45 protein-coding genes and 1 tRNA gene (1 of these 46 running past the window's edge) are annotated in these 57671 nt (G+C 63.5%); 19 read left to right on the forward strand and 27 right to left on the reverse strand.

What is annotated here, in order from left to right; genetic code table 11:
* Positions 1 to 171 precede the first annotated feature (171 nt).
* The 5 genes from upp to MKD49_RS24725 all read right to left on the reverse strand — a co-directional run bounded on the left by upp (position 172) and on the right by MKD49_RS24725 (position 5288).
* Positions 172 to 819 (reverse strand): uracil phosphoribosyltransferase, encoded by a 648-nt coding sequence (gene upp, locus MKD49_RS24705; protein WP_006461705.1) that lies wholly within the window; start codon positions 817 to 819, stop codon positions 172 to 174.
* Between the two features lie 111 nt (positions 820 to 930).
* Entirely contained in the window at positions 931 to 2079 is a 1149-nt protein-coding gene (locus tag MKD49_RS24710; protein WP_252697610.1) for an FAD-dependent monooxygenase, read from the reverse strand.
* 107 nt (positions 2080 to 2186) lie between these two features.
* A complete protein-coding gene (gene pepP, locus MKD49_RS24715) occupies positions 2187 to 3533 on the reverse strand; it encodes a Xaa-Pro aminopeptidase (RefSeq protein ID WP_252697611.1) in 1347 nt (448 codons plus the stop codon).
* Positions 3530 to 4246 (reverse strand): N-acetylmuramate alpha-1-phosphate uridylyltransferase MurU, encoded by a 717-nt coding sequence (gene murU, locus MKD49_RS24720; RefSeq protein WP_252697612.1) that lies wholly within the window; start codon positions 4244 to 4246, stop codon positions 3530 to 3532. Before murU ends, pepP begins: the two co-directional genes overlap by 4 nt.
* Before the next feature lie 10 nt (positions 4247 to 4256).
* Positions 4257 to 5288, reverse strand: a complete 1032-nt coding sequence (locus MKD49_RS24725; protein ID WP_252697613.1) for an aminoglycoside phosphotransferase family protein — start codon at positions 5286 to 5288, stop codon at positions 4257 to 4259.
* Positions 5289 to 5385: 97 nt separating this feature from the next.
* Here MKD49_RS24725 and MKD49_RS24730 point away from each other — a divergent pair, with 97 nt between their 5' ends.
* The 9 genes from MKD49_RS24730 (at position 5386) to MKD49_RS24770 (ending at position 17841) form a co-directional block, all read left to right on the forward strand.
* Positions 5386 to 7668, forward strand: a complete 2283-nt coding sequence (locus tag MKD49_RS24730; protein WP_134135449.1) for an LPS-assembly protein LptD — start codon at positions 5386 to 5388, stop codon at positions 7666 to 7668.
* Positions 7669 to 7693: 25 nt separating this feature from the next.
* On the forward strand, positions 7694 to 9193 hold the full coding sequence (locus MKD49_RS24735) for a peptidylprolyl isomerase (RefSeq protein WP_121037705.1): 1500 nt from the start codon (positions 7694 to 7696) through the stop codon (positions 9191 to 9193).
* Positions 9194 to 9316: 123 nt separating this feature from the next.
* Positions 9317 to 10339 (forward strand): 4-hydroxythreonine-4-phosphate dehydrogenase PdxA, encoded by a 1023-nt coding sequence (pdxA, locus tag MKD49_RS24740; protein WP_252697614.1) that lies wholly within the window; start codon positions 9317 to 9319, stop codon positions 10337 to 10339.
* Between the two features lie 26 nt (positions 10340 to 10365).
* Positions 10366 to 11148, forward strand: a complete 783-nt coding sequence (rsmA, locus tag MKD49_RS24745) for a 16S rRNA (adenine(1518)-N(6)/adenine(1519)-N(6))-dimethyltransferase RsmA (RefSeq protein WP_121037700.1) — start codon at positions 10366 to 10368, stop codon at positions 11146 to 11148.
* A 163-nt stretch (positions 11149 to 11311) separates the two neighbouring features.
* On the forward strand, positions 11312 to 11689 hold the full coding sequence (locus MKD49_RS24750; protein WP_034335597.1) for a hypothetical protein: 378 nt from the start codon (positions 11312 to 11314) through the stop codon (positions 11687 to 11689).
* 264 nt (positions 11690 to 11953) lie between these two features.
* Positions 11954 to 13549 carry an EAL domain-containing protein gene (locus tag MKD49_RS24755; protein WP_252697615.1) on the forward strand — a complete coding sequence of 532 codons (1596 nt, stop codon included), beginning with the start codon at positions 11954 to 11956 and terminating at the stop codon, positions 13547 to 13549.
* Between the two features lie 107 nt (positions 13550 to 13656).
* Complete coding sequence (gene gloA, locus MKD49_RS24760) at positions 13657 to 14061, forward strand: lactoylglutathione lyase (protein ID WP_034335603.1); 405 nt, start codon at positions 13657 to 13659, stop codon at positions 14059 to 14061.
* A 168-nt stretch (positions 14062 to 14229) separates the two neighbouring features.
* Positions 14230 to 15513, forward strand: coding sequence for a chloride channel protein (locus MKD49_RS24765; RefSeq protein WP_209533528.1), 1284 nt, complete (start codon positions 14230 to 14232; stop codon positions 15511 to 15513).
* 204 nt (positions 15514 to 15717) lie between these two features.
* Positions 15718 to 17841: a TonB-dependent receptor gene (locus MKD49_RS24770; RefSeq protein ID WP_252697616.1), complete on the forward strand. Its 2124-nt coding sequence runs from the start codon at positions 15718 to 15720 to the stop codon at positions 17839 to 17841.
* Between the two features lie 29 nt (positions 17842 to 17870).
* On the opposite strand, the gene MKD49_RS24775 is transcribed toward MKD49_RS24770, so the two are convergent.
* The 12 genes from MKD49_RS24775 to MKD49_RS24830 all read right to left on the reverse strand — a co-directional run bounded on the left by MKD49_RS24775 (position 17871) and on the right by MKD49_RS24830 (position 32388).
* Complete coding sequence (locus MKD49_RS24775; protein WP_252697617.1) at positions 17871 to 18854, reverse strand: M48 family metallopeptidase; 984 nt, start codon at positions 18852 to 18854, stop codon at positions 17871 to 17873.
* Positions 18855 to 18906: 52 nt separating this feature from the next.
* Positions 18907 to 19692 carry a 1-acyl-sn-glycerol-3-phosphate acyltransferase gene (locus tag MKD49_RS24780; RefSeq protein ID WP_175342662.1) on the reverse strand — a complete coding sequence of 262 codons (786 nt, stop codon included), beginning with the start codon at positions 19690 to 19692 and terminating at the stop codon, positions 18907 to 18909.
* Positions 19693 to 19747: 55 nt separating this feature from the next.
* Positions 19748 to 20305 carry a D-glycero-beta-D-manno-heptose 1,7-bisphosphate 7-phosphatase gene (gmhB, locus tag MKD49_RS24785; RefSeq protein ID WP_017451462.1) on the reverse strand — a complete coding sequence of 186 codons (558 nt, stop codon included), beginning with the start codon at positions 20303 to 20305 and terminating at the stop codon, positions 19748 to 19750.
* A gap of 91 nt (positions 20306 to 20396) precedes the next feature.
* Entirely contained in the window at positions 20397 to 22517 is a 2121-nt protein-coding gene (gene glyS, locus MKD49_RS24790; RefSeq protein ID WP_252697618.1) for a glycine--tRNA ligase subunit beta, read from the reverse strand.
* A gap of 74 nt (positions 22518 to 22591) precedes the next feature.
* Complete coding sequence (gene glyQ, locus MKD49_RS24795; protein WP_039790129.1) at positions 22592 to 23509, reverse strand: glycine--tRNA ligase subunit alpha; 918 nt, start codon at positions 23507 to 23509, stop codon at positions 22592 to 22594.
* Between the two features lie 120 nt (positions 23510 to 23629).
* Positions 23630 to 25255, reverse strand: coding sequence for an apolipoprotein N-acyltransferase (gene lnt, locus MKD49_RS24800; protein ID WP_252697619.1), 1626 nt, complete (start codon positions 25253 to 25255; stop codon positions 23630 to 23632).
* Positions 25256 to 25283: 28 nt separating this feature from the next.
* Positions 25284 to 26162, reverse strand: coding sequence for an HlyC/CorC family transporter (locus tag MKD49_RS24805; protein ID WP_034332131.1), 879 nt, complete (start codon positions 26160 to 26162; stop codon positions 25284 to 25286).
* A gap of 210 nt (positions 26163 to 26372) precedes the next feature.
* Complete coding sequence (locus MKD49_RS24810) at positions 26373 to 28019, reverse strand: methyl-accepting chemotaxis protein (protein ID WP_252697620.1); 1647 nt, start codon at positions 28017 to 28019, stop codon at positions 26373 to 26375.
* Between the two features lie 317 nt (positions 28020 to 28336).
* Positions 28337 to 28792 (reverse strand): rRNA maturation RNase YbeY, encoded by a 456-nt coding sequence (gene ybeY, locus MKD49_RS24815; protein WP_008325707.1) that lies wholly within the window; start codon positions 28790 to 28792, stop codon positions 28337 to 28339.
* Positions 28779 to 29906: a PhoH family protein gene (locus MKD49_RS24820; protein WP_252697621.1), complete on the reverse strand. Its 1128-nt coding sequence runs from the start codon at positions 29904 to 29906 to the stop codon at positions 28779 to 28781. The genes ybeY and MKD49_RS24820 overlap by 14 nt, the downstream gene beginning before the upstream one ends.
* Positions 29907 to 29936: 30 nt before the next feature.
* Complete coding sequence (gene miaB, locus MKD49_RS24825; RefSeq protein ID WP_252697622.1) at positions 29937 to 31277, reverse strand: tRNA (N6-isopentenyl adenosine(37)-C2)-methylthiotransferase MiaB; 1341 nt, start codon at positions 31275 to 31277, stop codon at positions 29937 to 29939.
* 193 nt (positions 31278 to 31470) lie between these two features.
* On the reverse strand, positions 31471 to 32388 hold the full coding sequence (locus MKD49_RS24830) for a LysR substrate-binding domain-containing protein (RefSeq protein ID WP_252697623.1): 918 nt from the start codon (positions 32386 to 32388) through the stop codon (positions 31471 to 31473).
* Between the two features lie 130 nt (positions 32389 to 32518).
* On the opposite strand from MKD49_RS24830, the gene MKD49_RS24835 reads away from it, so the two are divergent.
* The 6 genes from MKD49_RS24835 to MKD49_RS24860 all read left to right on the forward strand — a co-directional run bounded on the left by MKD49_RS24835 (position 32519) and on the right by MKD49_RS24860 (position 39178).
* Complete coding sequence (locus MKD49_RS24835; protein ID WP_252697624.1) at positions 32519 to 33127, forward strand: cysteine hydrolase family protein; 609 nt, start codon at positions 32519 to 32521, stop codon at positions 33125 to 33127.
* Between the two features lie 423 nt (positions 33128 to 33550).
* Positions 33551 to 34180 (forward strand): nucleoside/nucleotide kinase family protein, encoded by a 630-nt coding sequence (locus MKD49_RS24840; RefSeq protein WP_121037665.1) that lies wholly within the window; start codon positions 33551 to 33553, stop codon positions 34178 to 34180.
* Positions 34181 to 34278: 98 nt separating this feature from the next.
* On the forward strand, positions 34279 to 35229 hold the full coding sequence (locus tag MKD49_RS24845; protein ID WP_209533518.1) for an ABC transporter substrate-binding protein: 951 nt from the start codon (positions 34279 to 34281) through the stop codon (positions 35227 to 35229).
* Positions 35230 to 35349: 120 nt separating this feature from the next.
* A complete protein-coding gene (locus tag MKD49_RS24850; protein WP_252697625.1) occupies positions 35350 to 36942 on the forward strand; it encodes a sugar ABC transporter ATP-binding protein in 1593 nt (530 codons plus the stop codon).
* A 2-nt stretch (positions 36943 to 36944) separates the two neighbouring features.
* Complete coding sequence (locus MKD49_RS24855; RefSeq protein ID WP_252697626.1) at positions 36945 to 37961, forward strand: ribose ABC transporter permease; 1017 nt, start codon at positions 36945 to 36947, stop codon at positions 37959 to 37961.
* Between the two features lie 26 nt (positions 37962 to 37987).
* Entirely contained in the window at positions 37988 to 39178 is a 1191-nt protein-coding gene (locus MKD49_RS24860; RefSeq protein WP_209568014.1) for an AGE family epimerase/isomerase, read from the forward strand.
* 9 nt (positions 39179 to 39187) lie between these two features.
* Here the strand turns inward: MKD49_RS24860 and MKD49_RS24865 are convergent, their stop codons facing one another.
* The 3 genes from MKD49_RS24865 to MKD49_RS24875 all read right to left on the reverse strand — a co-directional run bounded on the left by MKD49_RS24865 (position 39188) and on the right by MKD49_RS24875 (position 42930).
* Positions 39188 to 39973 carry a TIGR02285 family protein gene (locus tag MKD49_RS24865; RefSeq protein WP_252697627.1) on the reverse strand — a complete coding sequence of 262 codons (786 nt, stop codon included), beginning with the start codon at positions 39971 to 39973 and terminating at the stop codon, positions 39188 to 39190.
* 77 nt (positions 39974 to 40050) lie between these two features.
* Positions 40051 to 41475 (reverse strand): GGDEF domain-containing protein, encoded by a 1425-nt coding sequence (locus MKD49_RS24870; RefSeq protein WP_252697628.1) that lies wholly within the window; start codon positions 41473 to 41475, stop codon positions 40051 to 40053.
* A 624-nt stretch (positions 41476 to 42099) separates the two neighbouring features.
* Positions 42100 to 42930, reverse strand: a complete 831-nt coding sequence (locus MKD49_RS24875) for a MetQ/NlpA family ABC transporter substrate-binding protein (protein ID WP_252697629.1) — start codon at positions 42928 to 42930, stop codon at positions 42100 to 42102.
* A 463-nt stretch (positions 42931 to 43393) separates the two neighbouring features.
* Between MKD49_RS24875 and MKD49_RS24880 the strand changes: the two genes are divergently transcribed.
* Entirely contained in the window at positions 43394 to 44458 is a 1065-nt protein-coding gene (locus tag MKD49_RS24880; RefSeq protein WP_252697630.1) for an HNH endonuclease, read from the forward strand.
* Between the two features lie 146 nt (positions 44459 to 44604).
* Here MKD49_RS24880 and MKD49_RS24885 read toward each other — a convergent pair.
* The 5 genes from MKD49_RS24885 to MKD49_RS24905 form a co-directional block, all read right to left on the reverse strand.
* Positions 44605 to 44681 (reverse strand) — tRNA-Met (locus MKD49_RS24885).
* 93 nt (positions 44682 to 44774) lie between these two features.
* The gene (gene miaA, locus MKD49_RS24890; protein WP_252697631.1) at positions 44775 to 45731 is read right to left on the reverse strand and encodes a tRNA (adenosine(37)-N6)-dimethylallyltransferase MiaA; all 957 of its coding nucleotides are present in this window, start codon (positions 45729 to 45731) and stop codon (positions 44775 to 44777) included.
* A 10-nt stretch (positions 45732 to 45741) separates the two neighbouring features.
* Positions 45742 to 47694, reverse strand: coding sequence for a DNA mismatch repair endonuclease MutL (gene mutL / locus MKD49_RS24895; protein WP_209567993.1), 1953 nt, complete (start codon positions 47692 to 47694; stop codon positions 45742 to 45744).
* A 144-nt stretch (positions 47695 to 47838) separates the two neighbouring features.
* Positions 47839 to 49800 carry a Cache 3/Cache 2 fusion domain-containing protein gene (locus MKD49_RS24900; RefSeq protein WP_371925514.1) on the reverse strand — a complete coding sequence of 654 codons (1962 nt, stop codon included), beginning with the start codon at positions 49798 to 49800 and terminating at the stop codon, positions 47839 to 47841.
* A gap of 465 nt (positions 49801 to 50265) precedes the next feature.
* Positions 50266 to 53283, reverse strand: coding sequence for an EAL domain-containing protein (locus tag MKD49_RS24905; protein WP_252697632.1), 3018 nt, complete (start codon positions 53281 to 53283; stop codon positions 50266 to 50268).
* Between the two features lie 514 nt (positions 53284 to 53797).
* On the opposite strand from MKD49_RS24905, the gene MKD49_RS24910 reads away from it, so the two are divergent.
* A complete protein-coding gene (locus tag MKD49_RS24910) occupies positions 53798 to 54460 on the forward strand; it encodes a VTT domain-containing protein (RefSeq protein WP_039790106.1) in 663 nt (220 codons plus the stop codon).
* Positions 54461 to 54558: 98 nt separating this feature from the next.
* Here MKD49_RS24910 and MKD49_RS24915 read toward each other — a convergent pair whose 3' ends face one another.
* Together MKD49_RS24915 and tsaE are read right to left on the reverse strand one after the other, a co-directional pair.
* A complete protein-coding gene (locus tag MKD49_RS24915; RefSeq protein ID WP_121037614.1) occupies positions 54559 to 55920 on the reverse strand; it encodes an N-acetylmuramoyl-L-alanine amidase in 1362 nt (453 codons plus the stop codon).
* Positions 55884 to 56369 (reverse strand): tRNA (adenosine(37)-N6)-threonylcarbamoyltransferase complex ATPase subunit type 1 TsaE, encoded by a 486-nt coding sequence (gene tsaE, locus MKD49_RS24920; RefSeq protein ID WP_039790104.1) that lies wholly within the window; start codon positions 56367 to 56369, stop codon positions 55884 to 55886. The genes MKD49_RS24915 and tsaE overlap by 37 nt, the downstream gene beginning before the upstream one ends.
* 67 nt (positions 56370 to 56436) lie before the next feature.
* Between tsaE and queG the strand changes: the two genes are divergently transcribed.
* Both queG and MKD49_RS24930 read left to right on the forward strand, forming a co-directional pair.
* Positions 56437 to 57621, forward strand: coding sequence for a tRNA epoxyqueuosine(34) reductase QueG (gene queG / locus MKD49_RS24925; protein ID WP_252697633.1), 1185 nt, complete (start codon positions 56437 to 56439; stop codon positions 57619 to 57621).
* Positions 57622 to 57648: 27 nt separating this feature from the next.
* Positions 57649 to 57671: the start of a penicillin acylase family protein gene (locus MKD49_RS24930; RefSeq protein ID WP_252697634.1), read on the forward strand. It continues 2404 nt past the right edge of the window; the window shows 23 of its 2427 coding nt (coding positions 1–23); it begins with the start codon at positions 57649 to 57651; its stop codon lies off the right edge, out of view.

The following is a 57671-nucleotide window of genomic DNA, read 5'->3' on the forward strand; positions in this document are numbered from 1 at the left end:
ATGAACTGTTCTACATGGACAAGACCATGATGGTCTTTGGCGATGCCAAGAAGGTCATCGAAGATATGGTCAAGGCGGTGGACTGATCTTCCCCGGCCTCAATGGAAAAACGGGTTGCGCAGTGATGCGCAACCCGTTTTGTCTTGGATCCGTGAAGTCCGAAGGTGCTGCTTACTTGGTCCCGAAAATGCGGTCTCCCGCATCGCCCAGCCCAGGCACGATGTAGGCATCCTCATCCAGGTGGGAATCCAGGGAAGCGACGTAAAGCTTCACATCCGGATGCGCATCAGCGAACACCTGCACGCCTTCCGGTGCCGCGACCAGGGCCACGAAGACGATATGCGAAGCCGGCACGCCGCGCTTCTTCAGGGCATCCACGGCATAGACGGCCGAGTTGCCGGTGGCAACCATGGGGTCGCACAGGATCATGATGCGGTCCTGCAGGTCCGGCAGGCGCACCAGGTATTCCACCGGCAGGTGATTCTCGTCGCGATAGACGCCAATATGGCCCACGCGCGCCGAGGGGATCAGTTCCAGCAGGCCATCGCTCATGCCCACGCCCGCACGCAGCACCGGCACCACGGCCAGCTTCTTGCCGGCGATTACCGGCGCTTCATAGGTCACCAGCGGGGTTTCGATGGTCTCGGTGGTCAGCGGCAGGTCGCGCGTGATTTCGTAACCCATCAGCAGCGTGATCTCGCGCAGCAGGTCGCGGAAAGTGCGGGTGGAGGTGCGCTTGTCGCGCATGTGCGACAGCTTGTGCTGGATCAGCGGATGGTCGAGGATGAAGAGATTCTTGAAGCGCGGGTCTTGTTTCATGGCAAATGCGTATCTGCTGGGTGGAGCGGCGGGTGCCGCAAGTCAGCATTGTCGCATTTCCTGACCGCCTGCGCGACGCCGGGACGTCGCGCAACTGCAGCATTGTTCACCTCATCGGCGACCGAACATCATCTGTTCGGCCAGCAAGCCGCGTGCTGCCGGCAGCAGGTCGATCGCGCCCAGCGACAGGCCCAGCGCCGCCTGCAGGGGCGAACCCTGGGGCGAGCCGGCAAAGATGCGCGCCATCAGGTCGGTCAGGCGAATGGTCAGGCCGCGATCCTGCCCGCGCTGGCGCTCGAAGGCCTGCAAGGCTTCGGGAGAGACCTCGCGCGCCAGCACATCGGCCAGCACGCGGGCGTCGCGCAAGCCCAGGTTCAGGCCCTGGCCGGCGACCGGATGCAGGGTTTGTGCAGCGTTGCCGATGGCCACCACGCGCCGGCTCTGGCCGGGGCGGGCGTTCAAGCCCAGCGGGAAGGCGTGGCGTACGCTGATGCGGGTGAATCGGCCCACCCGCTCGCCGAAGGTGCGCTGCAGGGACGCGAGGAAGGCGGCATCGTCCAGTGCCAGCAATGCTTCGCCGGTGGCAGGACGTACGCACCACACCAGCGCATAGCCATCATCCTGCGGCAACAGGGCCAGCGGGCCTTCATCGGTGAAGCGTTCAAAGGCGCGATGGGCGATCACGCCATCGGCCTGTACGTGCGCGATGATGCCCAGTTGCTGGTAGTCGCGCTGCAGGCTTTTTTGCTGCTGTTCTCCGAAGACGCCACCCTCGGCCTGGATCACCAGTTGCGCTCGCAGTACGCGTCCATCCTTGAGGGTGACGGCGACGTGGTCTTCTTCTTCCGTGACCTCCTGTGCTTCGGCGGGGCGCATCTGGGTCAGTCCCAGCGGTGCGATGGCCGAGGCAAGGGCGCGGTTGACCTCGCCATAGCGCGCCACGTAGCCCAGCGCGGGCAAGTGGTAATCCTTGCGGTCCAGCAGGGTGCGGCCGAAGTGGCCACGGCGCGAGACGTGGATCTGTTCGATGGCGGTGGCACTGCGGCCGATGTCGTCCCAGGCAGCCAGTTCATCGAGGATCTGGCGGCTGCCGTAGGAAAGGGCAATGGTGCGCGGGTCAGCGGCGGCTTGTTCAGGAGACTTCATGTCCACCAGAGCGATGCGCGCGGCGGGCAACTGGCGGCGCGCCAAGAGGCCGGCCACGCTCTGGCCGACCGGGCCACCGCCGCAGATGATGAGGTCGAAATCGACGGATTCCATGATGCCGGGAAATGCCTTCTGCAGAAGATTCAGGAAGGCCTCATTGTAGCGGAGCCGCGCCGGCCGGGCTTGATCCGGCGCATGCGCGGCCCTGGGGAGACGGGCGCTTAAGCCTGGCGCATCAGCGCTTCAATGTCATCGACCTTGGTGGGCACGCCCGTGGTCAGCAATTCGCAGCCGGAGGGGGTGACGTGCGCATCATCCTCGATGCGGATGCCGATGTTCCAGAACTGCTCCGGCACGCCCTCGCCCGGACGCACGTAGATGCCCGGTTCGATGGTCAGCACCATGCCCGGCTGCAGCGTGCGCCAGGGCTTGCTGCCATCGGCGGTGGCGGGATCGCGATAGTCGCCCACATCATGCACATCCATGCCCAGCCAGTGGCCGGTGCGATGCATGTAGAACTGGCGATAGTCGCCTTTTTCGATCACGTCTTCCAGCGAGCCGACCTTGGATTTGTCCAGCAAGCCGGTATCGAGCATGCCCTGCGCCAACACGCGCACGGCGGCGTCATGGCCATCCATGAAACGTTTGCCGGGTGCGGTCTCGGCGATGGCGGCGGCTTGCGCGGCCAGCACGATCTCGTAGAGCGCCTTCTGCGGCCCGCTGAACTTGCCATTGGCCGGGAAGGTGCGGGTGATGTCGGCGGCGTAGCTGTCCAGTTCGCAGCCGGCGTCGATCAGGATCAGGTCGCCGTCCTTGATTTCGGCGTCGCCCGCGCGATAGTGCAGCACGCAGCTGTTGGCGCCGGTGGCGACGATGGATCCATAGGCCGGATACTGCGAACCGTTGCGGCGGAATTCGTGCAGCAGTTCGGCTTCCAGGTGATATTCGCGCAGGCCGGGACGGCAGATGCGCATGGCGCGGCAATGCGCCTCGGCGGAAATGATGCCGGCGCGCTTCATCACGTCGATCTCGTAGGCGTCCTTGAAGAGGCGCATGTCATCCAGCAGCACGCTCACATCGACCACCGCGCCGGGCGCGGACACGCCGCTGCGCGCCAGTGCGCGTACGCCCTGCAGCCAGCGCTGCAACTGGGCATCGCGCTGGTCGTCCTGGCCGAGCGCGTAGTAGACGGCGCGGGCGTCGGAGAGCAGGGCGGGCATGTTCTTGTCCAGCTCCTCGATCGGATGGGCTGCATCGAGCGCGAAGAGCTGCTGCGCGGCCTGCGGGCCGTGGCGGTAGCCGTCCCAGATTTCGCGTTCCAGGTTCTTGTCGCGGCAGAACAGGATGCTGCGGTTTTCCTTGCCGGCCACCAGTACGAGTACGGCTTCGGGCTCGGTGAAGCCGGTCAGGTAGTAGAAGTAGCTGTCGTGGCGATACGGATAATCGGCATCCCGATTGCGCATCACCTCGGGCGCGGTCGGGATGATGGCCACGCCGCCCCCGGCTTGTTGCAGGCTGGCCAGGAGGCGCGCGCGGCGGGCGGCGAAGGGGGTGGCGTCGAAGCTCATGGTCGGGTTCCTTGCGGTGGCAGGTTCAGTGCTTCCAGTTGATCGATGGTGCCGACGTTGTGCCAGTCGCCGCGATACACATCGCCGCCGATGCGGCCCTGGTCGGCGTACTGGCGCAGCAGCGGCCCCAGTTTGGCGTGGCTGCCGGGCGCGATGCCGTCGAACATTTCCGGGCGATACACGCCGATGTTGGCAAAGGTCAGCTTGGGCTGGCCCTCGTTGGCGATGGCGAAGTTGTTGAGCGCAAAGTCGCCCTCGGGATGGAAGGGCGGGTTCTTGACCAGGAACAGCCAGGCCAGGTCACGCTTGTCTTGCGGCAGCGGATTGCCCCACGGGTCCTCGTCTTCCAGCACGGTCAGCAGTTCGCTGTAGTCGAAGTGCGGGCACCAGATGTCGCCGGAGACCGCTATGAAGGGTTCTTCACCCAGCAGGTGGCGGGCCTGGGCGATACCGCCTGCCGTTTCCAGCGCGGTCGTTTCGGGTGAATAAAAGAGCTTTGCGCCATAACGGCTGCCGTCACCGAGGGTGTCTTCGATCATCTGGCCCAGGTGGGCGTGATTGATGACGATCTCGGTGATGCCGGCGCGTACCAGCGAAAGGATCTGCCAGACGATCAGCGGGCGGCCGCGTACTTTCAGGAGCGGCTTGGGGCAGGTATCGGTCAGCGGACGCATGCGCTCGCCGCGACCGGCTGCGAAGATCATGGCTTTCATGCAGGGCGCCTCAGAAGGTGTAGCCGAACTTGGGCGCGTGTTCCTGTTCGAGCTTCTCGATCAGGCGCACCAGCGGCGTGAAGGCCACGTAGCGGCGCGCGGTCTTGAGGGTGTATTCCATGACCAGCGGGATGTCCTTCAGGTAGCCATCCTTGCCGTCGCGATGCCACAGGCGCGCGAAGATGCCCAGCACCTTCAGGTGGCGCTGCAGGCCCATCCATTCGAAGTCGCGGTAGAAGGTATCGATGTCCGGCGTGACCGGCAGGCCGGCGCGGCGCGCCTTTTCCCAGTAGCGGATGGCCCAGTCCAGCACCATTTCCTCATCCCACTGGATGTAGGCATCGCGCAGCAGCGAGACCAGGTCGTAGGTGATGGGACCGTAGACCGCATCCTGGAAGTCCAGGATGCCCGGGTTGCCCTTGGGCAGCACCATCAGGTTGCGCGAGTGATAGTCGCGGTGCACGTAGACCTGGGGCTGGGCCAGGTTGTTGGCCAGGATGGCGTCGAAGGTCTTGTCCAGCACCGCGTTCTGCTCGTCGGTGAGGGTCACGCCCAGGTGCTTGCCGATATACCACTCGCGGAACAGTTCCAGCTCGCGCAGCAGCAGCGGGCGGTCGTATTCGGGCAGGGCCTCGGGCTTGCTTTGCGCTTGTAAAAGTACCAGGGCCTCGATCGCATCCATGTATAGTGCGTGCGCGCTGTCGGCCGAGAGCTGCGACAAGTAGGTCGTGGAACCCAGGTCCGAGAGCAGCAGGAAGCCGCGCTCGGTATCCTGCGCCAGTACCTTCGGCACGGTCACCCCGGTCTCGCCGAAGAGGCCGGCGACCTTCACGAAGGGACGGACGTCCTCCTGCGGCGGCGGGGCATCCATCACGATGGCACTGCCGCCGTCGCGTGTGTCCACCCGGAAATAACGGCGGAAGCTGGCGTCGGCCGAGGCCGGGCGCAGGGTGGAGGACAGCACCGGGGTATCGGCCAGGGTGGCCAGCCAGGCTTGCAATTCGGACAGGCGGAGATCGGGGGTGGAACCAGGTGAAGACATGAACTATCTGAGGAAATCGTTTGACGAGGTTGAGTTCCCATATAATAAGGGATTAAACCCAAAAAATCCGCCTGCACGGTATCTAGCCTCTCTTTTCATGATCCGGTTTTCCAAGTCTTTCACTGAACGTACTGTCAACTGGCGGCTGGCGCGTCTGTTCTCTTCGGCAATGGTAGTGGCTTCTGCCTCGGCCCTGCTGCCGCTGTCGGTGCACGCCCAGATGAGCATGCCCACCGCTGCGCCTGCCACGCCGCCCGCACAGGACCAGGACGCCCCGGTCAATGTCAGCGCCGAGCAGATGACCGGCCGTCCCGACCGCCAGGTCAACCTGGACCGCGACGTGGAGCTGGTCAAGGCAGCGACCACCATCAAGTCCGACAAGGCCGAATACCGCATCATCCAGGATGAAGTCGAGGCCACCGGCCACGTCTGGATGCAGCGCCTGCAGGACCAGTACACCGGCGACTACGCCGAGATGAACATGGGTACCGGCGCCGGCTACGTGACCAATCCGACTTACCTGATCGGCAAGAACGGCGGGCGCGGCAAGGCCGAGCGCATCGACTTCCTGGCGGACGACCAGGCCAAGGTGACGCAGGGGACCTACAGCACCTGCGAAGCACCGGATCCCGACTGGTATCTGCGCGCCAACACCATGGACCTCGACAGCGGTCGCGATATTGGCACCATGCATGGCGGGCTGCTGTATTTCAAGGATGTACCGATTCTGGGTTCGCCCTGGATGACGTTCCCGCTGTCGGGGGAGCGCAAGTCGGGCGTGCTGCCGCCCACCATCGGCATGACCAGTACCGGTGGTGCCGAGATCTCGGTGCCTTACTACTTCAACCTGGCACCCAACTATGACCTGACGCTGGTGCCGAAGTACATCGCGCGCCGCGGGCTGCAGATGGGGGCGGAAACCCGATACATTGGCGACACCTATAGCGGTGTCACCAACGTGGAAGGCATCCAGGATCAGGTCACCGGAACCGGCCGCTATTCGCTGTCCTCGATCCACAATCAGACCTTGGCACCCGGCCTGCAGCTGGCCTGGAACCTGAACAAGGCCTCCGACGACGACTATCCGTCGGACTTCGCGCACTCAATCACGGGCAGTACGCAGCGCCTGCTGCCGCGTAACGTCAGCCTCAGCTACGCCAGCACCTACTGGAGCGTGACCGGACTGGTGTCAAAGTACCAGCTGCTGCAGGACGTCAACGCGCCGATCGGCAAGCCCTACGACCGGGTGCCGCAGATCACTTTCACGGGTAACCGCTACGACATCGGCGGATTCGACTTCAGTACCACCGCCGATTTCACCCGCTTCTCCAGCGGCGACCTGATCGGCGGCGACCGCGCCTACGTCACGCAAGCGGTGTCGTATCCCATCATCCGCCCGGGCTATTTCATCACGCCCAAGGTGATCCTGGATGCGACCAGCTACAACCTGAACAATGTCTCGGCGGGTCAGCCGACCAATCTGACGCGTACGGTGCCGACGGTATCGCTGGACTCCGGCCTGATCTTCGAGCGAGACGCCAACCTGTTCGGCCGCAGCGTGACCCAAACGCTGGAACCGCGCCTGTTCTACGTCCGTACCCCTTACCGCGACCAGTCGCAGTATCCGGTGTTCGATTCCGGCCTGGCCGACTTCAACTTCGCCCAGATCTTCACCGAGAACCGCTTCGTCGGCCACGACCGCATCAGCGACGCCAACCAGCTGACCGCCGCCGTCACCTCGCGCCTGATCGAGGAAAACGGCCTGGAGCGCCTGCGCGCGGCCATCGGCCAACGTTACTACTTTGCCGATCCCAAGGTCGGCATCAGCGGCACCACCACCACCACGCTGGGCAGCAAATCCGATCTGTTGCTGGCCTTGGGGGGGCAGATCACCCGCGAGTTCTCCACCGACAACACCGTGCAGTACAGCGAGACCCTGCGCCAGATGGTGCGTTCCACCTTCGGCATCCGCTGGCAGCCGGCCCCCAAGCGCGTGCTGAACCTGCAATACCGCCTGGACCGTACCTACATCAACCCCTACACCGGCGTGCTCGATCCGCTCAAGCAGATCGACGTGTCCGGCCAGTGGCCGATTACCCAGCGCATCTACGCCGTCGGCCGCATGAACTATTCGATTCCGGACCGCACCGTGGCCGAAGGCCTGGCCGGCTTCGAGTACAAGGCCGACTGCTGGGTCTTCCGGGTGGTGGCGCAACGCATCCCGACCTCGTCCACCAAGGCATCGACGGGCTTCTTCATTCAGCTCGAACTCAATGGCCTCTCCAAGATCGGGTCCAACCCGCTGGATGCCATCAAGAGCAGCGTGCCCGGTTACCAGAACGTGAACCTGCCGGATACCATGCCCGGCAACAACTTCTAACCTTTTTCGAACCAACGATTAGTCCATGCGTAATATGCGTACACCACTCCTCGCAACAACCAAAACAGTGACCGCGCTGCTGTGCATGCTGGGCGTGATCAGCAATGCGCATGCGCAGTTCGCGACCACCATCATCCCGGTAACCCCGCCGGAAACCACCAGCAGCGCGCCGTCGGCACCAGCCAAGGGCTCGCCCAAGGCCGCCGTCAAGCCCGCCGCCAGCAAGCCGGCCGCCCCTGCGGCGGTGCCCGCTGCCCCCGCACCGGCGGCAGCCAGCGCGCGCAATGAGCCGCGCCCGGTGGATTCCATCCTGGTGGTGGTCAACAATGAGGTCATCACCCGCCAGGAAGTCGCCGAGCGCCTGGCCAGCGTCGAGAAGCGCATGGCCGCACAGAACGTGCAGCTGCCCCCGCGCCAGCAACTGGTGCGCCAGCTGGTCGAGCGCATGATCGTCGAACGTGCCCAGGCGCAAATGGCCAAGGAAAACGGCATCGTGGTCGACGATGCCATGCTGGACCGCGCCATGCAGCGCATCGCCGAGCAGAACAAGCTGTCCATGCCGGAATTCCGCAGCCGCCTGGAGGCCGAGGGCATGAACTACGCCAGCTTCCGCGAAGAGATTCGCCGCGAAATCCTGAGCCAGCGCCTGCGCGAGCGTGAAGTGGACAACAAGGTGGTGGTCACCGAGTCCGAGATCGACAACTACCTCGCCGCCGAAGCCAATGCCGGCGGCCAGCGTCAGGAACTGGACATCGCCCAGATCCTGATCCGCGTGCCGGAAAACGCCAGCCCCGAACAGCTGGCCGCCCGCCGTGAACGTGCCGAAGACGTGCTGCGCCAGTTGAAGACCGGTGCCGATTTCGCCAAGACCGCTGCCGCTTACTCCGATTCGTCGGATGCCCTGTCCGGCGGCGACCTTGGCTGGCGTCCGGCGGACCGCCTGCCGCAACTGTTCCTGGATGGCGTGGCCAAGCTGCAGGATGGCCAGGTCAGCGGCCTGCTCAAGAGCGGCAACGGCTTCCACATCCTCAAGCTGGTCGGCCGCCGCGCCGCCGGGGGCACCCAGGCAGCCGCCCCCGCCGTGCAGCAGACCCACGTGCGCCACATCCTGATCAAGGTCAACCAGGTCGTCACCGCGGCCGAAGCCAAGCGCAAGCTGACCGAACTGAAGGAGCGCCTGGACCACGGTTCGGCTACCTTCGAGGAACTGGCCAAGCTGTACTCCAATGACCTGTCCGCCTCCAAGGGCGGCGACCTCGGCTGGATCTATCCGGGCGATACCGTGCCCGAGTTCGAACGCGCCATGGACCAGTTGAAGCCGGGCGAAGTCAGCCAGCCCATCGAAACCCCGTTCGGCTATCACCTGATCCAGGTGGTCGAGCGCAAGACCGACGATGCCTCCAAGGAGCGCACCCGCCAGGCCGCGCGCCAGGCCATCCGTGAGCGCAAGATCGAGGAAGCCACCGAGGACTGGATGCGTCAGATCCGCGACCGCGCCTACGTCGAGTATCGCAACGACGATTGATCGCCGCACCGGCAGGGGCAGCCAGCGGGCTGTCCCCATGCGTGCAAGAGAGGCCGGCCTTGTCGCCGGCCCTTGCCTTTTTGAAGCCCGTTTTTTCCCATACAGGCCATGAGTGACACCGCCATGAACCGACCCATCCTCGCGCTGACCTGCGGCGAACCGGCAGGCATCGGTCCGGAAATTTCCCTGCGTGCCGCCTGGGAGTTGCGCCACGAAGCGCGCTGCATCCTGCTGGGTGACGCCGCCTTGCTGGCACAGACGGCCTATGAGATCGATCCGCAGATGCGGGTTGCGGCGCTCTCCATCCAGGCCTGGCGCAACAGCGGCCTGCCCGATTTTCCGGTCGATTGCCTCACCGTCATCGATTGTCCGGTGGCCGAACCGGTGCGTGCCGGCGTGCTGGATGCGCGCAATGGCCGCGCCGTGTTGCAGACGCTGGACCTGGCCGTGCAGGGCGCGCTCTCCGGCGCCTTCTCCGCCATCGTCACCGCGCCGCTGCAGAAGAGCACCATCAACGATGCCGGCGTGGCGTTCACCGGCCATACCGAATACCTGGCCGAAGTCACCGGCACGCCGCAAGTCGTGATGATGCTGGCCGGCGGCGATGCGCCGCACCTGCGCGTCGCCTTGGCCACCACGCACCTGGCCTTGAAGGATGTGCCGTCCGCGATCACCGGCGAGAGCCTGGCACGCACGCTCGACATTCTGCAAGCAGACCTGCGCGACAAGTTCGGCATCGCCCATCCGCGCATCCTGGTCACGGGCCTGAACCCGCATGCCGGCGAGAACGGCTATCTGGGCCGCGAAGAAATCGAGGTCATCACGCCCGCCCTGGAAGCGGCCCGTGCGCGCGGCATCGATGCCCGGGGACCGTATCCCGCCGACACGCTGTTCCAGCCCAAATACCTGGAAGAGGCCGACTGCGTCCTGGCCATGTATCACGACCAAGGCCTGCCGGTCCTGAAATTCGCCAGCTTCGGCCATGGCATCAACATCACCCTCGGCCTGCCCCTGATCCGCACCTCGGTCGACCACGGCACTGCGCTGGACCTGGCCGCCGCCGGCCTCGGCCACGCCGACCATGGCAGCCTGTGCGTAGCCATCCGTGCCGCTGCCGACATGGCGCGCCGCCGGGCCGCCGCCTGATATTGCAAGAACCCACTGGAACCACCATGAAACACATCCCGCGCAAACGCTTCGGCCAGAACTTCCTCACCGATGACGTGGTGCTGCACGACATCATCCGCTCCATCGCGCCCGCCGCCGACGATGCCATGGTCGAGATCGGCCCGGGCCTGGCGGCCATGACTGCGCTGCTGCTGGAAGAGTTGCGCCACCTGCACGTGGTGGAACTGGACCGCGACCTGGTCGAGCGCCTCAAGAAACGGTTCAGCGCCGAGCGCCTGACCGTGCATTCAGCGGACGCCCTCAAGTTCGACTTCGCCAGCATCCCGGTGCCGGAAGGCCGCAAGCTGCGCGTGGTCGGCAACCTGCCCTACAACATTTCCAGCCCCTTGCTGTTCCACCTGGCCGAGATCGCCCCGCAGGTGCAGGACCAGCATTTTATGCTGCAGAAGGAAGTGGTCGAACGCATGGTCGCCGAACCGGGCGGCAAGGCCTATGGCCGCCTGTCGGTGATGCTGCAGTGGCGCTATCACATGGAGTTGCTGTTCGTGGTGCCGCCGACCGCCTTCGATCCGCCGCCGCAGGTGGATTCGGCCATCGTGCGCATGATCCCGCTGGCGCAGCCCATGGCCTGCGAGCAGGCCTTGCTGGAGCAGGTGGTCACCAAGGCCTTCTCCCAGCGCCGCAAGGTGATCCGCAACTGCGTGGCGGGCCTTTTCACGGAAGACGAATTGCGCCAGGCCGGCGTCGATCCGCAGGCGCGCCCGGAAGCGGTGCCGGTGGACCAGTTCGTGGCCCTGGCCAACCTGCTGGCCGCGCGCCAAGCCTGAGGCCCGTACTGGGCGTGCAATGCGGCTGTTGCACTTTATTACAGCCGCGGCGCCACCCGTAAGAACTGTAACGAAGTTTCATATTCCGTAGTTTCAAGCTGAACCTGTCTTATATTGGAATCGTGCCGCGACAGATCGCGGACTTCTTTGACAGGAGCCAATCATGGCCAGCAAAAAAATCGCATCGGTATTGATCGCCACCACTCTTCTGGCTTCGGCCGCCGTCGTCAGCACGCCTGCGATGGCGCATGACCGGGGCGGCAACGGCGTGGCGATTGCTGCCGGTATCATCGGTGCCGTCGCCATCGGATCACTGATCGCCAACTCGCAGCCGGCACCGGTCTATCAGGCCCCGCCGCAGCAGGTTTACTATGAGGCCCCGCAGCCGGTGTATTACCAGCCGCCGCAGCAGGTAGTCTACGAGCAGCCGCGCTACTACGCCCCGCCGCCGCCGCGTCCGGTGCGTTACGTGGAACGGACCGAGGTACGTACCTATCGTTACGACGACCGTCCGGATTACTACTCCTACTACGGCCGCTGATCCCGGCCGATGAGCAGGGCGGCGGACCACGTTTCCCCGCGCAGGACATCCAGGCGCAAGCCATCTTGAGGAAAACGGGCAACCTTGCCGGGTTGCCCGTTTTTTGTCGTGGGGCGCAGAAAAGCGGTGGTGAGCAAGCAAAGCGTCAGTAAAACGCTACATAATGACGAGCCGATTGGCATTTTGTCAGCATAATGAGGCTGATCGTTTCGTCAGAATGACGAAACAGCGCGCATTGCCAACCAGCAAGGAGACGCTCCCACGATGATGGCCCCCATCGCCGCCGATGACATCCGGACCGCCCTCGACGCCGGCCACCTCTGGCCGGCGCTGCAGCCGCTGGTGCATCTGCGCAGCGGCCGCATTGCCGGTTTCGAGATGCTGGCGCGCTGGACCTGTCCGCAGCGCGGTGTGGTCTCCCCCATCGATTTCATCGACATCGCCGAACGTGGCGGCGTACTGGATGTCCTGCTGCTCAAGTTGCTCGACACGGTGGCCGCCACCCTGCGCCATTGGCCCCCGGAGCTGCGCCTGGCGATCAACCTGTCGCCCTGCCAGTTCCTCGACGGCAGCCTGCTGGATCGTCTGGCCGCCGTGATGCATCAGCATGGCCTGCCCATGTCGCGCCTGCAGCTGGAGATCACCGAGACCGTGCTGGTGCAGGACCACGAGCGCACCTTGCAGACCATCCTGGCCGCACGCCAGGCCGGGGCCAGCCTGTCGCTGGATGATTTCGGCACCGGCTATTCCAGCCTGACGCGCCTGCAGTCCTATCCCTTCGACGAGATCAAGATCGATGCCAGTTTCGTACGCACCATGGACCAGAACCCGGACAGCTTCCGCATCGTGCTGGCGGTCGCGGGCCTGGGCCAGAGTCTCAAGATGCACGTGGTCGCCGAAGGCATCGAGACTGAACACCACGCCCATCTCCTCAAGCGCATGGGCTGCGAATTCGGGCAAGGCTTCCATCTCGGCCGTCCTGCTCCGCTGGCCGATGCGGCACGGCTGATCGGCGAGCGCGGCGTGTGGTCGCGCCTTAGCGCCGGGATCGATACCTCGCCCTTCCAGCGCTGGCACCAGCTCGATTCGCTCTATCGCAGCGCGCCGGTTGGCCTGTGCTTCCTCGACCCCTTGCTGCGCGTGGTCAGCGCCAATGCCATGATGATCGACCTGCTCGGTGGCTATGCCGGCACCGAGCTGGAGGGCAGCCCGGTCATCGACCTGCTGAACCGCAGCGAACATCGCCCGCTGCTGCAGATGGTGGCCGAGGTGGTCGACGGTGCGTGTCCTGCCGCCACGGAATTCTTCAATTCGCGCACCGGCCGCACCTCGTTGCTGGCCTTCCAGGTGGTGCGCAGCGACCTGGGTGAATTGTTGGGCATCTCCGGCTCGGCGGTGGACATCACGGCGCGCGTGTCCGCCGAGCGTACCGTGCGCGACAGTGAAGAACATTTCCATCGGGCCATCGACCTCAGTCCCAACATCCCTTGGGCCGCCGATGCGCAAGGCGTGATCGACTACATTGGCCCGACCTTCGAATGGCAGCCCGAGCTGACTACCGCCCAGCGCCACCAGCAGTGGCTGGCGCGCATGCCCGAGGAAGACCGCTTGCGGGTGCGTCAGGAATGGCTGGCCAACCTGCCCACGGGGCGCCCCTTCCGCACCGAATTCCGCGTGCTCTGGCCGGACGGCCAATGGCGCTGGATGCGCAGCCGTGCCTCGCCCCACAGCGACAGCGAGGGCCGCATCGTGCGCTGGTACGGACTGATCGTCGACATCAGTACGGAGCGCCGCTTGCAGCACCGGATCAGCGCGCTGGAAGAGCAGATCCACCGTCTGCGCGGGACCGATCAGGACTGAGTCCGCCCGCGATCTTCTGCGCCTGCGCGGAGGGCCTTCGGCGAGCGTCCGGCAAATCGGGGATAATGTCGGCTTGCTTCACGTTAGCCATGAAAAGGAGTCGCCAAGTGAGAATGTTGCATACGATGCTGCGCGTGGGAAATCTGGACCGTTCCATCGATTTCTATACCCAGGTGCTGGGCATGAAACTGCTGCGCAGGAATGACTACCCCGACGGCAAGTTCACGCTGGCCTTCGTCGGTTACGGCGAAGAACGCGATCACACCGTGCTCGAACTGACCCACAACTGGGATACCGAATCCTATGACCTGGGCACCGGCTACGGCCACATCGCCATCGAGGTGGACGATGCCTACGCCGCCTGTGATGCGGTCAAGGCCAAGGGCGGCGCGGTCACCCGCGAAGCCGGTCCGATGAAGCACGGCAAGACCGTGATTGCCTTCGTCACCGATCCGGATGGCTACAAGATCGAGTTCATCCAGAAGAAGGAACAATACAGCGCCGCCGACTGAGGCAAGTCGCTGTCAGCCTGCCAGCCCGCTCACGCGGGCTTTTTTCATGGTGCGGCCATGCGGCGGGATTTTCGCAGCACAGGCCGTGTCCATGAGGATGCATCGCTGCATCCACGCATGTCTGCATCTTGCATCTCTGCATCAACAGAACAACAACAGGAACGCCAATTGAGCCTCTACCAACTCTCCAAAAGTCATCTGCGCCGGCTATGGGTCGAATACGGCATCCTCTGGAGCGGTGCCATCATCGTCGGCCTGGTTGCGGTGCTTTATGCACAGGCCATCGAACTCGGCTTCGGTGTCTTCCGCAGTATCGAACACAGGTCGCCCTGGCTGCCGCTGCTGCTCACGCCCGCTGTCTGCGCCGCCTGCGTATGGCTCACGCGCCGCTACTTCCCCGGCTCGGAAGGCAGCGGCATCCCGCAGGCCATTGCCACCCTGCATGGGGATACCGCTGAACGCGGCAGCGTGCTGCTGTCCATCCGCGTGCTGGCCGGCAAGATCGTGCTGTCGGTGGTGGCCATCGCCGGCGGCATGACCATCGGGCGCGAAGGACCGACGGTGCAGATCGGCGCGGCCATCATGTACAACCTGCGCCGCCTGTATCCGACCGGATACGAGCACATGGAGCGCCGCCTGATCCTGGCTGGCGCCGCCGCCGGCCTGGCGGCGGCCTTCAACACGCCGCTGGCCGGCATCGTCTTCGCCATCGAGGAACTCTCGCGCAGCTTCGAACAGCGCGCCAGCGGCGTGGTCATCACCACCATCATCTTCGCCGGCCTGGTGGCGCTGTCGATCAATGGCAACTACACCTATTTCGGCTCGATTGCCTTCCCTGGCGAAACCAGCGGCCGCCTGATCCTTGCCGTGATCGTGACCGCGGTACTGATGGGCGTGGCCGGCGGACTGTTCTGCTGGCTCATCCTCAATCCCACCCGCTGGATTCCTGCCCCCGTCGTGACGCTGCGCGCCGAACGTCCGGTGGCGTTCGCGGCGCTGTGCGGTTTCATCGTCGCGGTCATCGGCGTGGCCGCCGGCGGGGCCACCTTCGGCAGCGGCTACGAACAGGCGCATGGCCTGCTCAACGACGGGCAGGGGCTGTCGGTGTTCTATCCCTTCCTCAAGTTCGCTTCCATGATCGGCTCCTACCTGCCGGGCCTGCCGGGCGGCATCTTCGCGCCTTCGCTGTCCATCGGCGCCGGCTTCGGCAACCTGCTGCACCTGCTCTTCGGCGGCACCTCGCTGCCGATGCTGGTGGCGCTGGCCATGGTGGGCTACCTCGCGGCCGTCACGCAATCGCCGATCACCGCCTTCGTGATCGTGATGGAAATGGTCGACGGCCATGCGCTGGTGATCTCGCTGATGGCCACCGCGCTGATCGCCTCGGCGGTCTCCAAGGTATTCGCACCGCCGCTGTACGAAACGCTGGCCGAACGTTATCTCAAGCACTGACGCTACACATCGTCGAAAGGCTGCGTCAATTTGACGCAGCCGCCGACACCCGCTCCCCGGGCTGCTGAGCGCCGCCTTCGTCATTCTGTCGTGCCGCGCGCGACAATATGTCGCACTCCCTCGTCGTTTTGCTTGGCCATAATCGCCCGCTGTACTTGCCTGCACAGACAGGCAGACCGATAACGACAACCCCTGGGGATTTCCATGCAACTCACTCCTTGTGCCTGCGCCATCGCGCTGGCGTTCAGCGCTTGCGGCCATGCCCTGGCCCAGACCACTTCTGATCCGGCCGATGCGCCCTTGCCGACCGTCACCGTGCGCGGTGACAAGCCTGCCGCAACGGCTCCGCTCAACGCCGACAGCGCTGCGCTGCTGGCCGATCAACCCGGTTACGCCAGCGCGGCAGCAGGCGGCGTTTCGGCGCTGCCGGTCCTCAATGGCTTCGCTGCCGACCGCCTCAAGATCCGCCTCGATGGCATGGAGGTCACCGCCGCCTGTGGCAACCAGATGAACGCACCCATGTCCTACATGCCGCCCGCGCAGGTCGGGGTGACGCGCGTGATGGCTGGCATCACGCCGGTCAGCGTGGGTGGCGACAGCATCGGCGGCACCATCGAACTGGCGTCGCCGGCGCCGCAGTTCGCGGCACAGCCGGGCGAGCTGCTGACCAAGGGTGGCTTCTCGGTGGCCGCCCGCAGCGTCAATTCGGAAGTGTCGGCGTCGGTGGAGGGCACGGTGGCCAGCGACAGTCTCTCGGTCCATTACGTGGCCAGCCAGTCGCGGGCCGAGAGCTACGTCAACGGCCGTGGCGACAAGGTGCTGGGCAGCCAGTTCGAGAGCAACAACCACGCGGTGACGGTGGCCGCACGCGGCGACGGGCAGCAACTGGTGTTCAAGGCCGGGCAGCAGTACATCCCTTACCAGGGCTTCCCGAACCAGTACATGGACATGACCGGCAACCGCTCCACCTTTGCCAACCTGGGCTATGAGCGCCGCTTCGACTGGGGCAAGCTGCTGGGCCGCGTGTACTGGCAGCGCACCGAGCATGAGATGGGATTTTTCAGCGCCGAACGCACCGGCACCATGCCCATGCAGACACAGGGCCGTGATCTCGGTTACACGCTGCGCGCGGATATCGACCTCGCGCCGGAGGGCCGCAGCGTACTGCGCGTGGGCAACGAGTACCACAGCTTCCATCTGGATGACGACTGGCCGGCCGTACCTGGCTCGATGATGATGGGCCCCCGGACCTATGTGAACATCAACGACGGCAAGCGCGATCGTTACGCCCTCTTCGCCGAGTGGGAAGGCAAGTTGAATGAACGTTGGAGCACGATCGTGGGTGTGCGCGACGAGTTGGTCAAGACCGATGCCGGCAGCGTGCAATCCTATGGCACCAACATGATGAACATGGCTGACCTGACGGCGGCCAATGCCTTCAATGCCCGCGGCCACGCGAAGACCGACAACAACATCGACCTCACTGCACTGGCGCGCTTCACGCCCGACGCCGGGCAGACCTGGGAGGTGGGCTATGCCCGCAAGACGCGTTCGCCCAATCTCTACGAGCGCTACACCTGGGGCCGCGGCACCATGGCCATGACCATGACCAACTGGTTCGGCGATGGCAACGGCTATGTCGGCAACATCGATCTCAAGCCGGAAGTGGCGCATACCCTTTCGGCCACCGCTGACTGGCACGCGTCCGACAAGGAGGGCAACGAGCCGCGCTGGTTCTTCAAGCTGACACCGTATTTCAGCTACGTCGAGAACTACATCGATGCCGATGTCATCGGCCGCTTCAATCCCTACAGCGTCAGCACTGCCTCGGGTGCGCTGCTGCAATTCGCCAATCACGATGCCCGTCTCTATGGCATCAACGCCTCCTGGAAGTGGCCGCTGTTGCGTACCGCCGGACTGGGGGACATCGCCTTCACCGGCAAGGCCGGCCTCACGCGCGGCAAGCGTGTCGATGGCGGCAACCTGTATCACATGATGCCCTTCAACGTGCTGGCCGCGCTGGAGCAGCAGCAGGGCGCGTGGACCAACCGCGCTGAAGTGAATTACGTCGCACGCAAGACATTGGTGGACAGCAATCGTCTGGAGCCGGTGACTGCCAGCTATACCGTCTTCAACCTGCGCAGCAGCTATCAGTTCAACCAGGCCATCAGCGTCAGCGCAGGCATCAGCAACCTGTTCAATCGCAACTACGCCGATGCGCTGGGCGGGGTCTACCTGTCGGGATTGGCCAAGACCAAGAGCGGCAGCCTGCAAGCCTTGCCGGGCTATGGGCGCTCGCTGGACGTGGGTGTGAACGTGCGCTTCTGAGCCACTGAGGGCGGGCGGGGCCCGGCCGATCAGAAGATCGGCATGGTCTCGGCTGCGCTGTCGCGCAAGGCTTTCTTGGCCGATTCGAACTCAGGGAAGATCGATTGCACCGTGGCCCAGAAGCGTGGGCTGTGGTTCATCTCGCGCAGGTGCGCCAGTTCATGCGCGATCACGTAATCGATCAGCGGCAGGGCGAAATGCATCAGCCGCCAGTTCAGGCGGATGCGCGCATCCGACGTGCAGGAGCCCCATTGCGTGGTGGCCGAGGACAGTGCGTAGGAGCGATATTGCACGCCCAGCTTCTCGGCATAGATCATGAGCCGCTTGCCGAACAGTTCTTCTGCGCGCGCCTGTAGCCAGCCCTGCACGCGATCCTTCAATTGCTGCTCGCCGGCGTCGGCCGGCAGGCTGATGTTGAGTTCGCGCGTGACTTCGTCAAGAAACACCGCCTGGCGCTGGCCAGTGCGGATGCGCAGCGTGATGTCGGCACCCAGATAGGGCAGGGTGGCGCCATCGCGCCATTGCATCTGCGGTTGCAGGCGACGCGCCGAACGCTCGCGGCGCTCGTTGAGCTTGGAGAGGATCCAGCGCTGCTTTTCGCGGATGGCGTTGTCGATCTCGGCCAGCGTGACCCACTTGGGCGCGGTCACGCGCAGGCCTTCATCACTGACCAGGAAACCGATGGTGCGGCGCTTGGAACGCAGCAGTGCGAAATCGATGGTGTGCTCGCCCAGCTGGATGCGGCGCTTGCCATCGGCCGGACGGGCCGTGGTCGGCGGGGCCAGCAGCGGGCTGGGAGGTGAGGGCGGTTCGGGAATGAGGGGTGTCGGCAGCGGTGCCGCATGGACGACCGGATGCGGTGTCACGATGAGCGGCGGCTGCACCGTCGGCGACGGCAGCGCCGGACCCGGATCGACGGGCGCCGCTGCCGGCGCAGCGGCGGGCGCGCCAAACAAATCCAGTTGCAGCGAGAGCTGATCGGGATTGGGTTTGGGTTTGCGGAGCAGTATCAAGGCAGTCGCGGCGTCCTGTGTTGCTGTTGGCTAAGGAGTTGGCCGCGCGGCATTACTGCGATGCAGTCGAGGCGGCCGGCCGGGGCGCGCTGTTTTTGTAGACGTCCGGCGAAATCACGCGCATCTCGGATTCTATCCAATTTTCGACGCGCTCGTTCAATTCCTGGGGATTCAGGCCTTCCGGCGAAATCGGCTTGCCGATCGAGACCGTGATGACGCCCGGCTTCTTGACGAAGCTGCCCTTGGGCCAGCATTCGCCCGAGTTCACCGCCACCGGCACCACCAGCGTATTGGTTTCCACCGCCAGGCGCGAACCACCGGCCTTGTACTTGCCCTGCGAGCCCACGGCGGTGCGCGTACCTTCCGGGAACATCATGATCCACTGGCCATCGCGCAGGCGGCGGCGGCCATGTTCCAGTACTTGCGCAAAGGCGTCACGGCCTTTCTTGCGATCGATCGGAATCATGCGCAAGAGCCCGATGCCCCAGCCGAAGAAGGGAATGTAGGTCAGTTCCTTCTTGAACACGAACACCAGCGGACGCGGCATGTTGATGACGTAGAAGATGGTTTCCCAGGCCGATTGGTGCTTGGAGAGCAGGATCACCGGCGCATCGGGCAGGTTCTCGGTGCCGCGCATTTCGTAGCGGATGCCGCAGATCACGCGCGCGGTCCAGATCACGAACACGTTCCAGCGCGAAGTCCACCAGTAGCGCTGGGCGTAAGGGAAGGGGGCCGACAGCAGGCAGGCGAAGGACCAGATGATGGTGGCCACGGCCATCAGGACCATGAAGACCACCGAACGCAGAATCAGGACAAGGCGCAAAATCGTTTCTCCCATGCCGAAGCATGTTGTTGTAATGAATGGGGTTGGCTGCGCGGTCGCAGTGACGGCACTATACCGAGACCCCGACCGGCGACTTCAGAATGAAATCAACCACTGCCGATAAATCCGGAAAAACCAGCGTGCCCGGCGGCAAGCCGCCCTTGGCCTGGGTCTTCTCGCCCTTGCCGGTCAGCACCAGGTAGGGCGCACAGCCGGCCACATAGCCCGCCTGCAAGTCGCGCAGCGAATCGCCTACGGTCGCCACACCGCCGCGCAGGCTGATGTTGAAGCGCTTGGCGATCTCGTGGAACATGCCCGGCTTGGGTTTGCGGCAATCGCAATTGTCATCGGCCGAGTGCGGGCAGAAGAATACCGCATCGATATCGGCACCGGCCTGCTGGGCCGCATTGTGCATCTTCTGGTGGATGGCGTTGAGGGTCTTGATGTCGAACAAGCCGCGCGCCACGCCGGACTGGTTGGTGGCCACCACCACGCGATAGCCGGCCTGGTTCAGGCGCGCGATCGCTTCCAGCGAACCCTTGATGGGGATCCACTCGTCGGGCGACTTGATGAAGGCATCGGAATCCTGGTTGATGACGCCATCGCGGTCGAGAATGATCAGTTTCATTCCTGCTTTCCTTCATGAATACCGCCGCGCCAGGACAAGCCCGTGCGCGGCGGATCGGTGTTGCGTGTACGACAGCCGGTAGCGTGATGGATTACGCCGCCAGCTTGGAAATGTCAGCCACCTGGTTGAGCATGCCATGCAGCGAGGCCAGCAGGGCCTGGCGATTCTTGCGCAGCTGTTCGTCCTCGGCATTGACCATCACGTCGTTGAAGAAGGCATCGACGTTCTGGCGCAGTTGCGCCAGGGCCTTGAGCGCACCGGCGAAGTCACCCGCGGCGTAGGCTGCCTGCACCTGCGGACGCGTGGTCTGCATGGCGGCGAACAGGCCCTGCTCGGCGGCTTCCTGCAGCAGGTTTTCCTGCACGGCACCGTGGGCATCGATGGCCACGCCTTCGATCTTCTTCAGGATGTTGGTGATGCGTTTGTTGGCGGCGGCCAGGGCCTCGGCTTCCGGCAAGGCGGCGAAGGCTTGCACGGCTTGCAGGCGTTCCACCACGTTGTCCAGCACGTCAGGCTGCTGGGCCACCACGGCTTCCACTTCGTTCTGCGCAAAGCCGCGCTCGCGCAGCAGGCCGCGCAGGCGGTCGTAGATGAAGGCCTGCACGTCAGCGCGCGGATCCTTGAAATTGGCGTTGCCGGCGAACAGTCCCGCAGTCGCATCCAGCAAGGCGGTCAGCGACAGCGGCAGGCGCTTTTCGACCAGCATGCGCAGCACGCCCAGGGCATGGCGGCGCAGGGCGAACGGATCCTTGTCGCCGGTCGGCTGCAGGCCGATGCCCCAGATGCCGACCAGGGTTTCCAGCTTGTCGGCCAGGGCCACGGCGGTACCGGTGGCGGTGGCAGGCAAGGCGTCGCCGGCAAAGCGCGGCTGGTAGTGTTCGGAAGCGGCCAGTGCCACTTCATCGGACTCGCCGTCGTGACGCGCGTAATACGTGCCCATGATGCCTTGCAGTTCGGGGAACTCGCCGACCATGTCGGTCAGCAGGTCGGCCTTGGCCAGCAGTGCGCCGCGCTCGGCTTGCTTGACGTCGCCGCCCAGCAGGCTGGCGATCTTGCCGGCCAGTGCCTGCACGCGCTCAGTGCGCTGCAGCTGGTTGCCCAGCTTGTTGTGGTAGACCACGTTGGCCAGTTGCGGCACGCGATCGGCCAGGGATTTTTTCTTGTCCTGCTCGAAGAAGAACTTGGCATCCGACAGGCGCGGACGCACCACGCGCTCGTTGCCGCCGATGATGTGTTCGGGGCGATCGGTCTCCAGGTTGGAAACGATCAGGAAGCGCGACCGCAGTTTGCCATCGGCGTCGGTGAGCGCAAAATATTTCTGGTTGGTCTGCATGGTCAGGATCAGGCATTCCTGCGGCACGGCCAGGAATTCATCTTCGAACTTGCATTCGTAGACCACCGGCCATTCCACCAGTGCGGTGACTTCGTCCAGCAGCGAATCCGGCATCAGCACTTGATCGCCACCGGCCTTGGCCAGCAGCGCAGTGCGGATCTTTTCGCGGCGCTCGGTGAAACTGGCGATGACCTTGCCTTGCGTGGCCAGTGCCTCGACGTAGGCATCGGGCGAGGCGATCTGCAGCACACCCGAGGACAGGAAGCGATGGCCCAGCGTGGTACGGCCGGCATCCAGGCCCAGCGTATTGATCGGCACCACGTCGTTGCCCAGCAGCGCCACCAGGTAGTGCGCGGGACGCACGAAGTGCACCGTCTCGCCGGCCGCGCGGCCGAACTGGCGCTGGTAGCTCATGACCTTGGGGATGGGCAGCTTGGACAGGCTTTCGTCGAGCGCAGCCTGCAGGCCCACGGCCAGGGCCGAACCCTTGGCGGTATAGGTGTAGAAGAAGCTCTCGGCCTTGCCATCCTGGGCGCGTTCCAGCTGGTCCGGGGTGATGACGGTGGCACCGGTGGAGGCGGCCAGTGCGGCCAGCTTCTTCACCAGCGGAGCCGACGGGCGGCCTTCGGCGTCCAATGCGACGGTCACCGGCAGCACTTTTTCGCGGATCGATTTGTCCGGCGAGGCGGCGCGCACTTGCGTGATGGAGACGGCCAGGCGGCGCGGCGTCGCGTAGGCGGTGGCGGCAGCTCCGGCATCAAGATAGCCGCGGCTTTGCAGGCCATTGAAGATGCCATTGGCGAAGGCATCGCCCAGCTTGGCCAGCGCCTTCGGCGGGAGTTCTTCGGTGACGAGTTCTACGAGGAGTGTCTGGTTCATGTTGTCTGTCTTGCTGTCTTGCTCGGGACACCGGTCAAGTCAACCGGTGCCGCATCATGTCATGTCGCTGCGTCTCAGGCGGCCGCTTGTGCCGGTGCCTGGCCCAGCATCGGGAAGCCCAGGCGTTCGCGCGATTCGAAGTAGGCCTGTGCCACCGCCCGCGAAAGATTGCGGATGCGGCCGATGTAGGCGGCGCGCTCGGTGACCGAAATGGCGCCGCGGGCGTCGAGCATGTTGAAGGTGTGGGCGGCTTTGAGCACCTGTTCATACGCGGGCAGGGCCAGCGGCACTTCCATCAGGCGCTTGGCTTCGGCTTCGTAGTTGGTGAACAGCGAGAACAGGAAGTCGGTGTTCGAGTACTCGAAGTTGAAAGTGGATTGTTCCACTTCGTTCTGGTGGAACACGTCGCCATAGGTCAGGTGCTTCTTGACGCCGTTCTCGGTCCATTCGGTCCAGACCAGGTCATAGACGTTTTCCACGCCCTGCAGGTACATGGCCAGGCGCTCGATGCCGTAGGTGATCTCGCCCAGCACCGGCTTGCAATCGAGGCCGCCGACCTGCTGGAAATAGGTGAATTGCGTCACTTCCATGCCATTGAGCCAGACTTCCCAACCCAGGCCCCAGGCGCCCAGGGTGGGGTTTTCCCAGTCATCCTCGACGAAGCGCACGTCGTTTTGCTTCAGATCCAGTCCCAGCGCCTCGAGCGAGCCCAGGTACAGGTCCAGGATGTTTTCCGGCGCCGGCTTCAGGACCACCTGGTACTGGTAGTAGTGCTGCATGCGGTTGGGGTTTTCGCCATAGCGGCCATCCTTGGGACGGCGCGAAGGCTGGACATAGGCGGCGCGCCACGGTTCCGGGCCGATCGCGCGCAGGAAGGTTGCCGTGTGCGAGGTGCCCGCGCCGACTTCCATGTCGTAGGGTTGCAGCAGTGCGCAGCCCTGGGCGTCCCAATATTCTTGCAACTTGAGGATGATTTGTTGAAATGTCAGCATCGTGTGTGGTGGCCTGGCGAACCGGCGGAGGAATTGCGAAAACCTTGAATTTTAGCGCCTTTTGGGGCGTTTGACCCGGTTTTGCCGGGGCGCGGCACTGCCGGCCCCTGGCATCGGAGATCAGTGGCGAATGCGCGCGGCCTTGTTGCGGCCCCAGGCCAGCAGCAGCATCAGCAGCGCCAGCCCGACGATGAGCTTGTTGCCCAGCAGAATGTAGGGGGTCTGGCCGCCATAGCCCTGCACCTGGCCGGAGAGCACGCCGCGCGTGTAGGGCGGCAGTTCGCTGACTGCGCCGCCCGGCAGGATCACCGCCGTGGCTCCGGTGTTGGTGGCGCGCAGCATCGGGCGGCCGGTTTCCAGCGTGCGCATCTGCGAGATCTGCAGGTGCTGGGGCAGGGCGATCGAATTGCCGAACCAGGCAATGTTGGACAGGTTCAGCAGCAGGCTGGCCTGCGGCTGGCCGGCACGGTAGGCATCGCGCAGCTGGCCGGCGATTTCTTCGCCAAACAGATCTTCGTAGCAGATGTTGGGCAGCACCCACTGGTCCTTCACGCCGAAGGGCGACTGCACCGGCGCGCCGCGCGTCATGTCGCCCAGCGGGATGTGCATCAGGTCGACGAACCAGCGGAAGCCCGGCGGGATGAATTCACCGAAGGGCACCAGATGGTGCTTGTCGTAGCGGTAGGGCATCAAGGCCGATCCCAGTCCCGGGCCGAAGCCCAGCACCGAATTGGCATACAGCTGCGGACCATCGGAGAGCGGAATGCCCAGCGCCAGATGGCTGCCGCTCTTTTGCGCGAAGCGCGCGATGCGTTCCAGGTAATCCGGCGGCAATTGCTGCGGCAGCAGCGGGATGGCGGTTTCCGGGGTGGCGATCAGGTCGGCCGGCGCGGCGCTGATCATCTGTTCGTACATGCCGAGGGTGGAGACCAGGGCATCGTTGGAGAATTTCATTTCCTGCGGAATGTTCCCCTGCAGCAGGCGCACCGTGATCGGCTGGCCTTGTGGCGTGGTCCAGTGCACCAGCTGCAAGGCCACGCCGCCCGCGCACAGCAGGGCCGCAGCACACAGCGGCAGCACGATGCGCTGGCCAGTGCCAGCCACGCCCTTGCGCGCGAGGCCCATCCACAGCAGCGCCAGGCTGCCCGCGATGAGCGCTGCGACCCAGCCGACGAAATAGACGCCGCCCACCGGGGCGAAGCCGGCCAGTGGGCCAACCGTATGCGCATAGCCCGAAATCAGCCAAGGGAATCCCGTGAAGATCCAGCCGCGCGCCCACTCCGACAGCGCCCACAGCGCCGGCAGCATGAACAGCGCCAGCACCAGCGGCGAGGACGACCAGCGATGGCGCAGCCAGCCTGCCAGCGCGGTAGCCGCACCCGCATACAAGCCCAGATAGAGCGCCAGCAAGCCCACGGCCAGTGCCGCCATCCAGCCCGGCATGCCGCCGTAGTCATGCATGCTGATGTAGAGCCAGTGCACGCCCGCCGCCGCCCAGCCGAAACCGTACAGCCAGCCGCGCAGGAAGTGGCGGCCGGTGGAGGCTTGCGGTTGCGCCAGCACGCCATGGAACAGCCAGGCCAGGGTCAGGATCTGCAAGGGCCACAGCTTGAAGGGCGCGAAGGCGAAGACGTTGACCGCACCCGCTGCCACCGGCAGCAGCAGGGCCAGCGCCGTGCCGAGGCGGCCGCGCGCAGCGGTCGCGCCGCGCGGCAGCGGCAGGTCTTGGGAGGAGGGGGAAGTCACGGTTGCAACGGCAGGCAGATCAGGCGATTCACTCGTCGTCCAGCGGTGCCGGCGGCAGCTTGGACACCAGCAGCACGTGGACCTGGCGCGCATCGGCGCGCAGCACTTCGAAGTGCAGGCCATCGATGTCGAATTCGTCGCCCTTGCGCGGCACGCGGCCCACGTGATTGGCGACCAGTCCGCCGATGGTGTCGGCGTCTTCGTCGGAGAAGCGGCTGCCCACTTCCGCGTTGAACTGCTCGATCTCGGTCAGGGCTTTCACGCGCCAGCGCGCGCCGTGCGGGCCATCCTTGAGGGCCAGCACATTGTCTTCGGCTTCATCGAAATCGTATTCGTCCTCGATGTCGCCGACGATCTGTTCCAGCACGTCCTCGATGGTGATCAGGCCGGCCACGCCGCCGTATTCGTCCACCACCACGGCCATGTGGTTGCGGTTGGCGCGGAAGTCGCGCAGCAGTACGTTCAGGCGCTTGGATTCGGGAATGAAGATGGCCGGACGCAGCATGTCGCGCACGTCGAAGGATTCCTCGGCGTAGTAACGCAGCAGGTCCTTGGCCAGCAGGATGCCGATCACCTTGTCGCGCTCGCCATCCACGGCGGGGAAGCGCGAGTGGGACGTGGCCAGCACTTCGGGCATCCAGGTTTCGATCGGTTTGGAAATGTCGATGGTGTCCATCTGCGAGCGCGGCACCATGATGTCGCGCACGGCCAGGTCGGAGACCTGGAACACGCCTTCGATCATCGACAGCGCATCGGCGTCGATGAGATTGCGCTCGTGTGCGTCGTGCAACACTTCGAGCAGTTCTGCCCGGTTCTCGGGCTCGGGGGAAATCAGTGCGGTGAGTCGTTCAAACAGGGAACGATGGGGTTTAGCGTCAGACTTGACGCTACTAGGGTGATCTTGCATGGCGTTAGGCGCGAGCCCGACGTAGTTTCGAAGAGCCATAGGATACAACAATTATGTGACAAGTCCACTAAAGGCCCGGCCACAGCGGGCCGCCGTCCCGCTTGCCTCTTGGAAATTCCGATGTCTTCACGCCATTTCACCGAGCAAAAAAAAGCCGGCATTCACGATGCCGGCAAGTACACCCTCAGGGAAAAACTTTCTGCCTGGCGCTCAGGCGTAGCTCAGGGCCGGCATCGCCGTGTCTTGGGAATATTGCTGCACAGCGGCCTGCTGCGAGCCGCGTACACCGCCAGGTGCAGCCTGCTCGGCCGAGAGCTTGAAGATGCTCACCACATCGGTCAGGGCCACGCTCTGTTGCTGCATGGAGGCGGCGGCCGCGGCAGCCTGTTCCACCAGGGCGGCGTTCTGCTGGGTGGTTTCGTCGATCCGGGCCACGGCGGTGTTGATCTGTTCCAGGCCGGCAGTCTGCTCGGCGCTGGCGGCGCTGATGTCCTGCACGATGTGGGTCACGCTCTGGATGCTCCTGACCACTTCGTCCATGGTCGACCCGGCTTCGCTGACCTGCTTTTCACCAGTAGCCACCTTGGCGACCGATTCATTGATGAGCGTCTCGATTTCCTTGGCGGCAACAGCCGAGCGCTGGGCCAGCGAGCGCACTTCGGAGGCGACCACCGCGAAACCACGGCCTTGCTCACCGGCACGGGCCGCTTCCACTGCAGCATTCAGGGCCAGGATGTTGGTCTGGAAGGCAATGCCGTCAATCACGCTGATGATGTCCACGATCTTGTGCGAGGAGGTGCTGATGGCGTGCATGGTTTCGACCACGCGGTTCACGGCGGCGCCGCCCTTGGTGGCCACGTCCGAGGCATTGTCGGCCAGTCGCTTGGCTTCGCGGGCATTGTCGGAGGTCTGCTTGACGGTGGCAGTCAGCTGCTCCATCGCCGAGGCGGTTTCCTGCAGCGAGCCGGCTTGCTGCTCGGTGCGGTGGGACAGATCCATGTTGCCGCGCTTGATTTCGTCTGAGGCCACGGCGATGGTGTCGGTACCATGGCGCACTTCACCGACGATGGCCACCAGGCTGTCATTCATGCCCTTGAGCGCGGCCATCAGCTGGCCCAGCTCATCCTTGCTGGTGACTTCGATGCGGCTGCCGAGGTCACCCGCTTGCACGCTCTGCGCCACGCTCACGGCCTGGGCCAGCGGACGGGAGATCGAGCGGGTCAGCAGCCAGGCGATCAGGCCACCCAGGACCAGGGCCGCAATGCTGGCTCCCGTCATGGTCCACTTGGCCATGGCGTAGGCGGCTTCAGCTGCGTCCACATTGGCTGCGGAATTCTTGCGCAGCAGCTTGTTGAATTGCTCCACGTGGGCAATCACGCGATTGAGGATGGGCATGCAATCCTTGACCAGCGAAACGCGGGCCGCATCGTTCTGTTGCGAGGTCGCCAGCTTGACGATATTGACGGCCACCGGCAGGTATTGCGCCTCCAGCTTGCGCAGTTGCTCCAGCATGTCGCGTTCCTGCGGCGTGGTCGCCGGATCTTGCATCAGGCGGGTCAGCTCGGCCATGCCGGAATCGATATCTTTCTGGGCGCTGCCGACCAGGTCGAGATCGCCTTTCTGTTCGGCAGTCCCATTGACCAGCGTCAGGTTGCGGGCTGCAATGGCGCGCAGGCCCACGGCGAATTGCACTTTGGAAAGTGCTTCAAGCTTGCCCTCGTCGATGGAGGTCAGGAAGACGATGCGATCATTCAGACGCGAGACTTGCTGCAGGCCGAAGCTGGCGACGGCCACCAGCAGGACCAGTACGGCGGCAAAGCCAAGGCCAAGACGATGGCCGATCTTCAGGTTCTTCATGACATCCTCCCCGATGGGTTTAATTGGTGTGGAAGCATTCTCGTTCAGCCGGAGTCCGCTTCCCATCGGGCTTTTCCTGAATTGCCTAGTTAAATGTCAGCGGAAAATCACCGGCAAATTGTCACTCCATTACGAAACGGAAAAAATCGATGATCACATCGGAAAAATCGATTACTTTTTGGCGTGATAAAGCGGCAACGGCTTGAGGCAAAGCAACAAAAATGAAACCTGGGCCGGAAACAAAAAACGGCCTGCAGTAGCAGACCGTTGTTTGCGACATCAGATTGCGTTGCCGAAGCGGCAAGGCAGTCTCTGCTTCAGCGTGACTTGTAGGGATTGTCGTAGCCCAAGGTAGCCAGGATCTCGGTTTCCAGCGCTTCCATCTCGTTGGCTTCCTCATCGTCCTCGTGATCATAGCCCTGCGCATGCAGCACGCCATGCACCACCAGGTGAGCGGTGTGTTCTTCCACGGTCTTCTTCTGCTCGGCGGCTTCCTTCTCCAGCACGTCGGTACAGAAGATGATGTCGGCTTCGGTGACTTCGCTGTCTTCATCTTCCGTATAAGCGAAGGTCAGCACGTTGGTGGCGTAGTCCTTGCCGCGATAGTCGCGGTTGAGGTCACGGCCTTCTTCGGAACCGACGAAACGCAGCGTCAGTTCGGCCGGCGCAAACAGCGCGGCCTGCACCCAGCGGCGCAGGAGAGGGCGGGTGATGCTGTCCTTGAGGCGGTCGTCGGCATATTGCACCGACAGCGTGAGTTTATGTTTTGGCATGGCGCGGCTTGGCGGATTTGGTCAGGAGATTGGTGGCAGTGCGGGCAGTGGCGCGCGCGGTATCCGGGCGCGGGTTGCCGGCGGCATCATAGGCATCGACGATGCGCGCCACCAGCGGATGGCGGACCACGTCGGCACTGGTGAAGCGCGAGAAGGCGATGCCGCGCACATCGTGCAGTACCGACAGCGCATCGACCAGGCCGCTCTTCTGGCCGTGGTGCAAGTCAACCTGGGTGACGTCGCCGGTGATGACAGCCTTGCTGCCGAAACCGATGCGGGTCAGGAACATCTTCATCTGTTCCGGCGTGGTGTTCTGCGCTTCGTCCAGAATGATGAAGGCGTGATTGAGCGTGCGGCCGCGCATGTAGGCCAGCGGCGCGATCTCGATGGCCTGCTTCTCGAAGAGCTTCTGCGTGCGGTCAAAGCCCAGCAGGTCATACAGCGCGTCATACAGCGGACGCAGATATGGATCGACCTTCTGTGCCAGGTCGCCCGGCAGGAAGCCCAGGCGCTCGCCCGCTTCCACGGCCGGGCGCGTGAGGACGATGCGCTGCACGGCATCGCGCTCCAGCGCATCGACCGCGCAGGCCACGGCCAGGTAAGTCTTGCCGGTACCGGCCGGGCCAACACCGAAGGTGATGTCGTGTTCCAGGATGGCATTCAGATACTGGCTCTGGTGCGGCGTGCGTCCGCGCAGGTCGTGCTTGCGGGTTTTCAGGATGGGGCTCTCGGGCAGCGGGTCCTGGCTCTCCTTGTCATCGGCGGCAGGCGCAGCCGGTGCAGCAGCGGCCTTGCCACGGCGCGCCGGCAGCGGCGGCAGGCCGGCTTCTTCGTCGGCGGCGGCGTTGGCGCGCTGCTCCACCAGGGCCAGCTGGATATCGTCCACGGCCACCGGACGGTCGGCCTTCTCGTAGAAACGTTCCAGCACTTCCACGGCGCGTTCGGCGTTGGTGCCGGTAACCACGAAGCGGTCGCCACGGCGGAAGATGGTCACGTCCAGCGCGGCGGAAATCTGGCGCAGGTTTTCATCGAGCGCACCGCACAGGTTGGCCAGGCGCTTGTTGTCCAGCGGCTGGGGCGTGAAGTGATGAGGCTGATTGGGGATTTTTTTCAATGCACGATTCCGGTTAAGGGGATTGAATCATCAATGACGGGTCACGATCTCGCCACGCAGCGAGAAGGGGAAGGCTTCTGTCACGCGGACTTCGATGATCTCGCCGATCAGGCGCTGGCCGTTCAGACCACCGTCGAAGTTGACCACGCGATTGCTCTCGGTGCGGCCTTGCAGCTCATGCTCGCGGCGCTTGGAAATGCCTTCCACCAGCACCTTCTGCACCGTGCCGACCTGCGCGGCACTGATCTTTGCCGCGTTCTCGTTGAGCGCAGCCTGCAGGCGCTGCAGGCGGGCCAGCTTGACTTCCTGCGGGGTGTCGTCGGTCAGGCTGGCGGCGGGCGTGCCGGGGCGCGGGCTGAAGATGAAGGAGAAACTGTTGTCGAAGCCCACATCGGCCACCAGCTTCATGAGCGCTTCGAAATCTTCCTCGGTCTCGCCGGGGAAGCCGACGATGAAGTCCGATTGCACCGTGATATCCGGACGCACCTTGCGCATGCGGCGGATCACCGACTTGTATTCCAGCGCGGTATAGCCGCGCTTCATCGCCGCCAGCGTGCGGTCCGAGCCATGCTGCGCCGGCAGGTAGAGGTGATTGCAGAGCTTGGGCACCTTGGCATAGGTGTCGATCAGGCGCTGCGAGAATTCCTTGGGATGGCTGGTCACGAAGCGGATGCGCTCGATGCCCGGCAGCTCGGCGATGTATTCGATCAGCAGGGCGAAGTCGGCGATCTCGCCATCTTCCATCACGCCGCGATAGGCATTGACGTTCTGGCCCAGCAGCATGATTTCCTTGACACCCTGGTCGGCCAGCCCGGCCACTTCGGTGAGCACATCCTCAAAGCGGCGCGAGACTTCCTCGCCGCGCGTATAGGGCACCACGCAGTAGCTGCAATACTTGCTGCAGCCTTCCATGATGGAGACATAGGCGGTCGCCCCTTCCACGCGGGCCGGCGGCAGGTGGTCGAACTTCTCGATCTCGGGGAAGCTGATGTCCACCTGCGGACGGCCGCTGTAGCGCCGCTCGGAGATCATCTGCGGCAGGCGATGCAGGGTCTGCGGGCCGAACACCATGTCCACGAAGGGTGCGCGCTTGATGATGGCGTCGCCTTCCTGCGAGGCCACGCAGCCGCCCACGCCGATGAGCAGGTCGGGTTTGTCCTTCTTCAGCGCACGCAGGCGGCCCAGGTCGGAAAACACCTTCTCCTGCGCCTTCTCGCGAATCGAGCAGGTGTTCAGCAGGATCACGTCGGCCTCTTCCGGACGATCGGTCTTGACGAGGCCTTCGGCGAGATGGAGCACGTCGGCCATCTTGTCCGAGTCGTACTCGTTCATCTGGCAGCCGAAGGTTTTGATGAATACTTTTTTCTGCATAAATCTTTATCAGGCGAAGAGCGCAGGAAGGACGCATGGAACATGCGCGCGCCGGCGAGGAGGAGGGCGGCGGGCCGCTGGAATCTGCTGCTGCAGCGGTGGAGGAGCCCATCCCCGGAGGTTCGCGATTATAGCACCGCACGCCCCGGGCAGCGGCCGCCAGGGCAGGCCGGACTTGTCCGTGCGGCAATTCTCAGAGTTGCGTGCAGCAGTCCTGCAGCCATGCCAGCACGGCGCGCAGCCGGGGCAGGGTCTTGATGTCGCGATGGAATACCGCCCACAGTTCGCGCTGCAGCTGTGGCGCGGACTCCACAGTCTGCAGTTCCGGTGCCAGCAGATAGCTTGGCAGCAAGGCCAGCCCGACCCCGGCGCGCGCGGCCATGCACTGCGCCACCAGGCTGGTGCTGCGCAAACGCACCGGGTTGCCGGCGGCATGGTCGGCGATCCAGCGCGTCTCCGGAATGTCCGGCACGCCGTCATCATAAGCGACGAAGGGTGCCATCTTGCGCGCCCGGTGCCATTGCGCGACGTTGTCAGCCGTGCCACAGAGGTAGAAGCGCACTTCACCCAGCGGCCTGGCGATCAGTTCTCCATCCTGGGGCTTGCCGAAGCGCAGGGCCAGGTCGGCTTCGCGCCGCGCCAGGCTCAGGGTCTGGTGGCCCAGCGCGAATTCCACGTCCAGCGCTGGCCATTGCTCCAGCAGAGCGGGCAGGCGCGGGGCCAGGAACATGGTCCCGATGGCATCGGTGCAGGCCAGGCGCAGCTTGCCTTCCAGCCGCAGGTCCCCGCCCGCCAGGGTGCGCGCCAGTTGCCGGGTCTGTTCCTGCATGGCGCGGGCAGCCGTCAGCACGCTCTCGCCCAGGCGGGTCAGTTCAACATCCTCGGCGCGGCGCAGGTACAGCGGACCCTGCAAGGCCTCTTCCAGCAGTTGCAGGCGGCGGCCGATGGTGGCATGCGTGACGCCCAGCGCGCGGGCCGCGCCGGAGAGGCTGCCGGCTTCGACGAAGGCGGCGAAGCTGCGCAGGCTTTCCCAGTCGGCATCCAGGGCGGCATGCATGGCTTGCGGGGAGGGCAAGGGCGCGGCCTTGCTGCGGGCTGTTAATTTTTTCACAGGGGCCTGGCGATTTTGGTGAATGGCAGTGCGAATTTTATCGGACTAAGATGGTCCGTCACTGTGCATTGACGTTCAGTTGCAGCGTTTTATCGACTTCTCTCGAACATTTTTTAACAAGGAACCGCGCATGTCCTCACCCCAGACCCTGATCCAGATCGCCGGTGGCAGCGCCCGCGCCGCCACCTGGCAGGAAGCCGTCCTGCTCATCATCGACCACCAGACCGAATACACCACCGGCCGCGCCCCGCTGGCCGGCATCGATGCCGCGGTCGGCCAGATCGCCGAGCTGCTGCGCCAGGCCCGTGCCGCCGGTGCGCCGGTGATCCACATCGTCCACCACAGCAAGCCGGGCAGTGCCATGTTTGATCCGCAAGGTCCGCACGTGGCCATCATCGATGGTGTGCAGCCGCAGGGTGAGGAACTGGTGCTGCCCAAGGGCCTGCCCAATGCCTTCGCCGGCACTGCGCTGGACGAGGCCATCAGGAAGACCGGCCGCAAGTCCCTGATCGTGACCGGCTTTGCCACCCACATGTGCGTGAGTGCCACTGTGCGCTCGGCGCTGGACCATGGCTATGCCTCCACGGTCGTGGCGGCTGCCTGCGCCACCCGCGACCTGCCAGATCCCCTGGGCGGTGCGCCGGTCAAGGCGGCCGAGGTCCAGCGTGTGGCGCTGACCGAACTGGCCGATCGCTATGCCACCGTGGTAGCAGATGCGGCGGCGCTGGCCGGGGCCTGATCTCATTGCATCACGGCTTTTTCGCACTGCGCGAAAAAGACAATCACAAGGACGCTACCACCGAGGTAGCGTCCTTTTTTCATGCAGCTTGAAAATGATCTGACTTATTCATAAGGGGATCGATATCGAAAAAATTCAAAGAAAATTTCATCACGTTGACGACGAGGAACTAGCAATAATTAGAAATAACGCATGAATATTCAGGAGTGCTGAAATTCAGGAGACAGAATCGCTTAGTTTGTCGGCTTTCCGCAATTCGCGCATGTCCGCATCCGGTTGGCACGACAGCCGCCTGCCATGCGGCAGATGGGCGAGGCAAGCACAACAGGAGAAGCTGCTGTTGTGCTGCATTTCAATAAAGAACGCGCACGGCGCGCACGGATGGACTGGCAGGCCGTCCTTAGAAAAAGGAATGAGTCGACCATGATTCCGGCCCCCTTCAGCGACCGGCTCGCAGCGCTGCTGGCCCGAGGCCAGCGCACCATACTCGGCATCGCCGGTCCGCCCGGCAGCGGCAAGTCCACGTTCGCCGCTGCGCTGCTGGCGCATGCACAGGCGCACGGACTGACGCAGTCCGTCATCCTGCCCATGGATGGCTACCACCTCGCCAATGCGGAGCTGGCACGGCTGGGCCGCGCCACGCGCAAAGGGGCGGAAGATACCTTCGACAGCGCCGGTTACGTCCACCTGCTGGCGCGGCTGCGCCAGCAGCAGGCCGATGAAGTCATCTACGCACCGCAATTCCTGCGCGAGATCGAGGAAGCCATTGCCGGCAGCATCGCCATCCCTGCTGATACCCGGCTCATCATCACCGAAGGCAATTACCTGCTGCTCGACCGCGGCCACTGGTCGCGCGTGCGGCCCTTGCTCGATGAGGTCTGGTATGTCGATGTCGATCCTGCCGTGCGGCTGCAGCGGCTGATTGCGCGCCACGTGCAGTTTGGCCGCAGTCCGGAAGAGGCCGAGGCGTGGGTGATGCACAGCGATGAAATCAACGCAGCGCTGATCGAAACGACGCGCAGCCGTGCCGACCAGATTGTTCGCCGGGACTGACCGTTCCGGCGTGTTGTATGCAGCAAGCAGCAAGCAGCAAAGGGCCGCGACAGGCCCCAGCCATCCCCCTCGAACTTCCAACAAGAACGGAGACCAGCATGATCCAGAAAACCCTCGCCATCGCCTGCGCCACTCTTGCACTGGGCGCCGCCACGGCCACTGCACAGGCCGCGGACAAGCCCCTCAAATCGGTCGGTGTCACCCTCGGCGATTTGGCCAATCCGTTCTTCGTGGCCATCGCCAAGGGCGCTGAAAGCGGCGCCCACAAGATCAATCCGGATGCCAAGGTCACCGTGGTCTCGTCCAAGTATGACCTCAACACCCAGGTCGGCCAGATCGAGAACTTCATCGCCAACAAGGTCGACCTGATCGTGCTCAATGCGGCCGACTCCAAGGGCGTCGGCCCGGCCGTGAAGAAGGCCAAGAAGGCCGGCATCGTGGTGGTGGCCGTGGACGTGGCCGCAGAAGGTGCGGATGTGACCGTCATGTCGGATAACACCATGGCCGGCGCCGAGTCCTGCAAATTCATTGCCGACAAGCTGCAGGGCAAGGGCAATGTGGTCATCGTCAATGGTCCGCCGGTCTCGGCGGTGATGGACCGCGTCACCGGCTGCAAGGCCGAGTTCAAGAAATCGCCCGGCATCAAGATTCTTTCCGACAACCAGAACGCCGGCGGCAGCCGTGATGGCGGCATGACCACCATGTCCAATCTGCTGGCCGCGCAAGGCAAGATCGATGGCGTCTTTGCCATCAACGACCCGACTGCTATCGGTGCCGAGCTTGCGATCCGCCAGGCCAAGCGCAGCGACATCAAGGTCATCACCGGTGTCGATGGTGCACCCGATGCCGAGCGCGCGCTCAAGGACAGCAAGTCGCTCTTCGCCGCCTCGCCCGCGCAGGACCCGTATGGCATGGCTGCTGAAAGCGTGGCCATCGGCTATCAGGTCATGAATGGCCGCGCCCCCGAGAAGGCCGTCAAGCTGCTGCCGGTCAAGCTGATCACGCGCGACAACGTGGCGGATTACAAGGGCTGGGTCCCGGCCAACTGAAGCCACGCATCTGGTAGCTCACCTCACAGGTGAGCGAGCCCGATCCGCAGCGCCCGCAGTCAGGAGATCTTCCGGCTGCGGGACGCGCTTGCCGTCCTGCGGCTGCTTTCCTTGATTGCCATGACTTCCACTCCCATTCTGCAGATGACCGGCATCAGCAAGTCCTTCGGGGCCACGCGCGCGCTGTCGGACATGCACCTGACCATCCGCCCCGGCGAGATCCACGCCCTTATGGGCGAGAACGGCGCCGGCAAGAGCACGCTCATGAAAGTGCTGTCCGGCGTCCATGCGCCCGATGACGGCCAGATCCTGCTGGACGGTAAGCCGGTCTCGCTGCGCGACCCCGGTGCCAGCCGCGCTGCCGGCATCAACCTGATCTACCAGGAACTGGCGGTCGCGCCCAACATCAGCGTGGCCGCCAATGTCTTCATGGGCAGCGAACTGCGCACACGCTGGGGGCTGATCGATCACGCCGCCATGCGCGCGCGCACCGATGCCGTCCTCCGCCAATTGGGCGCCAGCTTCCGTGCCTCGGACCGGGCCGGACGTCTTTCCATCGCCGAACAGCAGCAGGTCGAAATCGCCCGTGCCCTGGTACACCGCAGCCGCATCGTCATCATGGATGAACCGACGGCGGCGCTCTCCGAACGCGAGACCGAGCATCTCTTCGGCGTCGTGAAACGCCTGCGCGATGAGGGCCTGGCCATCATCTACATCAGCCATCGCATGGCCGAGGTGTATGCCCTCGCTGATCGCGTGACGGTACTGCGCGATGGCAGCTTCGTGGGCGAACTGGCGCGCGAGGAGATCGATTCCGAACGCATCGTGCAGATGATGGTGGGCCGCTCGCTGGGCGAGTTCTACCAGCACACCCGCATGGCCCCGGAACGCGCGGCGGCCTTGCCGGTGGTGTTGCAGGTGCAGGATCTGGCGGGCGGCAAGGTCAGGCCGGCCAGCTTCGCGGTGCGTGCCGGCGAGGTGCTCGGTTTTGCCGGACTGGTCGGTGCCGGGCGTACCGAACTGGCGCGCTTGCTTTTCGGTGCCGATGCCCGCAGCGGCGGCCACGTGCTGCTGGATGGCCAGGCGGTGCAGATCGATGAACCGCGCGCTGCCATGCGTGCCGGTATCGCCTACGTGCCGGAAGACCGCAAGGGCCAGGGGCTGTTCCTGCAGATGGCCGTGGGAGCCAACGCCACCATGAACGTGGCGGGCCGCCACAGCACGCTGGGACTGGTACGCAGCGGCGCGCTGGATGGCGTGGCGCGCGACGCCATCCAGCGCCTCAACGTCAAGGTCGCGCATCCCGGCGTGGCGGTGGGCAAGCTCTCCGGCGGCAACCAGCAGAAGGTCCTGCTGGCGCGCTGGCTGGAGATTGCACCCAATGTTCTGATCCTGGACGAGCCTACGCGGGGTGTGGATATCTATGCCAAGAGCGAGATCTATCAACTTGTCCACAAGCTGGCCGAACAGGGCGTGGCCGTTGTCGTCATTTCCAGCGAGCTGCCGGAAGTGATCGGCATCTGCGACCGCGTGCTGGTCATGCGCGAGGGCAGCATCACCGGTGAACTGGCCGGCGCGGCCATCACCCAGGAAGCCATCATGCATCTGGCCACCGATGCGGGGGGCATGCATGGTGCGCATGGACAGGCCGCTCCGGTTTACGGCATGGCGCATTCGGGCTTGCCTTCTTCTCCTTCTTCTCATTCCTTCTAGTCATGGCACATCCAACTCCTCTGCACAACAACGTGGCTGCGGCGCGTTCTTCTTCCACGGCGTCGCAATGGCTGCTGCACCGGCTGGGCATGTTGCCGGTACTGGTGGTGCTGTATCTGCTGTTCTATGCGCTCACCATCTATCTCAGCGGCGACGGCAGTTCCAACTTCGCCACCGCCGAAAACACCATGAACATCCTGCGCCAGGTCGCCATCAACCTGGTACTGGCGGCCGGCATGACCTTCGTCATCCTTACCGCCGGCATCGACCTGTCGGTCGGCTCCGTGCTGGCAGTGTCGGCGGTGCTGGGCATGCAGATATCGCTCAGTGCCGCGCCGGGCTGGTCGATTCCCATGTTCATCGTGTCGGGGCTGTTGATGGGCATGGTCAATGGGGCCATGGTGGCCTTCCTCAACATCAATGCCTTCGTGGTGACGCTGGGCACGATGACGGCCTTCCGCGGGGCGGCCTATCTGCTGGCCGATGGCACTACGGTGCTGAACAATGACATCCCCAGTTTCGAATGGATAGGCAATGGCGATTTCCTGCACGTCCCCTGGCTGATCTGGGTGGCGGTCGCGGTGGTGCTGCTGTCCTGGGTGATCCTGCGCAAGACGGTGCTGGGCATGCACATCTACGCCATCGGCGGCAACCTGCAGGCGGCGCGCCTGACCGGCATCCGCGTGGGACTGGTGCTGCTGTTCGTGTATTCGATCAGCGGCCTGTTCGCCGGCCTGGCCGGCGCCATGTCGGCCAGCCGCCTGTATGGCGCCAACGGCAACTGGGGCAGCGGCTATGAACTGGACGCGATTGCCGCTGTGGTGCTGGGCGGTACCAGCCTCATGGGGGGCGTGGGCACGATCTGGGGGACGGTGGTAGGGGCGCTCATCATCGGCGTGATGAACAACGGGCTGACCATCCTCGGCCTGTCCTCGTTCTGGCAATACGTGGCCAAGGGCGCGGTCATCGTGCTGGCCGTGATCCTCGACAAATGGCGTCAGAAGGATGCCGCGCAATGACACTCTCTTCCCCATCCGGAGCCGGCATGTCCCTTCCCGATCTCGAAAGCCGCGCCTTCCTGCAAGCGCATGTGGCCGATACGCTGGCCTTTTACGACCGCCATGCCATCGATCCAGAGGGCGGATTCTTCCATTACCTCAAGGACGACGGCAGCGTCTATGAGCGCAGCCATCGGCATCTGGTCAGCGCGACGCGGCTGGTCTTCACGCAGTCCATGGCGTATCTGCATACCGGGCAATCACGCTATCTGGAACAGACGCGCCATGCACTGGCGCATCTGCAGCGCTTCCGTCATGCGGAGGGACCGTTGGCCGGCCTGTATGCCTGGACCCTGCGCGATGGCCAGATCGAGGATGGCACCGTCATGGCCTATGGCCAGGCCTTCGTGCTGCTGGCATTCGCGCAGGCACACCGCGTCGGCTTGTGTGATGCGCAGCAGGTGGCGCAGGCGTATGAACGCATGGAGAGCGCTTTCTTTGAGCCTGCGCATGAAGCGTATGCGGACGAGATCACGCCCTCTGGCGAGTTGATTCCGTATCGCGGCCAGAACGCCAACATGCACATGTGCGAAGCCTGCCTCGCTGCGCATGTCGCCACCGGGCGCGCGGTCTACCTGGAACGTGCGCAGTTGCTGATCGAGCGCTTCGTGTTTGGATTGGCACGGCAATCGCAGGATCTGGTGTGGGAGCATTATCGTCAGGACTGGTCCCTGGATCACGACTATAACCGCGGCAACCGCGACAACATTTTCAAGCCATGGGGCTTCCAGACCGGCCACCAGACCGAGTGGGCCAAGCTGCTGCTGATCGCCCATGCACAGGAGCCGCGCCCGGCCTACGTGACGCGGGCCGCCGAGTTGCAGGACGCGGCGTGGCAGCATGGCTGGGATGCTCTGTATGGCGGTTTGATCTACGGCTTCGATCCGGACCTGCGGCCGTATGACACCGACAAATATTTCTGGGTCCAGGCCGAGTCCTTCGCCAGTGCATGGCGTTTGTGGCGCGTGACCGGGGAAGAACGTTTCCGCCAGCAGTATCACGCCATCTGGGCGTGGAGCTGGGCGCATCTGGTCGATCATCATCACGGGGCCTGGTTCCGGATTCTGGCCGCCGATGGCAGCAAGCTGGAGGACACCAAGTCGCCCGCCGGCAAGGTCGACTATCACACCATGGGCGCGTGCTGGGATGTGATGGAAGCGGGCGGCCTGCGCGAGTGAGCAAGACGCTCAGGGAATCTTCAGGAACACCTTGTCATAGATCTTGCGGATTTCCGCCACCGATTCCGGATCGTGCCATTTCTCGACGATGGCGCGATACGATGGCTTGGCGCGTTCGGCCAGCAGGACCTTGTTGACCTGCTCCACCACTTGCCGGCCCCATTCGTTATGGGGGCACATCACGCGATTGAAGACGACTTCATTGGCCTCCTGCATCGGCAGCGCCACCAGTTCGCCTGCATGGCCCATGGCGCGCGCCTGGTCGAAGGCCAGCAGCGGCAGCTCAACCATGTAGTCAAGGCGGCCGGCCAGCAGCATGCCGATCGCTTCCATCTGTTCGGAATAATTTTCACGCGGCGGATAGGTGGCCAGCAGCTTGTCCACCGTCGGGCTGTAGGAGCGGTCACGCATCACCGATGTAGTCAGCCGTGGGTCTTGCAGCAAGCCCGTCAGCGAGGTCCGGTGCCTGAATTCCTCCACGCGATCACGCCGCACGATGATGCGCAGTGGCAGGAAGATCGACATCGGCAGCGAGAGGTAGCCGTAATGTTCGCGCTCCGGGGTCTTGAGCATGCCGTTGAAGCACCAGTGACTGCCCTTGCGGATCTCGCTGTTGATGCGCGGGAAGGGGGCCTCCAGTTCGACGTGCTCGTAGCCGGGCATTTCCTTTTTCAGCACGTTGAGGGTGAGATCGAAGATGCCCTGATGCGCGAATTCTCCGCTGCGAATCATGTAGGGCGGCACATTGTATTTGCCCCAGGTGATCTGGTCGGCTGCCATCGCGAGGGGCAACATGGCCGCCAGGCACGCGCAGCACATCAAGTGGGCGAGGGGTTTGAGCCAATGACGATGGAGCATGCGCGACTTCCTTTTCAGATGGGGGCCGCGGAAGACGACGGCGGCAACGCCGGTGCCAGCAACACACGATTGCGGCCATCGGTCTTGGCTTGATAGAGCGCCCGGTCGGCCGCTTGCAGCAAGGATTCCAGCCGCGCGTCGGGATGTGCTGGAACGCACCAGGCCACGCCGGCGCTGATGGTAATGCGGCCCAGAGCGGATCCGGCATGCGGCAGGTTCAGCGCATGGATGGCATCGCACATGCGCTGCAGGATGTGCTGGCCCTGGAGGCCATCGGTCTCGGCGAGGATCACCGCGAATTCTTCACCGCCATAGCGCGCTACGGTTTCACCGGCGCGGCCGATGGTGTGCTGCAGTGTCTGCGCTACCTGGCGCAAGACCGCATCCCCGGCCACGTGGCCGTAATGATCGTTGTAGGGCTTGAACCAGTCGACGTCGATGAAAGCCACCGTGAGCGGCTTGGCGTGGCGCAGGCTGCGCCGCCATTCGTGATCCAGTGTCTCGTCGAAGCTGCGGCGGTTGGCGATGCCGGTGAGGCCATCGGTGAGGCTGAGTGAACGCAGACGTTCGTTGGCCTGCGCCAGATCACGCGTGCGTTCGGCGATGCGCAGCTCCAGCGATTTGTTGAGGGCGCGCAGGGATTCCTTTTCCTGTTCCAGTTGCGCGTAGAGCGCGCGGTTCTGGCGTGACTGCTTGCGCAGGCTGGACAGCATCGCGTTGATGGCATCGGCCAGGAAGTGCAGCTCATGGCGCGTGCGTCCTCGCAGGCGGATGCGTTGCGGATTGTCGGGGTGATCGGGCTGGTTCAGATCCTGCCCGCGCACGAAGTCCGACAGCCGGGTGATGGGCCGTCCGAGCCAGCGGTGGAAGACGTAGAGGAAGATGAACCACAGCACCAGCGTCTTGATGACCGAGTTGATGAGGATCAGCGTAAAGCCGTAGGCCACCTTGCGGATCACCACCTGGCGGCTGGAATAGACGGTCCAGGCACCGATGTCGTGGGTGACGCCGTGTTCATCGCGATAGAGAATCGGGAAGCGATGGCTGGTGGCGGCATTGAAGAAGCCCGGCTTGACGGCACTGCGCGCGCCGTCGGCGTCGACGTGGATCTGTTTGCCATCGTGATCGATGATATTGCCCAGGGCCATCACCAGCTTGCCTTGCGGGTCTTCGATCTTCACCCCGGTGACCACGGGCAGGTTGCTGATGCCGCGCAGGGTGGCCTTTTGCACGTCCCCCTGGAAGCGCCAGGTGGAGCTGGCCAGGCTGGCACCGAAGGTCAGGTCCATGGCCCGCAATTCGTTGTCCACCCCGGACTGCGTGTGCTCATATTCAGCGCCAAGTTGCAGGCAGGTCACGATCAGCGTCACCAGAAAGTAACTGCCGAAGATGATGCGCAGCAGATGGACTGCCAGGGAATTCTTGGAGAGCAAATTCATTTTCTTGCGTGGCGGGTTGCCTTGCTCAGGAGTTCGCGCGTGCGTGCAACGCAATGCCGATGCGGTATGCAGACATCGTGCCAGCGCGAGGGGGGTGGGCGACCGATGGCGAGACGCTGCGTGGCGTCATGGCGTGGTGTGCAGGCAGTGCGGCGAGGGTAGTAGCCACGGCGGACCAGCGCGCATTATTACGGATGCGCTGCGTTGGCATGGCGTGGTACTGCCGCATTGAATCTCCTCCCGCGGATGTGATGAGGGCCCTTGATGGGCCGCTTAATTACTGGTCACGTGCGGGGTAAATTCTAACGTCAGGTGTTGGCGAGATGTTGGTGAAAGCTGCTTGAACGTAAGCAAATTGTCCATCTCGTTCGCATCATTGCCAGCGCGGGAGGAGTGTTGGTGAGGATTGTGCGCTCGCCGTTGCCATGCGGCATGAGCGGAGATCCTTCGCAGGTTTGATGCGCTGACTGCGCGGCGCAGGGTGCGCTGGAAATGAACAGCCGTCACCGTGATGACGACTGTTCGGCTTGCCGGGCTTGCGCGCGTACTTGAGTTGCAACTGCCAGGATGAATATCAACCGCGCGCTCGTTTCCAAGAAAGGTAACGATACTGCGTAGGGTGGCTTACTTCTTCAGCCAGGCCAGGCGATAGAGTTTCTGGTCGTTGAGATAGAACGCCTGGATACTGCTGCGCACTGCTTCCGAATTTTTGTAGATGGTGAGGAACTGGGCAATGCGCGGATCGTTTGTCTTGTCGCTGCGGGCCACGAACTGGATGGCCCAGGAATCATCCTCGTAGCTGGTATAGGCCAGTCCCTTGTGCGCATCGAAGGCTTTGGAGGCGATGATGAAATAGGGGAAGCCCTGCGCCAGATCCACATCGGGCGTGACGCGGACCAGTTGCGGTCCCTCGACCTCGACGAACTGCAGCTTCTTGGGATTGGAGACGATGTCGGCCTGGGTGCCGAGCAGCCCGGTGTCAGGGCGTAGCGTGATCAGGCCTGCGTGCTGCAGCAGGCGCAGGCCGCGGCCGACGTTGACGGGATCGCTGGCGATGGCCACCTTGGCGCCGTTGGGCAGATCGGCCAGGGAGTTGTATTTGCTGGAATACAGGCCCAGGTAGGAGAGGATGCCAGCCTGCACGCTGGTTAGCTTGAATCCCTTGCTGCGCACGGCATTGGCCAGGTAATTGCTGTTCTGGTAGTAGTTCAGGTCGATGTCGCCGGCATCCAGCGCGATGTTGGGGGTGGCCCAATCGCTGAATTCGATGACTTGCACATCGAGGCCTTGTTTTCTGGCTTCCTTGGCGGCGACTTCCACGGAGTCGGCGAAGACGCCGGGGACTACGCCGATCTTGAGCGGGGCGGCCAGGATGCTGCCTGCTGCAGCCAGGCTGGCGAGCAGGACGGTGAGCTTTGGTATCCAGCGTTGGGTGAGCGAGGGGGAAGCGGTCATGAAGGGCCTGTTTGCGAGAAAGGTCTGAAGGGGGGTAAGACGGAGCCCAGTATAGGCAGGGCTCTTCAGTGGCCCAACAAACGATTTCGCATTTGCTTCTTGGGGATTCGAGTAAGCGTGGCAGGGGGCGTCCGTCGGTGTCGTGTCATGTCGCACGTTCCACTTCGCGCGCTCGGTCAGGGAGGGACTTCGCAGCGTAGATGCGCTGCGGACACACTGTGCGATGAAAACAAAAAACGCCCTTCTTTCGAAGAGGTGAGTTTTTTCGGACGGCGCTGCATACGATCCAAAGCTATCTAGTCTTGAACTTCTAGGCTTTCAATCAGCAAATCGCTTTGCATTACTTTTCTCAACTAAGTCGTCGACCAAGTCATTCTATTTATACGCATCGAAATAATTCTAGGTATGGAGTGTATTATTGATTTTCACTTGACTAAATGTATATTCAAGAAAATCAAAATTTATGGCTACCTGGATTAGCGATATTGTTTCAGCGCTATCAAATTTGGGAGGTGCGGCTTCCTATGATGACATCTATGCGGAAATCAAACGCATTCGAGGCAGTTCCTTGCCAAGCTCTTGGCAAAATATTATCCAAAGAGAAATTCAAGCGCATGCCAGTGAATCCTTGGGTTTCAAAGGTCAGCCACTTTTTTACTCGGTTAACGGCAAAGGTTCCGGCGTATGGGGATTGTTGTCGGCGTCAAATAATGGAGGTGGAAATTCGATTTCCCCAGGCGAGCCAGCTGGCATTCGAGCCAGTATTCTTGATCATGACCGGAACATTACCCGTCACCGCAATCAAGCCTGGTCAAGAGATGAACTGATTTTAGCTCTCCGGTTGTATCTTGATCATAAAAAATCACCTCCTGGTAAAGACAGTGTGGAGGTTAAAGAACTGTCTGAAGTTCTGAATAAAATGGGGAGCGCGCTTGGAATAAGCAGCAATGGAACATTCCGTAACGCGAACGGCGTCTATATGAAACTAATGAATTTTAGGCGCTTCGATCCCGATTACACCGCGGATGGCAAGGTTGGGCTGACTCGAGGAAACAAAGATGAAGAACGAGTATGGCGCGAATTTTCCGGTGACGTTGAAAGATTGCGGCGAGTTGCCGAAGCGATTTGCATCGCAGTGGAACAAAGCCCTTCAATACTTGGCGGTGATGACGAGCCTGGAATTGAGGAGGCCGAGGAGGGGCGTGTTTTGACAAGAATGCATCGCGTTCGCGAACGTAAACGAGGACTCGTTGAGCAACGAAAAAAGAATGCACTCAAGACTCATGGTCGTTTGGCGTGTGAGGCATGTGGGTTCGATTTCTCGATCAAATATGGCGAAGTCGGGCAGGGAATCATTGAGGTTCATCATACTAAGCCGGTTCACACGCTGACAGAGGGCGACAAAACCAAGCTAGAAGATCTGGCTCTTCTGTGCGCCAATTGCCATAGAGTTGTGCATTCCTCTAGGCGTTGGTTGAGCATCGACCAGGTGAAGGCGGCCGTCAAAGATGCTCAAGGTCGTTGCTAGGTCGTGATATGCATTTTTTGATTTGATTTGATTGGATGATGGAATCTAGTTGAACGTAGAAAACAAAAAACCCGCCCTTCTTTCGAAGAGGCGGGTTTTTCGGACGGCGCCGCATACGCATGATTGCACATGCAGCGACGGGTATCTGGTGGTGATAGGTGGACTTGAACCACCGACCCCAGCATTATGAGTGCTGTGCTCTAACCAGCTGAGCTATATCACCAGGAGGCAAGCCCGAGACTATAGAGGTCCAATCGCCTTCTGTCAATACTTTTTCCGCATTTCCCTCTTAATTTTATCCACAGGCCCCGGCAGCTCATCCGGCGCGGCGTTCCGCCAAGGCTTGCTGCACCCGCGCCAGCACCTCGGCCGTGGCCTCCGGGCGGTTGCAGTCGATGCTGATGCGCTCCGGCATCGAACGCAGCCAGGTCAGCTGGCGCTTGGCCAGTTGCCGCGTGGCGGCAATGCCTTTCTCGCGCAGGGCCGTGGCATCGATGCTGCCGTCCAGGTATTGCCACATCTGGCGATACCCCACACAACGCATCGACGGCAGCCCCAGATGCAGGTCGCCCCGCGCGCGCAAAGCGGCGACTTCACGTTCCAGCGCGCCACCGCGCAGCATCAGGTCAAAGCGCAATGCAATGCGCTCATGCAGCACCGCGCGATCGGCTGGTTCCAGCGCCAGTGGCAGCATCTCGAACGGCAGCGGCTCAGGCGGCTTCTGCGACAGCAAGGACGACATCGGCTGCCCCGTCAGCAAGCTGATCTCAAGCGCACGCTGGATGCGCTGGCTGTCAGTCGGCTTCAGTCGCGCGGCCGTGACCGGGTCCAGCGTCGCCAGGCGCGCATGCATGGCCGGCATGCCAATCCGTGCTGCTTCCTCGTCCAGTTGCGCACGCAATGCCGGATCGGCCTGCGGCAGCTCATCCAGGCCGTCACGCAGCACCTTGAAATACAGCATCGTGCCGCCCACCAGCAAGGGCAGCTTGCCGCGCGATGCAATCTCCAGCGTGAGCCGCAGCGCATCCTGGCGGAACTGCATGGCGGAGTAAGCTTCGGTCGGGTCGATGATGTCGATCAGGTGGTGCGGCACGGCCGCCAGCTCTTCCGGGCTGGGCTTGGCGGTGCCGATGTCCATCTCGCGATAGACCAGGGCCGAATCGACGGAAATGATTTCGCAGGGCAGGTGGCGGGCAATCTCCAGCGCAGCGGCAGTCTTGCCGGACGCAGTGGGGCCCATGATGGCCACCGCCAGAGGCAGTTGCTGGGTCATCACACGATCCTTACTGGCCACGCAGGAAGAGCTTGTCCAGATCCGACAAGCCCATCTGGGTCCAGGTCGGACGGCCGTGGTTGCACTGGTCGGAGCGTTCGGTGGCTTCCATCTGGCGCAGCAGCGCGTTCATCTCGGGCAGCGTCAGGCTGCGATTGGCACGCACCGCCGTATGGCAGGCCAGCGTACCGAGCAGTTCGTTGCGGCGCTCCAGCAAGACACGCGAACCACCGTACTCGCGCACATCGCGCAGGACGTCGCGGGCCAGCGTCTGGGCGTCAGCGTTCTTCAGCAGCGCCGGGACGGCACGCACGGCCAGGGTGGTCGGCGACATCACGGCAATGTCGAAGCCCAGGGCCGACAGCGTTTCCTGATGTTCTTCCACCGTGCCCACTTCCACCGGATCGGCATAGAAGGTGACCGGAATCAGCAGCGGCTGCACGAACATCTCGTTGCCATCGAGCGCGGTTTTCAGTTGCTCGTAGAGGATGCGTTCATGCGCGGCATGCATGTCCACCACCACCAGGCCGGCCTGGTTCTGCGCCAGCACGTAGATGCCATGCAGTTGCGCCAGCGCGAAGCCGAGCGGGAAGTCGCCGTCCGGCAGGGGGGCGGCGGGCTGTGCAGCGGACTGGAAGGCTGCGCTGTTGAAGCCTGCCGCCGCATTGCCACTGTCGCTCTGCCCGGCAGGCTCGCTGCGGAACATGTTGCCGTAGGCCGCGCGGTCCTGGCGTACGCCAAAGCCGCCGCTGCCCGGTCCGCCGTTGCCGGCAAAAGAGAACGGACGCGGTTGTTCGGCGAACTGGGCGGAGAAGCTCTGCTGTTTCTGTTCGCGCATCCAGGGCAGCGGGGCATTCGGGCCACTGGCGGGAGCGGGCGCGCCCTCGGCGCTCTCGGTCTGTTGCTGCGGCAGATTGCCGAAGGACACGGCCGAGGTCTGCGCCAGCGCGCGCGAGACCGCGTGGAATACGAACTGGTGCACCGCGCGGCTGTCGCGGAAACGCACTTCGATCTTGGATGGGTGCACGTTCACATCCACCAGCGCCGGGTCCAGCGTCAGCGACAGCGCATAGGCCGGATAACGGTCGCCATGCAGCACATCCTGGTAGGCGGCGCGCACGGCGTGGGTGAGCAGCTTGTCACGGACGAAGCGGCCGTTGACGTAGAAATACTGGCCATCGGCGCGTGCCTTCGAGGCCGTCGGCAGGCCGACGAATCCATGCAGGCGCAAGGGGCCCGCACTCTCGTCGAGCGGCAGACGCGCATTGGCGAATTCGTCACCGAGGATGTGCGCGCTGCGTTTGGCGAATTCACCGACGTTCCAGTGATCGACCGTCTTGCCGTTATGCGACAGCGAAAAACTCACATCCGGACGCGCCAGCGCAATACGCCGGACGACCTCGGCGCAGTGGCCGTATTCGGTCTGTTCGGACTTGAGGAATTTGCGCCGCGCCGGGGTGTTGAAATACAGGTCCTGCACGTCGATGGTCGTGCCCTGTGCGCCCGAGGCCGGGGCCACGGTACCAAATTGGGAACCGGTGATTTCCCATGCATGCGGGGCATCGGCGGTGCGGCTGGTTACCGTGAGCTGGGCCACCGAGGCGATCGAGGCCAGCGCCTCGCCGCGGAAGCCGAGCGTGGAGACATTCTCCAGATCGGTCAGCGATGCAATCTTGGAGGTGGCATGGCGCGCCAGTGCCAGCGGCAATTGCTCCGGTGGAATGCCGCGTCCGTTGTCGGTGATGGCGATGCGCTTGACGCCGCCTTGCTCCAGGCGCACGGTGATTTGCGTGGAGCCGGCATCGAGCGCGTTCTCCAGCAATTCCTTGACCACGGCGGAAGGACGTTCGATCACCTCGCCAGCAGCAATCTGCGAGATCAGCTGATCGGGCAGGGCCTGGATGGGGCGGTGGGACGGGGCGGCAGCCGGTTCGGAAGCGGGGGAGGAGTGCGGAGCGTTCATGGCGGGATTATACCTGCCGACGCCAGGGGCCGGATGTGACGAAGCCGCCCGGGGGCGGCTTCTTGGGAGCGGATGCAATCAGGGTTTTCTGCAGGGCAATCCGCGGATCGCCGCGCAGAAAATCATGCAAACGATATAAACGATTTACACACGGAAGGTGCTCACTGCGGCAGCCAGGCGCTCGGCCTGCTGCTGCAGCGATTGCGCGGCGGCTGCGGCCTGCTCAACCAGCGCTGCATTCTGCTGGGTGCTCTCATCCATTTGCGCGATGGCGCGGTTGATCTGGTCGATGCCTTCGCTCTGCTCACGGCTGGCGGTGGTGATCTCGCTGATGACGGTGGAGACGCGCTGCACGCTGGCCACCACGTCATTCATGGTGTTGCCGGCCTGGGAGACCAACTGGCCGCCACCGGCCACGGTCTGCACCGAGGCGTCGATCAGTTCCTTGATTTCCTTGGCGGCCGAGGCGCTGCGCTGGGCCAGCGTACGCACTTCGGTGGCGACTACGGCGAAGCCGCGTCCCTGCTCACCGGCGCGGGCCGCTTCCACCGCCGCGTTCAGGGCCAGGATGTTGGTCTGGAAGGCGATACCGTCGATCACGCTGATGATGTCGACGATGCGTTGCGAGGAGCTGTTGATGGCATCCATGGTCTGCACCACCTGACCCACGACGTCGCCGCCGTGGCTGGCCACTTCCGAAGCGGAACCGGCCAGTTCATCGGCTTGAACCGCGTTGGCGGCATTCTGCTTCACGGTCGAGGTCAGCTCTTCCATGGCCGAGGCGGTTTCTTCCAGGGCACCCGCTTGCTGCTCGGTACGCGAGGACAGATTCAGGTTGCCGGCGGCGATCTCGCTGGCGGCGGTGTTGATTTCCTCAGTCCCGGCACGCACGCTGGAGACCACTTCCGACAGGCCCATGCTGATACCGTTGAAGGCGCCCATCAGGCGGCCGATCTCGTCGCTGCTATGCACGTGCAGGCGGGTGGTGAGGTCGCCGCCGGCGATGCGGTCGGCGGCATTGCAAACCGCATCCAGCGGACGGGTGATCATGCGGTTGATCATCACCGTCAGGATCGCGCCGAGCACCGCCAGGAACAGCAGGCCCAGGCCGATGTAGAGATTGCGCATGGAATTGACTTCGCGCGTGATCTCATCGACTGCTGCTTCACCGACGATGACCCAGTTCCACGGGGCATAGTGAGTGAAGACCGCGATTTTCTGGCGGCCATCGCTGCCGGTGTAGCGCAGCTGGCCTTCCTTCTGCTGCACCAGGGTCTTGATGTAGGTGTCGCCGCCGGCATCCTTGGCCTCGATCAGGTTGCCGCCTTCTTCCTTGCCTTCGCGCGGGGCACCGGCAATCATCACGCCCTGGTCCTTGCCTTCGCGGCCATTGAGCGCGTAGAAGTTGCCGGTCTCGGCGATCTTGAGCGACTTGATCTGGTCCTTCAGCGCCTTCACGTCGGCCGAGATGTCGATGCCCACGTAGAGCGCCGCGATGATCTGGCCAGCGTCATTCTTGAAGGGCACATACTTGGTGATGTACTGCTTGCCGAACAGAGTGGCCAGGCCGCTGTAGCTCTTGTCGGACTTCAGGGCGGCATAGCCGGGATGGGCGCGGTCAAGCAGGGTGCCGACGGCGCGTTCGCCGTTTTCTTTCTTGACGGAAGTTGACACGCGCACGAAGTCATCGCCGGTCTTGGCGAAGATGGTGGCGGTCACGCCGGTGTGGGCAGTGAAGCGGTCGGGGATGGAGAAATCCAGGTTCAGTTCGCGGCCATCATTGGACAGCACCGGCGTGGCGCGGTCGCCAATCTGCACGGTGCGGCTTTCGTCCAGGGTGAGCTTGCCGAATTCCTTGTCGAACATGGTGGAGAAGCGGTCCACCTGGCTGTTCACCGAGCGGTCGAAGATGCCCACCATGTTGGCCACGCCGCGCGCGTCGTTGCCCATCTGTTCGATGGAGCGCGATTCCACCATGCGTGAAGCGGAGTAAGTGATCAGCATCAGTGCGATCACGAAGACGATGCCCACCAGGGCTACCGTCATGGCAGTCAGTTTTGCACCGACCGAGCGATGAAACAGAGATGCGCCGCGCGCATCAGACATTGCATTAGCCATGGCTGTTGTTGTTCTTGAAGTCAAAGGGTGTGGAAAAGCAAATACCGAACCAAAACCATCCGAGGACCGATGGCGATCGCTGACTACGCGCTCATCTCGCCATCGTTTGCCCTCCTTCTTTCCGTCTTCCGGAAGGTCCTGCAACACTGTGCCTGCGTACCGATGACAGCTTGGCCGGAGGAGCGGCATGCTGCATCGGATTGCCGAAACGGCAATGCAACGCGGTCACTCACGTCAGGGGCCTTCCTTGCTGGGAGGCCCAACGTTCATGCTGAAATCACGGTACTTGCGGGGAAGCCAGTCAGTATATCGTCAGCATTTTGCGCCGCATCAAAATACTTCGAATGTTTGCGCCCACATGTAACTGTGCTGTTGTTTTTCCGGCGAGAAAGTGCCTTTTTTGCATGGAACTTTCGATTGTTCTTGCCTGCTTGTATTTACTTCTCTCCAAGTTCAGCCGCGCGGTCCTGTCGCCCCCGGCGGAGCGGCGTTTTCTCCGCGGTAATCCCGCACCCAGCTTTCGAGTTGATCAGCCGACATCGGCCGCGAAAAATAATAGCCCTGCGCCACGTCACAGCCCTGGCTGATCAGCAGCCGGTACTGGTCGGCATCTTCCACACCTTCGGCCACCACGGTCAATTTGAGGCTTTCACCGATGCGGATGACCGCATTGGTCAGGGCGCTCACCGCCGCGTCCTTGGCCATGTCGCGCACGAAGCTCTGGTCCAGCTTGAGTTCGGAGACTGGCAGCTTGCGCAGGTAGCCGAGGCTGGAATAACCGGTGCCGAAGTCATCCATGGCCAGCGGAATGCCCAGTGCATGCACGGCGGCGATGGTCTGGTTGGTGCTGGGGTTGGTATCCATCAGCACGGTCTCGGTGATTTCCAGCGTGAGGTCGGTCGGTGCCAGGCTGTAGCGGCGCAGCAGGCCGGTGAGAAATTGCGGCAGGTCGAGATCGTGGAAATTGGTGGCCGACAGGTTCACCGAGACCGACGGCACCTGGATCCCGCGCCGCCGCCAGTCAGCCAGCTGGAAGCAGGCCTCTTCCAGCGCCCACTTGCCCAGTTCGCCGATCAGGCCGCATTCTTCGGCAATCGGGATGAAGCGGCCCGGCGAGATCTGTCCCAGTTGCGGATCGTGCCAGCGGGCCAGCGCTTCCACGCCGTGCAGGCTGAGGTCGTGCAGGTTGATCTGCGGCTGGAAGTGCAGTTCGAAGCGGCCGCCGCGCAAGGCATCCCGCAGCGCGCCTTCCAGCACCAGCCGTTCCTGGGCGAGGCTGTTCATCTCCTCGCTGAAGAAGCTGAAACGTCCCCGGTTCACGGCCTTGGCCTGGTACATGGCGATGTCGGCCCGATGCAGCAGGGTCTCGATATCGTGGCCGTTGTCGGGGAAGATCGCCACGCCGATGCTGGCCGAGGGATTGAGCGGCGTGCCGTTGATGTGGCAGGGCATGGCCAGCCGTTCCTGGATGCGCTTGACCACTTCGGTCAGGTGGTCGGTGTCGTATTGGGTCAGCACCACCACGAACTCGTCGCCAGAAAGACGGCCGACGATGTCCGAGCGGCGCGCCTGTGATTGCAGCCGCATGGCCACCGTGCGCAGCAGTTCATCGCCGGCCTGGTGGCCCAGCGAATCGTTGACCTGCTTGAAGCGATCAAGGTCGATGAACATCACCGCCACCATACTGCGGTTGCGCTCGGCTGCCGCGATCGCTTGCCCGGCCTGTACCAGCAGCAGGCTGCGGTTGGGCAGCCCGGTCAGCGAATCATAGAACGCCAGCTGGTGGATGCGCGCCCGCGAAGCTTCGCGTTCGATGGCCAGTGCGCACAGGTGCAGGCCGGCATCCACCAGCAGGTGGTGGAAGGCGCTGGGCGCGCGCGGATGGCGATAGTAGAAACCGAAGGTGCCGATGACCTTGCCGTCGGCCGACTTGATCGGGGTCGACCAGCAGGCCTGCAGACCGTGGCTCAAGGCGATTTCCTTGTAGTCGGCCCAGTGCGGATCGGTGGCGATCTCTTCCGAGACCACGCTCTCGCCGGTATAGGCGGCGCTGCCGCAGGAGCCCACCAGCGGACCGATCTGGATGCCCTCGATGGCGCGTGTGTAGGCTTCCGGCAGGCTGGGCGCGGCCAGGGTATGCAGGCGGCCCTGTTCATCCACGCTCAGCACCGAGGCGATCACCTCGGGCGCGACGCGTTCCACTTCTTCGCACAGCAGGCTCATCTGCTCCGCCAGCGATGAGTCGCGCGCCATGGCGTTGAGGACGCGGTACTGCAGCACTTCATGGACCTTGGTATTGGTGATGTCGGTCATCACGCAAACCGCATTGATGAGCTTGCCCTGCACGTCGAGGATGGGATTGACCACCGCCGAAATCCAGACCGGCTGCTCGTGCAGGTCGTGGATCAGTTCCTCGGTGTGGAAGCTGTGTCCCTGCAGCAGCTCGCCATGGCAGCGCTCGATCGACTTGACGAAACTCGGGTGATTGGCAAACAGCTCGCGCGGCAGCTTGCCGATGGTCTGCTGGCTCTGGAAGCCCAGCATGCGGGTGAACCCGGTGTTGTGGAAGACGATGCGGTTCTGCTCGTCGGTGATGAGCACGGCATTGTCGGTTTCGTTGATGCCCAGCGAGAGCAGGTGCAGGTGTTCGCGGTCGCTCTTTTCGCGGGTGACGCGGTAGGTGACGTCGTTGCCGATGCAGATCACCCGTTCGGCCCGGCCTTGCGGATCGAGCAGGGGCGAGTAGGTGGCTTCCCACCAGATCGTGCGGCCACTGCGCGTGCGGCGCGGGAAGCGGCCGGAGAAGAAGCGGCCACTGCAGACGTCGCGCCAGAAGATCGCGTATTCCTCGCTGTCGGCATAGCCGGGCGGACACAGCACGCTGTGTGGCTGGCCGATCAGGTCGTCGGCCAGGTATTCCATGGTTTTGAGGTAGTTGCGGTTGGCCGCCAGGATCATGCCCTGGGGCGAGAGTTCGACCACGCCCAGCGAGCGGTTCAGGGCGCTCAGCACATTGTTGCTGTGATGCGAATCGTCGATGTGCGAACTGATGTCGGCCGCCACCGAGATCACCTTGCGCAGCTGGCCGCTGCCATCCAGGATCGGGCTGCACAGGGCTTCCAGCCAGACGATGGTGCCGTCGATTCTGCGCCGCTGCAGCGTACCGGCGATCACCTCGCCCTGGCGCAGGTGCTGCCAGAAGCGCTGGTAATCCTCGGTCTCGACAGAGAGCGGGTCACACAGCATGCGGTGATGCTGGCCCACCACTTCATGTCGCTGGTAGCCCAGCATGCCGAGGAATTTGTCATTGGCATCGAGGATGCTGCCATCGGCAGCGAATTCGAGAATGGCCATGGAACGCCAGAGCGCGCCCAGCAGCGCTTCGCGTTCCTCCTCGCGCAGGCGCTGGTGATCCCCCTGCGGCTGCGACGGATGATCGAACTGGCCCACGAATGACTCCTGGCTCCCCATACAGCGCCCCCTCTGGCCGGTATTGACGCCCGTGCGTCTTGCCTCATGCAGTGCGGAGTTGCGATTGCCCGGGTTCCCCGTTTTCCCCCGGTGGCTTCCATTTGCCCGTCCGTCAGCGCCGTCCCGTCTGCCTTACCGCCAGCGACCGCGCCGCGGAAAGGCGCAGAACATGCTTGATGATGCATATTCGGCACATCAAAACTGAACGAATCTGACTTTGATCATATGCCAAATCCTTCCGGTTGTGCGTGCGGGCAGCGGCCTCGCCGGGCCGCCACACAACGCTCTGCGAGCTTGTGTGAGGATCTTCTTGCGGCAAGTTTCCTCAAGGATTTTATCGGCCGGTATCGGGGCTTCTTGAGTTGCGGCGGGGTGAGTGTTGTATGATGCCTGCGCAGGTGCGCGAGATCGCTTTGCCTGTGCGATAGGTCCCGACGGAGTTGCTGAAGGGAAATATCCGGCCGCGCGGCGATGGGGAGCCCCGGCCTTGATGAATCACCAAAGATTGGGCTTTATGGATTATCTGCAGTGGCTGGACGTGCTGGTGCACGTGGACAAATATCTGGGCGTCCTGATCGAGCAGTACGGCCCGCTCATTTATGCGGTGTTGTTCCTGATTGTCTTCTGTGAAACCGGGCTGGTGGTCCTGCCCTTCCTGCCGGGGGATTCGCTGCTGTTCATCGCCGGTACCTTCTGTGCGCTGGGGGCCATGGACATCTGGCTGCTGATGGGCCTGCTGATCGCCGCCGCGGTGGCCGGCAACACGCTCAATTACTGGATCGGCGGCTGGGTCGGGCAACGCGTCTATACCCACAACTACCGCTGGCTCAACCCCGACGCCCTGCGCAAGACCCACACCTTCTATGAAAAACACGGTGGCAAGACCATCGTGATCGCCCGCTTTACCCCCATCGTGCGCACCTTTGCGCCCTTCATCGCCGGCGTCTCGGCCATGAGCTTTGCGCGCTTCCAGCTGTTCAACGTGCTGGGTGCCTTCCTGTGGGTGGTCAGCCTGGTGGTGCTGGGCTACCTGTTCGGCAATATTCCGGTGGTGCGGGAGAACCTCAATACGCTGGTGCTCATCGGCATCGTCGGTGCCATCGTTCCCATCGTGCTGGGGGCGCTGTGGCAGCTGTGGCGCAAATTGCGCGGCAAGCGCAAGGTCAGCAACGCCTGAGCGCCGCGTCCCCGGTGCACCGACGCCGCACCCGACAAAAAACCCGGTCTGCCAGAGCAGGACCGGGTTTTTTGTTGTCTGCCGCCTGAAACGCGACTTCAGGTCAGCCGGTTCTTGGCCAGCGGCGGGTTCTTGGCGAAGTAGTTGCGGATGCCGGTGAGGATGGCATCGGCCATTTGCTCCTGATAGCGCTCGTCGGTGAGCTTGGCTTCTTCTTCCGGGTTGGAGATGAAGGCGGTCTCGATCAGGATGCTGGGAATGTCCGGTGCCTTCAGCACGGCAAAGCCGGCCTGTTCCACCGCGCCCTTGTGCAGCTTGTTGATACCGCCGATTTCCTTCAGCACCGCATTGCCCACGCGCAGGCTGTCGTTGATCTGCGCCGTGGTCGACAGGTCCAGCAGTACGCTGGCCAGCTGGCGGTCATGGGTCTTGATGTTGACCCCGCCGATCAGGTCGGCCGAGTTTTCCTTGTTGGCCAGCCAGCGTGCGGCGGTGGAGCTGGCGCCCTTTTCCGACAGGGCGAACACGGAAGAGCCGCGCGCCGTCGGCTGCACGAAGGCATCCGCATGGATCGACACGAACAGGTCGGCCTGCACCTTGCGCGCCTTGACCACGCGCTGGCCCAGGGGCACGAAGAAATCGGCGTCGCGGGTCAGCATGACGCGCATGTTGGGGTATTGCTCGATCTTGCGTTTGAGGCGCTTGGCGATGGACAGCACCACGTCCTTCTCGCGGTTGCCGCGCGCGCCGGTAGCCCCCGGGTCTTCGCCACCGTGGCCGGGATCCAGCGCGATGGTGATCATGCGGGTCAGCTGCATGCGCGGCTCGTCCGGCACCACCTTGGGGTTGCGCTCGGTCTTGTCTTCCGGCTGCGGCTTGATCTCGGCCAGCGGGGCCGGATCGGGTTTGGGCGGTGCGGTCGGTGCCTGCGCCAGCGGCGGGGTGGCCGGGCTTTCCTTGTTCCACTCGCCCTTCTGGATGAGGGCGGCGATCGGATCGGGCGGCGCGGCCGGGTACAGGTCGATGACGAAGCGGTATTTGTATTCGCCCACCGGGGCCAGGGTGAAGACCTGCGGCTTGATCTCGTCCTTCAGGTCGAACACCAGGCGCACCACGCTGGGCCGGTTCTGGCCCACGCGTACCTGCTTGATGTAGGGGTCGTTGGGCTGGATCTTGGCGACCAGGTCCTTCAGGGTGCTGTTGAGGTCGATGCCCTCGATGTCCACCACCAGGCGCTCCGGGTTCTTGACCACGAAATGGGTGACCTTGAGGTCGCTGTCGTTTTCCAGCGTGACGCGGGTGTAGTCCTCGGACGGCCAGACACGCACGGCCAGGATCTGCGAAGCCAGAGCGGGCAGGGGAGTGACGACGGAGACGAACAGGGCGCCGCCGGCTTTGAGGATGGTGCGGCGGGTTTTGGACTTCACAGGTTGGGAGCGAATTTCAGTCGAGCGAGGCATTGATGACCCTTGTCGGACAACGCACGCAATTCTACATCACGACCGTCCCCTGCAAGCGACAGGTTGACGTGTATGTCCGGTGGCGGCAACACCGGATCGCCCTTTTCAGGCCATTCGACGATACAGACGGAGTTTTCGTTGAAATGTTCACGAAAACCGGCATCGAGAAATTCTTCCGGGCTGGCCATGCGGTACAGATCGAAGTGGATGACTGTTACCATGCGGCCTGCGAAGGAAACTTCATAAGGCTCCGCCAGCGTGTAGGTCGGGCTCTTGACCCGCCCCTGGTAGCCCGCCGCGTGCAGCAGGGCGCGCGTGAGCGCGGTCTTGCCGGCCCCGAGGTCGCCGTGCAGGTAGATCGCCAGGCCCGGCGCCAGCACCTGGGCCAGGTCGGCCCCGAGGCGGGCGGTGGCCGCTTCGTCGGGCAGGTGGAGGTGGAGTCGCTGCATGCTCATGCTGTTCTGGGTCATCCGGGATGGTTCGTTACAAGGTTCTAGTCTGAAGGTTCAAGCGCTCATGTCCATTCACCCCACGCCCGCCGATCCGATCGGGAGCACTGCCATCGCCGATCCCGCCGGCCTGGCGGCGCTGGCGGCCGCCATCAAGGCCTGGGGCCGGGAGCTGGGGTTTGCCGAGGTGCGCATCGCCGATGTCGACCTGTCGCACCGCGAGGCGGGCTTCCAGGCCTGGCTGGACAAGGGTTATCACGGCGAGATGGATTATATGGCAAGCCACGGCCTGAAACGGGCACGGCCGGCCGAACTGGTGCCGGGCACGGTGCGCGTGGTGAGCGTGCGCATGCCCTACCTGCCGGCCGCCGCCGATGCGGATCAGCCCGATCAAGCTGACTGGCGTGCCCGCGAAGAGGCGCGCAGCGCCGATCCGGCGGCCGCCCAGGTCTCGATCTATGCGCGCGGACGCGATTACCACAAGGTCCTGCGCGCCCGCCTGCAGCAGCTGGCCACCCGCATCGAGGGCCGCATCGGCCCCTTCGGTTACCGCGTCTTCACCGATTCGGCGCCGGTCATGGAAGTGGCCCTGGCCGAAAAGGCCGGGCTGGGCTGGCGCGGCAAGCATACGCTGCTGCTGCATCGGGAGGCCGGCTCGATGTTCTTCCTGGGCGAGATGCTGACCGACCTGCCGCTGCCGGTGGATGAACCGGTCACCTCGCACTGCGGCCAGTGCAGCGCCTGCATCACGGCCTGCCCGACCGGTGCCATCGTTGCCCCTTATGAGCTGGATGCGCGGCGCTGCATTTCCTATCTCACCATCGAACTCAAGGGCAGCATCCCGCAAGACCTGCGCCCGCTGATCGGCAACCGCATCTATGGCTGCGACGACTGCCAGCTCTACTGCCCGTGGAACAAGTTCGCCCAGCGTGCCAGCCTGCCGGACTTCGATCCGCGCCATGGCCTCGACCGGGCGAGCCTGGTCGAGCTGTTCGGCTGGAGTGAAGAGGTCTTCCTGAAGAACACCGAAGGCAGCGCGATCCGCCGCATCGGCCACGAACGCTGGCTGCGCAACCTGGCCGTCGGGCTGGGCAATGCGGCCGATGCGCCCTTGCACCGGGGCGATGCGGAGATCGTGGCGGCTTTGCGGGCGCGCCTGGATCATCCGTCAGCGCTGGTAGCCGAGCATGTAGCCTGGGCGCTGGCCCGTCATGGAGTCCATGGAGTCGCAGGAGCAGATGGAGTAGAGTGACCCCTCCCAATAAGGAGGAGACACCCCATGCCCAGACTGAATCGTGCCGT

The sequence above is a fragment of the Herbaspirillum sp. WGmk3 genome (assembly GCF_023952535.1).
Lineage (GTDB): Bacteria > Pseudomonadota > Gammaproteobacteria > Burkholderiales > Burkholderiaceae_D > Herbaspirillum > Herbaspirillum huttiense.

Excerpts from the sequence above, each read along its gene's own strand:
- upp (WP_006461705.1), bottom strand. The coding sequence starts at position 819 with ATGAAACAAGACCCGCGCTTCAAGAATCTCTTCATCCTCGACCATCCG.
- MKD49_RS24710 (WP_252697610.1), bottom strand. The coding sequence starts at position 2,079 with ATGGAATCCGTCGATTTCGACCTCATCATCTGCGGCGGTGGCCCGGTC.
- pepP (WP_252697611.1), bottom strand. The coding sequence starts at position 3,533 with ATGAGCTTCGACGCCACCCCCTTCGCCGCCCGCCGCGCGCGCCTCCTG.
- murU (WP_252697612.1), bottom strand. The coding sequence starts at position 4,246 with ATGAAAGCCATGATCTTCGCAGCCGGTCGCGGCGAGCGCATGCGTCCG.
- MKD49_RS24725 (WP_252697613.1), bottom strand. The coding sequence starts at position 5,288 with ATGTCTTCACCTGGTTCCACCCCCGATCTCCGCCTGTCCGAATTGCAA.
- MKD49_RS24730 (WP_134135449.1), top strand. The coding sequence starts at position 5,386 with ATGATCCGGTTTTCCAAGTCTTTCACTGAACGTACTGTCAACTGGCGG.
- MKD49_RS24735 (WP_121037705.1), top strand. The coding sequence starts at position 7,694 with ATGCGTAATATGCGTACACCACTCCTCGCAACAACCAAAACAGTGACC.
- pdxA (WP_252697614.1), top strand. The coding sequence starts at position 9,317 with ATGAACCGACCCATCCTCGCGCTGACCTGCGGCGAACCGGCAGGCATC.
- rsmA (WP_121037700.1), top strand. The coding sequence starts at position 10,366 with ATGAAACACATCCCGCGCAAACGCTTCGGCCAGAACTTCCTCACCGAT.
- MKD49_RS24750 (WP_034335597.1), top strand. The coding sequence starts at position 11,312 with ATGGCCAGCAAAAAAATCGCATCGGTATTGATCGCCACCACTCTTCTG.
- MKD49_RS24755 (WP_252697615.1), top strand. The coding sequence starts at position 11,954 with ATGATGGCCCCCATCGCCGCCGATGACATCCGGACCGCCCTCGACGCC.
- MKD49_RS24770 (WP_252697616.1), top strand. The coding sequence starts at position 15,718 with ATGCAACTCACTCCTTGTGCCTGCGCCATCGCGCTGGCGTTCAGCGCT.
- MKD49_RS24780 (WP_175342662.1), bottom strand. The coding sequence starts at position 19,692 with ATGGGAGAAACGATTTTGCGCCTTGTCCTGATTCTGCGTTCGGTGGTC.
- gmhB (WP_017451462.1), bottom strand. The coding sequence starts at position 20,305 with ATGAAACTGATCATTCTCGACCGCGATGGCGTCATCAACCAGGATTCC.
- glyS (WP_252697618.1), bottom strand. The coding sequence starts at position 22,517 with ATGAACCAGACACTCCTCGTAGAACTCGTCACCGAAGAACTCCCGCCG.
- glyQ (WP_039790129.1), bottom strand. The coding sequence starts at position 23,509 with ATGCTGACATTTCAACAAATCATCCTCAAGTTGCAAGAATATTGGGAC.
- MKD49_RS24805 (WP_034332131.1), bottom strand. The coding sequence starts at position 26,162 with ATGCAAGATCACCCTAGTAGCGTCAAGTCTGACGCTAAACCCCATCGT.
- MKD49_RS24810 (WP_252697620.1), bottom strand. The coding sequence starts at position 28,019 with ATGAAGAACCTGAAGATCGGCCATCGTCTTGGCCTTGGCTTTGCCGCC.
- ybeY (WP_008325707.1), bottom strand. The coding sequence starts at position 28,792 with ATGCCAAAACATAAACTCACGCTGTCGGTGCAATATGCCGACGACCGC.
- miaB (WP_252697622.1), bottom strand. The coding sequence starts at position 31,277 with ATGCAGAAAAAAGTATTCATCAAAACCTTCGGCTGCCAGATGAACGAG.
- MKD49_RS24835 (WP_252697624.1), top strand. The coding sequence starts at position 32,519 with ATGTCCTCACCCCAGACCCTGATCCAGATCGCCGGTGGCAGCGCCCGC.
- MKD49_RS24840 (WP_121037665.1), top strand. The coding sequence starts at position 33,551 with ATGATTCCGGCCCCCTTCAGCGACCGGCTCGCAGCGCTGCTGGCCCGA.
- MKD49_RS24845 (WP_209533518.1), top strand. The coding sequence starts at position 34,279 with ATGATCCAGAAAACCCTCGCCATCGCCTGCGCCACTCTTGCACTGGGC.
- MKD49_RS24850 (WP_252697625.1), top strand. The coding sequence starts at position 35,350 with ATGACTTCCACTCCCATTCTGCAGATGACCGGCATCAGCAAGTCCTTC.
- MKD49_RS24855 (WP_252697626.1), top strand. The coding sequence starts at position 36,945 with ATGGCACATCCAACTCCTCTGCACAACAACGTGGCTGCGGCGCGTTCT.
- MKD49_RS24860 (WP_209568014.1), top strand. The coding sequence starts at position 37,988 with ATGTCCCTTCCCGATCTCGAAAGCCGCGCCTTCCTGCAAGCGCATGTG.
- MKD49_RS24865 (WP_252697627.1), bottom strand. The coding sequence starts at position 39,973 with ATGTTGCCCCTCGCGATGGCAGCCGACCAGATCACCTGGGGCAAATAC.
- MKD49_RS24870 (WP_252697628.1), bottom strand. The coding sequence starts at position 41,475 with ATGAATTTGCTCTCCAAGAATTCCCTGGCAGTCCATCTGCTGCGCATC.
- MKD49_RS24875 (WP_252697629.1), bottom strand. The coding sequence starts at position 42,930 with ATGACCGCTTCCCCCTCGCTCACCCAACGCTGGATACCAAAGCTCACC.
- MKD49_RS24880 (WP_252697630.1), top strand. The coding sequence starts at position 43,394 with ATGGCTACCTGGATTAGCGATATTGTTTCAGCGCTATCAAATTTGGGA.
- miaA (WP_252697631.1), bottom strand. The coding sequence starts at position 45,731 with ATGACCCAGCAACTGCCTCTGGCGGTGGCCATCATGGGCCCCACTGCG.
- mutL (WP_209567993.1), bottom strand. The coding sequence starts at position 47,694 with ATGAACGCTCCGCACTCCTCCCCCGCTTCCGAACCGGCTGCCGCCCCG.
- MKD49_RS24900 (WP_371925514.1), bottom strand. The coding sequence starts at position 49,800 with ATGTCTGATGCGCGCGGCGCATCTCTGTTTCATCGCTCGGTCGGTGCA.
- MKD49_RS24905 (WP_252697632.1), bottom strand. The coding sequence starts at position 53,283 with ATGGGGAGCCAGGAGTCATTCGTGGGCCAGTTCGATCATCCGTCGCAG.
- MKD49_RS24910 (WP_039790106.1), top strand. The coding sequence starts at position 53,798 with ATGGATTATCTGCAGTGGCTGGACGTGCTGGTGCACGTGGACAAATAT.
- MKD49_RS24915 (WP_121037614.1), bottom strand. The coding sequence starts at position 55,920 with ATGCCTCGCTCGACTGAAATTCGCTCCCAACCTGTGAAGTCCAAAACC.
- tsaE (WP_039790104.1), bottom strand. The coding sequence starts at position 56,369 with ATGCAGCGACTCCACCTCCACCTGCCCGACGAAGCGGCCACCGCCCGC.
- queG (WP_252697633.1), top strand. The coding sequence starts at position 56,437 with ATGTCCATTCACCCCACGCCCGCCGATCCGATCGGGAGCACTGCCATC.